Raw genomic sequence first — 55,118 nt, 5'->3', positions numbered from 1 at the left:
CTGGCTGAACGCGACCAGACGCGCCTGCATCTCCCAGTAGGGGGTGGCGGCCGGCGCCTGCTTGCCGTCGCGCAGGGCGGTGGCCACATTCACCGCCGCGTCAACGGCTGCGCGGTACGGCAGCGAGCCTGAACTCACCCGCCGGACCCCCAGATCACCCAGCTCCGCAACACTCAGGGTGGGATGTGCCAGCAGGTTGACCGGCAGCCCGATGCCGGCGGTGATGGCCCGGATGTCCTCCGGCACCACGAGGCCGGGGACGAAGATTCCGTCCGCGCCGGCGTCGGCGTACACGCCGGCACGGTGCAGGACGGCATCCACGGTGGCCTCTTCGCCGAACCAGATGTTGTCCACCCGGGCGTTGAGGAAGATGGCCGGGCTGCGCCGTTTGACGGCGGCCACCTTGCCGGCGAAGGCCGCCGGGTCCACCAAGTGCCCGTCCGTGCTGTCCTCCAGGTTGACCCCGGCAACGCCCACACTGGCCAGCCGGGCGACGAGGTCGGCAACCTCGGCGCGGTCATCGGAGTAACCGTCCTCGATGTCCGCCGTGATGTGGACAGGCAGGCGGCACAGCTGCGCCGCCAGTGCGGCGGTGAGCGCCTTGCTGGACCGGCCACCGTCCGGCAGGCCGGCACTTGCCGCGATGCCGAAGCTGGTGGTGCCGACGGCCGGAAATCCCGCCGTCGCAAAGGTTAGGGCGGATCCGACGTCCCACGCATTGGGCAGCAGGAGCGGCTCCGTCATGTGGTGGAGTTCCCGAAAAGTAGCCATTGATATTCCCGTCCCTGCCGGCCAGATGGTGGATTCCCCATCAGTTTAACTGCGCTGACCAGTGCCGGACGGTCCCTGTTTCGGTAGCCGGTGGGCTGTTAGTCTCGGGTCACGACGACTTCGGGAGGCCTGATGTGGGATCGACTGCGGGGACTGCTCGGCGGGCAGGACAGCCCTGAGACCCGCGCCCGGCCCCGGGGCGACATTGCCGACCCGGCGTTCAAGGAAATCGCGCTCCAGCTGACGTCCACCGCCGAGAACTCTACGCCTGACTGGACCACCTCGTTCGGCTACATCGAGGACATCGATGATGGGCGGGGCTATACCGGCGGCCTCGTGGGCTGGTGCAGCGGCACCGGCGACATGCTCGAACTCGTGCAGGCCTACACCAATGCCGCCCCGGGAAATCCGTTGGCCCAGTACCTGCCGCAGCTGGAGCAGATCATGGACGCGCCCTACAAGGACCGCCCTGCGCTGAGCCATCGGCTCCTGGATCCGTCCTTTCCGGCGGACTGGAAGAGTGCGGCGGATGACCCTGCTTTCCAGCGGGCCCAGCAGGAGGAACGGGACCGCGTCTACTGGGGGCCGGCGCTGCAGGAAGCCGTCCGGGACGGGGTCGGGCCGCTGGGGCTTGCGATTTACTACGACGTGTCGGTCAATCACGGGCCAGGGGACGACGACGAATCGTTCGGCGGCATTTTGGCGGCGGCCCGGAAGGCGCACCACCCCCCGGCCCGGGGCGGGGACGAGTCGACGTACCTCGCCGCCGTGGTGGAGGCCCGGGTGAAGGTCCTCAAGGCCTGGGGCGACTACCAGCGCCATGGGCGCCAGGACATCCACAGGAGCCTTCTGGAGGCCGGCAACCTGGAGCTTGTTCCGCCGTTCAGCTGGTCCGTCTACGGCGACCGCTTTGAAATCGGTTCGACGCCGCCACCTCGGTAGGCAGCCCGGTTCCCTTGCCGGCTCCGGATGCCTCAGGGCCCTGGCCGCCTCGGCCACTCTTTGCCCGCCCAGGGGTCGTAGTCCGCGATGAGCTCCTGCGGCGGCCGTTTGCTTTCCGGGACGTGCTGGAGGTTCACCCGCACCCGGTACCAGAGCGAACTCGAACCGCGCATTCCGTCGACCAGAATGTCGGCCGGATGCAGGTCCGGGACGAGGTCCGCGTGCCGGGTCTTCCATTCATCAACCGCCGCCAGCGCCTCCGGTTTGGTTTTGGTGCGCGCCACTTCGATCAGCGGCATGACCGACTGACGGCGGCCGGAGCCGTCGACGCCGCGGGGCGGCTTCTCGGCGGGGCCGAGCTCGGCGGCGAGGGCCAGGAGTCCGTCGAGTGAGCCGACCGCGTCGTCGATGCCTTCATGGGGGTCTCCGACGTCGGCGAACCGCCCGGGAACCGTCAGCACCGTGAAGTGTTCGGGCCGGGTCGAGCGGACCTCCTCCCAGGTCAGCGGCGCCGAGACCCGCGCGTCCGGCACCGGCCGGATGGAGTACGCCGACGCCACGGTGCGGTCCTTGGCGTTCTGGTTGAAGTCGACAAACACGCTCTCCCCGCGCTCCTCCTTCCACCACCGCGCCGTGGCGAGGCCCGGCGCGCGGTTCCCGACCTCGCGGGCGAGGGTCTCCGCGGCGAGCCGCACGTCGCGGTAAGACCACCGGGGCGCGATGCGCACCAGGATGTGGAGGCCCCGCGAACCGCTGGTCTTCGGCCAGCCCACCAGCCCGACGTCGTCGAGCACCTCCCGCGCGACATAGGCGACGTCGACGATTTGGGGCCAGCCGACTCCCGGCATGGGGTCCAGGTCCACCCTCAGCTCGTCGGGGTGTTCCAGGTCCCCGGCGCGCACCGGGTGCGGGTTGAGGTCCAGGCACCCGAGGTTCACCACCCAAGCCAGCCCCGCGGCATCCCGGATGACGGCTTCTTCGGCTGAGGTTCCCGACGCGTAATGCAGCGTCGTCGTGTCGATGAAGTCCGGGTGGTTTTCCGGCACGCGCTTCTGGAAGAACGGCTCGGCGTCGATCCCCGTGGGGAAGCGCTTGAGCACCATGGGCCGTCCGCCGGCTCCCCGCAGCGCCCCATCGGCGACGGCGAGGTAGTAGCGGACCACGTCGAGCTTGGTCAGCCCCGGCTCAGGGAAGACCACTTTGTCCGGGCTCGAGATGCGAACCTCGTTCCCGGCAATAGTGAGGATCTCCGCGGGGGTCTTCGACGGGTTCATTCCGCCACGCTAGCAACGATCCCACATCCCGGCCAGAGCCGCTGCGCCGTCTGCAGGCACGCTGCAGGCACAGGCAAGTCAGGCTGCCTGCCAGCTGACCGGGAGCGACTTCAGGCCGTAAACGATGGTGCTGTCCATGCGTTGGAGGTCCGCCCCCGGGGCCAGGGCCAGGCCCGGCAGCCGGGACAAGATAGCCTGCAGCGCTGTCCTTGCTTCAAGGCGCGCCAGCGGGGCGCCCAGGCAGAAGTGGATGCCGTGGCCGAACGCCAGGTGCCGGAGCTGGTCCCGGTCGATGTCGAATTCGGCGGCGCGCTGGAATTGCCGGTCGTCGCGGTTCGCCGAGCCGATCCAGGCCACCAGCGGAGCGCCGGCCGGGATCCGGACGCCACCCAGGGTGGTGTCGGCAACCGCGATCCGGTACATGGACTGGACGGGGGAGCGGAAGCGGAGCACCTCTTCGATGGCCTGGGGAAGCAGTGCCGGTTCGCGCCGCAGCCTCTCGATGGTGCCGGGCAGTTCTGTGAAGCAAAGGACCGCATTGCCTATCAGGTTGGTGGTTGTTTCATTGCCGGCGACCAGCAGCAAACTGCAGAAACCCAGCAGTTCGCCCACGCCCAGTTTCTGCCCGTCGATTTCGGCGGCGAGCAGGCTGCTGATCAGGTCGTTGCCGGGCCGGCTCCGGCGCTGTTCGATCAGGTTCAGGAAGTACTGCATCATTTCCTGGTTCGCGGCCTGGTGCTCCTGTGTTGGTGCGCCGGTCCGCGTCTGGCTGACGATCACGTCGGACCACTGCTTGAAACGCTCACGGTCTTCGGCCGGGATGCCCATGAGTTCGGAGATCACGATGACGGGCAGCGGGTACGCCAGGGCCTCGATCAGGTCTGCTGTGCCGAGCGCGGCGATCCCCTCCAGCAGTTCGTCGGTGAGTTCGGCGATGCGGGGAGCGAGGGCGTCCACCGCTTTGGGCGTGAAGGCCTGGGTGACCAGGGAGCGGAGTTGGCGGTGCCGCGGCGGGTCTGTGGTGATCAGGCTGGACGAGAACAGATGGCCGGCCTCGGAGGGATCGTCGCCGCGCATCCGGGAGGAAAACCTCTCGTGTTCGGAAAGGACCCGCTGAACGTCGTCATAGCGGAAGACGTGCCAGCTCCCCGATTGCTCGTCGTGGAAGACCGGTGCGGCCTCCCGCATTCTTTCGTAGGAGGGAAACGGATCGAGCGGATGTTCACTGGCTGCGGCGAAGTCCATGACTGGCCTCTCTGCTCAGCCCGGCGGTGCAGCCTGGCCGCACCGCCGGGGCCTCGGATCAGTTGACCCGGGGAGCCTGATTTTAGCCGACACCCGTCGCGACGTCAGTAGGGGAGCGGTCCCGCGCACGCAAAAGCGCGGCGGACGACGGCGGGCCCCCGCCGTCGTCGACTTTGGGCAGCCAGCCGTGGAACGTGAAGGCTGCCCGGCGGGTTTAGCCTTGTCATGACGGTGATGGATTCCACCGGGACCGACAGGAGCGCCCATGAACGAACCAGGCAACGAAAGCCGCCCCGCTGCCGGGCCCGCGGCTTATAGCCCGCGCCGGATCACCGGACCCGTGCTGATGGGCGTCGTACCTGGCCAGCCGCTGGCGGTGGCACACCGGGCCGCTGAACTGGCGTTCAGCCTGGACGTCAAGCTGGTCTGCGCCTATGTGGATGTGACGACCTACCTCGCCGAAGAACCGGACGGGCGGGCCGAAGCGCGGCCCATCGACCCGGACGGGATCGACGACGACATTGAAGGGATCAGCGCCGGGATCCGGGAACACCTCCGGGAAGCGCTGGACGCGAGCGGGGTGCGCTGGTCCTTCGTGACCCTCGCCGGGGATCCCGCCCGGGCGCTGGGGCGGCTGGCCGAGTCCACGGATGCGTCCGTGATCGTCGTCGGCACCCGCGAGCGCGGCCTCGGAGCCCGCTTCGAGGAGCTGCTGGTTGGTTCCGTCGCCGTCCATCTGACCCACCGCCAGCACCGGCCAGTCCTGGTTGTCCCGCTCGCCCCGCAGGCCAAACATCATCCGAAGGTGGGCCAGTGACGGAACCGGCCACCCCCGACACCGCAGCAACGGCTCCGCCCGGCGACGTTGACGAAGGGACCCTGGGGGAGGTCCGTGCCCACCGCCCGGTCCACCTGCACCCCGGGTTCGTGCTCGTTGTGGTTGCCGGCGGAATTGTCGGGGCGCTGGCCCGGTACGGTCTGAGCACCGTGCTGCCGTCCCCCGGAGGCTGGCCGCTGCCCACCCTGGTCATCAACCTGGCCGGAGCGTTCCTGCTCGGCGTCCTGCTCGAGGCACTGGTCCGCCGCGGCCCCGACGCCGGGCGGCTGAGGATCGTCCGCCTGCTCGCCGGCACCGGATTTATGGGTGCGTTCACCACCTACAGCACCCTGGCCCTGGAGGCCAACAACCTGCTCGGCGCGGGCCGGACCAGCGACGCGCTGGTTTATCTCGCCGCCACGCTGATCGGCGGAGCCGTAGCCACCGTCGCGGGGATCCGGTCCGCCGCGGCCCAGCACTCCCGGTTCACGGCCCGACGTCGGCAATCAGCCCCGGGGCATGACCGGGAGGAGGGCCAACGGTGAACGTGCTGACCATTCTGCTGCTCGGCCTCGCCGGCGGGCTGGGCGCCGGGACCCGCTTTGTGGTGGACGGGCTGGTCCGTTCCAAACTCCGGACCGCCCTGCCGGTGGGCACCATCGCCATCAACATCACCGGGTCCTTCCTGCTGGGGCTGGTTGCCGGAGCGGTCATCGTCCACGCGGCCCCCGCCGAGCTGCAGGCGATCGCCGGCACCGGCTTCCTGGGCGGCTACACCACCTTCAGCACCGCCAGTTTCGAGACGGTCCGGCTCATCCAGTCGGGCCGCACCGGGCTGGCCCTGCTGAACGGAATCGGCACCGCGGCGGCCGCGGTCGGTGCTGCGGCCGCCGGCCTGGCCCTCGCCAGCCTCCTGTAACACCGTCAGGGCCCGGGCGCCGGCAATCCGTCAAAAGCAACGGGGGACCGCCAGTGCCCTGATCGGGGACTCGGCCGGGAGCCAGATCAGGCGGCTGCCAGCGCTGCGGGGAGTTGTGTCAGTGCGGTGACCGTGAACTCGGGTGCCTCGAAGTGCCCGGGGTAGCTTCCGCCGGTCCGGTTCAGCCAGGCTGTACGCAGCCCGGCGCGGGCGGCACCGTGGATGTCCCACGGATGGACGGCGACCAGCAGCATGCCGGCCGGCTCTGCCCCGGACGCAGCGGCGGCGTAGTTGTAAGCCGCAGGGGCGGGCTTCCAGGCGGGCGCGTCTTCGACCGAGAGCAGCGACTCGAACTGATCGCGGATCCCGGCCTGGCTGAACAGTTTCGCGGCGATCCCGGCCGAGCCGTTGCTGAGCGTGATGAGCCGGTAGCCGGCGTCCCCGAGGGCCTTGATCCCCTCTGGGACGTCCGGGTGCACTCCGAGTGCGCTGAGCCCTGACATGACGTGGTCCACCGCGGCGCTAATCGGGCAGTTGAGGTCCACGGTGGCCAGCAGGCCCCGGAGCAGCTCTGACCCGATAGCAGCGAACGATGGGTTGTCCCGGCTGGCGGTGAGCGCAAAACCATCGCGCAACAGCGACGCGAACCAGAGCTTGGCCAGCGCGGCCGGCGCTCCGACCTCGCTGAAACGGTCACCCATCGGGGACATATCGGAAAGAGTCTCGTTGACATCAAAAACGATGACTGGCTTCACGGTGGTCATGGATCCTCCTGCTTCCGGACGTTAGTCTCCTGCCCCAGTCTGCCAGCCATCACCCGATGCCGGCTTTCAGGTCCTCAAGCGGTCACTCCGGCGTCGGGAGTTCCAGCTGCGCGGCGTGGAAATCAAAGTGCAGGGTGGGGTAGGCGTAGACGTCGTTGAGCGTCATCACCGGCTTGAAGAACGGATCCCACCTGTCCGGGAACGGCATGGACCTGGCCAGGGAGGCGGGGCTCTCGCGTTCCAGCCGCCGGGTCAGCGCAGTGATGGTCTTGTTCAGTTTCCTGGCCATCCTGCGCCTGTTGTAGACGAGGGCGGCGGCGCGCGAACCCCAGTAGTTCACCGCGTCGAAGGGGCCGGTGACGGCGTTCAATCCGGCGGCAAAGGCGGTTCCGGCGCGTGCGGGGAGGCGGCTGACGGTCCGAACCAGGGGCAGCAGGGCGCGGACGACCATGTAGCCGAACACCATGTGGAACAGCAGCTGCTCATTGGTCCAGCGTGTGCCGTTACTGGCCCGCTCGAGTTCCGCGGGTGTGGCGCTCTCCAGCCAGGTGTCGAGGTCGCGGATGGTGCGGCGGTACCCGGCGGTGATCTCGTCCTTTGTCGGTTGGGCTGGCTGCTGTCCCATGGCTCAGGTCCCTCGCCGTCCGAAGCGTCCGCGCTCGCGGATTGCGGTGCGGAGGGATTCCAGGTCCGGCTGGCTGAACAGCCCGTCCCGGCCCCGGTACACCCGGCAGCTGACCGCCGGGGCCGCGCTGGACGGGAAGAGATCGATCCCGTCCATGATGAACGAGGGCGATCCGTGGAAGGACGCTCCTGCCGCTTCGGCCTGCGTGGTGATGTCTGTGACTGTGAGCAGCGCCGGATCGAGGCCCTCCTGTTCCAGGGCCCTGGCGAAGAGTTCCCGGGCGGAGGCGCCGTGGGGGCAACCGGGGATGGTCAGCAGGCGAATGTCCATGCCCTCATTATCGCGGCTGGCGGCGCGGGTTTGTGGCTGAAGGCGCCGGTGACCGGTCGGCGCTCAGCCGACCGGATCTGGCCGCGCGGCCCGCAGGCCCGCGACGGCGGCGAGTACGGCCGCGGTTCCGGCTGCGGCGGTCATGGCGTACGTCATGGCCGTATAGGTTCCCAGCCAGGCCGCCAGCACGGGGCCTGCAGCCGGGGCTACGGCGGTGACCGCTGTCAGCGGGGCCGAGAAGATTCCCTGCAGTGTGCCCAGGTTTCGGGTGCCCCAGCGGTCGGCCACAATCGTGGCCTGCAGCAGGGTCTGGCACCCGCGGACCGCGCCGGCGAGCATCCCGGCCGTGACCAGCACCGGCACCGGACCCGGCACGGCCGCCAGGGTCAGCAGGGCAGCCGCCGCCGTTCCGGTAATGACCGGCAGCCGGGCAGCGGAGGGGATGACGGCGAACAACAGCCGGCCGCCGACCTGGCCGGCGCCCACGAGGCCAAGCCCCAGCGCGGCCGTGGTGTAGTCGGCGCCTTTCTCGAGCAGCAGCGGGATGATGTTCAGCGTCACGGTGTACAGGCCCAAGCCAAGGAGGACCATGAGCGCCTGGAGGCCAAGGAACTCCGGGCTTCGCCGCACGGCCCGCGCGAGCGCATGGTGCTCCCGGGCGTTGGTGCCGCCGGATTTGCCCCCGGCATTGGTGCCGCCGGCAGACGGGGACCAGCTCCGGTTCAGGAAGCGGGCATGCAGCGGAACGGTGATGAGGGCCATGATCCCGGCGAGGATGACAAAGGCGGTCCGCCAGCCGAATTGGGCAGCCAGGGCGGCGGTGGCGGGGGCGAAGATGGTGGACGCGAATCCGCCGGCGAGGGTCAGGATGGTGAGGGGCCGCAGCCGGGCCGGTCCGTACCAGCGGCTGATCACCGTGAAAGCCGGCTGGTACAGCACTGCGGCCTGCGCACCGCCGGCCAGCAGCCAGGCCGCGAAAAACAGGGGCAGGCTGGGTGCCGCCGCCACCAGGACCAGGGCCAGCACTCCGAGGAGGGATCCGCCGATCATCAGTGTGCGCGGCCCGGTCCGGTCGAGGATCCTGCCGACGAAGATGCCGGCCACCGCGGAGATCAGCAGCCCGGCGGAGAAGGCTCCCGTCACCAGGGCCGGCTCCCAGCCGGTGTCCTCGCTGATGGGCCGGACCGCCGCGATCAGCGCGTAATAAAGCACGCCCCACCCGGTCGTCTGGGTGATGCACAGCGCGGCCAGGCCGCCGCGCGGTGCACCCTCCGCGGCGAGGATCCGGGTGGGAGCGTGCGTAGGCACAGGGAAGGTCCCGGTCCGGGTGGTCAGTTCCCGCCGGAGCGGCCGTGGGCCAGCCCGGTGGGGAATCCCACCAGCACGGGTTCTGGCGCTCCGCAGCAGCCGCCGGAGGTTTCCGCCACGAACCCCGCGGCGGCCACGTCGGCCACGGCGGGAACGTCGCAGCTGGTGCCGATGTCCGAGGAGCAGACGCCGGTTTCCGGCAGCTCCAGCTGGACGGTGTCGGCGGCCTCACGGTCTCCGGCCAGGGCGGCCGTGACGGAGCGGACCTGTTCGTAGCCGGTGGCGAGCAGGAAGGTGGGGGCCCGGCCGTAGGACTTCATGCCCACAATGTAGAAATCCTGCTCCGGGTGGGCCAGCATCCGGGCACCGTGCGGCTCCACGGTGCCGCAGGAGTGGAACTCGGGGTCGATCAGCGGCCCGAGTTCCCGCGGCGCCTCGACACCCGGGTCGAGTTCCAGCCGGAGTTCCCGCAGCATGTCCAGGTTCGGGCGGAACCCGGTGGCCGGAACCACGACGTCGGCGCCGAGGGTGCGGCCGTCGGTGGCGGTCAGCGTGACGGCGCCGCCCTCCGCGGCGAGGCCGGCGATCCCGAAGCCGGTGTGCAGTTCCACGGTGCCGTCCTCAACGAGCGAGCGGAGCCGGCTGCCGAGCTGACCGCGGGCGGCGAGGCCGTCGGCGTCGCCGCCGCCGTAGACCTTGGCGGCCGAAGCGCCGCGGATCGCCCAGATGATCTTCGTTCCGGGCACCCGGGCCGCGAGTTCGGCGAGGTTGATCAGGGTGTTGGCGGCTGAGTGGCCCGCACCGACCACGACGGCGGTACGGCCGGCAAACGCTGCACGGTCGCGTCCCAGCACGTCCGGCAGCGGAGAAGAAACGTGGGCAGCGGCGGCCGTTTCGCCGACAGCGGGCAGGCCCGAGGTTCCGAGCGGGTTGCGGGTGGACCAGGTGCCGGAGGCATCAATGACGGCCGCGGCCTGGTAGTCGCGGACTTCGCCGTCGGCGTGTTCGACCCGGACCACGAAGGGGGTGGTGCCGCGGTTCCGTGAGTGGGTTTTGTCCATCCCGAGGCGGGTCACCGCGATGACGCGGGCGCCGGTGTGCAGGCGGGACGCGATCGCGGGCAGCGACGCCAGGGGGGTGAGGTACTGGTCGATGAGCTCGCCTCCGGTGGGCAGCGCGGTCGGCGCGGGTGGTTCCCAGCCGGTCGCGGCGAGCAGGCGGACGGCGGCGGCGTCGGTGTTGTACTGCCACGGGGAGAACAGCCGGATGTGGCGCCACTGTCCGATCGCCGCGGCCGGGGCCGGGCCTGCCTCGAGGATCAGCGGTTCCAGGCCGCGTTCAAGCAGGTGTGCAGCCGCGGCGAGGCCGATGGGTCCGGCTCCGATGACAACAACGGGAAGGGTGTTGGGTACAGCCATGGTGTCCTCTGTTTCATCCGGTGGGGTGGCGGGTCATTTGCTGCCCCGTCCGGCCGGTCCTCGTGGGACCGGCCGGGCGGGGAGGCGTCGGTCAGGCGTGGGTGGGGTCCTCGACCAGGGCGGTGGCGATGCTGTCCGCGTCGTCGAGGGCGGCGAGGTAGCGTTCGGCGTCGAGGGCGGCGGCGCAACCGGTGCCGGCGGCGGTGATGGCCTGCCGGTAGCGGTGGTCCACGGCGTCCCCGCAGGCGAAGACGCCGCTGAGGTTGGTGACGGTGGTGGGGGAGTCGACCTTGATGTACCCCTCGGCGTCAAGCTCCACCTGGCCGGTCAGCAGTTCGGTGCGCGGCACGTGGCCGATCGCGACGAAGATGCCGGTGGCGGCGTGTTCGCGGGTTTCCCCGGTGATGGTGTCCGTCAGGGTGACGCCGGTGACCTTGGATTCGCCGTGGATCTTGGTGACGGCCGAGTTCCAGGCGAAGCGGATCTTGGGGTTGTCCTTGGCGCGCTGGGCCATGATTCGGGAGGCCCGCAGTTCGTTTTTGCGCACGACGACGGTCACGGTCTTGCCGAAGCGGGTCAGGAAGGTCGCTTCCTCCATGGCGGAGTCACCGCCGCCGACCACGATGATGTCCTGGTCGCGGAAGAAGAAGCCGTCGCAGGTGGCGCACCAGGAGACGCCGTGGCCGCTGAACTTCTTCTCCTCCGGCAGGCCGAGTTCCTTGTAGGCGGACCCGGTGGCGAGGATCACGGCGGGCGCCTCGTGGGTCTCGCCGGCTCCGGTGACGACCCGCTTGAGGTGGCCGGTGAGCTGGACTTCGGTGACGTCGTCGAACACCACCTGGGCGCCGAACTTCTCGGCCTGCTGCTGGAGACCGTCCATCAGCTCCGGGCCCTGGACGCCGGCGGGGAAGCCGGGGAAGTTCTCCACCTCGGTGGTGTTCATCAGGGCGCCTCCGGCGGTGACGGCGCCGGCGATGACGAGCGGTTCCAGCCCGGCCCGGGCGGCGTAGATCGCGGCGGTGTAGCCGGCGGGGCCGGATCCGATGATGATCAGTTGTTGGGTGCTCATGAGAGGCTCCTGGTCCTGGTTACTTGGCGGCGGGGGCGAGGGAGGCGATGAGGTCCTCGATGCGGGACTTGATCTCGTCGCGGATGGGACGGACGGCGTCGACGCCTTGGCCGGCCGGGTCTTCAAGTTCCCAGTCCTCGTAGCGCTTCCCGGGGAAGATCGGGCAGGTGTCGCCGCAGCCCATGGTGATCACGACGTCGGACTCCTTGACGGCTTCAGTGGTCAGGACCTTGGGGATTTCGGCGGACATGTCGATGCCCAGCTCGGCCATGGCCTCGACGGCGGCCGGGTTGACTTTCTCGGCGGGCTGGGAGCCGGCGGAGCGCACCTCGATCTCACCCTTGCCCAGGGTGGTCAGGAAGGCGGCGGCCATCTGGGACCGGCCGGCGTTGTGGACGCAGACGAACAAAACGGAGGGCTTCTTGGCGGTCTCGGTGCTCATGGTGTTCTCCTGAAGTTTCTGGGGGTTAGGCGGAAAAGGGGGCTGGCGGCGAAGTAGCGTTTGCGGGTCCAGAGGGCCACGTAAACCAGTCCAACAAGGACCGGGACTTCGATCAAGGGGCCGACGACGCCGGCCAGGGCCTGCCCGGAGGTGACGCCGAAGGTGCCGATCGCCACGGCGATGGCGAGTTCGAAGTTGTTGCCTGCGGCGGTGAACGCCAGGGTGGTGGTCTTGGCGTAGCCGAGGTCCAGCCACTTGCCGATCAGCATGGCGGCGCCGAAGACGACCAGGAAGTAGACCAGCAGCGGCAGCGCGATCCGGGCCACGTCCAGCGGCCGGGAGGTGATGGTGCCGCCCTGCAGGGCGAAGAGCAGCGTGATGGTGAAGAGCAGGCCGTAGAGGCCCCACGGGCCGAGCCGGGGGAGGAACCTCGCTTCGTACCAGTCGCGTCCCTTGGCTTTTTCGCCGAGCGTGCGGGTGAGGAAACCGGCCAGCAGCGGGATTCCCAGGAACACCAGCACGGACGCGGTGATGGACCAGAAGGAGAAGTCCGCGCTGGTAGTCGGCAGGCCCAGCCAGGACGGCAGCAGCTGCAGGTAGAACCAGCCGAGGGCACCGAACGCGACGACCTGGAAGACGGAATTGATGGCGACCAGCACGGCGGCGGCTTCCCGGTCGCCGCAGGCGAGGTCGTTCCAGATCATCACCATGGCGATGCACCGGGCCAGCCCCACGATGATCAGGCCGGTGCGGTACTCCGGCAGGTCGGGGATGAAGATCCAGGCCAGGGCGAACATAAACGCCGGCGCCAGCACCCAGTTCAGCACTAGGGAGGTGACCATCAGCCTGCGGTCGCCGATCACCCGGTGCGTCTGGTCGTAGCGGACCTTGGCTAGCACCGGGTACATCATGACCAGCAGGCCGACGGCGATCGGCAGCGAAACTTCTCCGACCTTGACGGCCTCCAGTGCGGTGTCCAGGCCCGGGATGAAACTGCCCAGCAGCAGGCCGGCCGCCATGGCGGCGACGATCCAGACCGGCAGGAAGCGGTCCAGGGTGGACAGCTTGCCGGCGACGGCAGCGTCGCTTTCAAGGCCGGGGGACGGGTCAGTCTGGATACTCACGGGACTCCTGTGCTGCGTTGGCGCTGCTCTGGTGAAGCTGCTCGGAAAATATTGATGCTTGTCGATATGAGATGGTTCCAACTATATCGATGATTGTCAATCCATGTGCATAATGGAGGCATGAACTCTTTGGAAACCCTCGAACCGGTTCTCGACGCGTCCTGCTGCGCGCCGGCCGGCCAGGCGGTCCTCAGCGCCGAGGATGCCCAGCGCAAGGCGCTCGTGTTCAAGGCCCTGTCCGACCCGAACAGGCTGCGGCTGCTCTCGATCGTGAAGGGCGCCGGGGACGGGGAAGCCTGTGTCTGCGATTTGACCGAGCCGCTGGACCTGGGCCAGCCCACCGTGTCGCACCACCTCAAAATCCTGGTTGACGCAGGCCTGCTGCACCGCGAAAAGCGCGGCACCTGGGCGTACTACTCGCTGGTGCCCGGCGCGATCGAGCAGACGGCCGGGCTCCTGGCGTCGCTGTGAGCGGGGGAACCGCGGCCGAATCTGCGGCCGGCGTCGCGGCTGAATCCGCGGCCGGCGCCACCGCCGAATACACCGTCCGGCCGATGCAGGAATCCGACTGGCCCGAGGTCCGGCGGATCTACCAGGAGGGGATCGCCACCGGGCAGGCCACGTTTGAGGTCGAGGCGCCGGACTGGCAACGTTTCGACGCTACGCGGCTGGCGTCGCACCGCCTCGTGGCGGAGGGGCACGACGCCGGGATCCTCGGCTGGGCGGCTGTCTCCGCCGTCTCCGCCCGCCCGGTCTACGCCGGCGTCGTTGAACACTCCATTTATGTTTCCGCGGCGGCGCGCGGCCGGCGGATCGGGGCTATCCTACTCCGGTCCCTGATTGCCGCGACCGAAGAGGCCGGCATCTGGACCATCCAGGCGAGTGTCTTTCCGGAGAACGGGCCGAGTCTGAGACTCCACCTCGCCCACGGCTTCAGGGTGGTGGGACACCGGGAAAAAATCGCCCGGATGGCGCACGGGCCAGCGGCCGGACAATGGCGGGACACCGTCCTGATCGAACGGCGTACACAGGTCGTTTAGGTCTTGTGCCCTCCGTGCGCCGGCAGCAAGGCTAGGCCCTGGGAGCTACTATTGCCGCCGTACGCAAGGAGGACACCATGAATGCCGAAACCCCTGCACCTGAGGACCGGCTGCGGGCGATGCTGGAGAACGTCAGGACCGCAACCGCGAACACGCGCCAGATGATGGACTCACCGGGGGACGAGAACTGGGTGCAGGACGGGGAGTCCGACGCCGAATACCTGCGGGGGATCCAGCGCGACACGATCGCCAGGCTGGATGCCACCGCCCGGGACCTCGAGGCGCTGCTGGCCCAGCGCCCGGGCGGGTAACCACACACCGCCCGGGCAGCACCTTTCCGTGGGCCCGCGTCAGGCCGGCTGGGAGCTGAGGGCCGTCAGTGCCGTGAGCTTGTCTTCGCCGATGGGCTCTTCGGGCAGCAGCGGAATGAGGGCAACCCGGTCCGCCAGGGCATGCACCTTCGTGATGTGCTCCAGTTCTCCCGCGGCGCGGGCCCGCAGGAACGGCGTCCGGGGGTGCGCGGCGGCGATCGAGTTGTTGATCACCCAGGCCCACGGGTGGATCCCGGCCCTCTCCAGGTCGGCCTGCAGTTCTTCCGCTTCGAGCACCGGGGTCGGCTCAGCCAGCGTGACCAGGACAACCTTGGTCTGCGCCGGATCCTGGAGTCGCATCAGCGGCGTCACGAAACCCATGGTGTCGCCCACCTGGCGGGCGATTTCGCGGTGGTAGGAACCGGTGGCATCCAGGAGCAGCAGCGTGTGGCCGGTGGGTGCCGTGTCAATCACCACGAAGTGCCGGCGGGACTCCTGCACCACCCGGGAGAACTGCCGGAACACGGCCACCTCGTCGGTGCACGGGGACAGCAGGTCCTCGGCCAGCGCCGCGCGTCCTTCCTCGTCCAGACTCCGGCCCTTGGTCGCCATTACGTGGCTGCGGTATTCCTGGATGGCGGCCTCCGGATCGATCCGGGAAACGGTCAGGCCGTCCACGGAACCGTGGAGCGTCTCGGTGAGGTGCGCCGCGGGATCAGTCGTGGTGAGGTGCACCGCGTGGCCGCGCTTGGCCAGGGCGACGGCGATCGCGGCGGCGACAGTCGTTTTCCCGACCCCGCCCTTGCCCATGCACAGCACGAGCCCGTGGCCGCCGGATTCCATCTCGTTCACCAGCGCGCCCAGCGGAGCGTCCTGGATCCCGGCGTCGTCGGCTGCGGGGACCAGCCCCGCGTCCGCCGCGCCGCCGGCGTCGGACGTGCGCGCGAACAGGGTCTCCAGCGCCGGGATGCCGACCATGTTGCCCGGCTTTAGCTCCAGGACATCGCGGGGCAGCCCGGCGACCGCCGCCGGAATGGCGGCGACGGCGGCGGCCTCCCGGGCGCGCAGCGCACGCGCGAGCTCCTCGCCGCCGGCAGCTTCCGGCAGGACGCCGTTGACCACGACGTAAGCGCCGCCGATGCCGAGCTGGTTGAGTTCGAAATAGGTCCGCTCGATCTCGGCCAGCGCCGAGGTCTGCGCGCGGCTGACCAGGACGAGCCGGGTCCTCGCCGGATCGGTGAGGGCCTCGACTGCCTTGGCATACACCTGCTTATGCTTCTCGAGCCCCGACAGCGGGCCCAGGCAGGACGGGTCACCCTTGCCGGCCGCCAGGAAGTCGGTCCAGGAGCCAGGCAGCTGTAACAGGCGCAGCGTGTGGCCGGTCGGGGCGGTGTCGAAGACGATGTGGTCATACTCCCCGTAGGAGCCTTCGTCGGCGAGCAGTTTGGTGAACTCGTCGAAGGAGGCGATCTCCGTGGTGCAGGAACCGGAGAGGCTTTCGGCGATGCCGGCCAGTTCAGCCGCCGGCAGGACTCCCCGGACGGGTGCGAGGATCCGCTCGCGGTAGGCCTCGACGGCCTGCTCCGGGTCGATTTCGAGGGCGAAAAGGTCCGGCACCTCCGGGATGGCCGTCAGGGTGTTCCCGATACTGACGCCGAAGACCTGGCCCACATTGGAGGCGGGGTCGGTGCTGACCAGCAGGATCTTCCTGCCCGCCCTCGCCAGGGACAGCGCGGTTGCGCACGCTATGGACGTCTTCCCCACGCCGCCCTTGCCGGTGAAGAACAGGAACCGGGGCGGGTTCTGGAGAAACTTCACGCCGGAACCCGGCAGCAGTACGTGGAGCCGCGGCGGCCTCGCGACTGGAAGACCCGGACAGCAGGCATTGGCGTTCTCCCTTGGCTCGTTGATGCCGACGCCGGCCCGGGACGGGGACTTGCCCCGCGTGGGTGCGGCACTCACCGCCAGTTTATCGATGCGGGTCAATGCCGGGCGGGCCGGGGTGTGGACCGCCGTCGCCGGATGGCCCCGGCCCCGCCCCGGCCTGCGCGGGCCCGGCGCTGCCGGGCCCGCGCAGCCGGGCCCTACTGAACTCCGGCGGACTCGGTGGCCAGGTTTCGTTTGAGGATTTTCCCGCTGGGCCCGAGCGGGAGCTCCGTGAGCAGCCTGACCACGCGCGGGTACTTGTACGCGGCAAGCTGGGCGCTCGCGAACTCGATCAGCTCGGCCTCGGTGGCGGTGGATCCCGCGTCGAGCACGATCGCGGCCGCGATCTCCTGGCCGTGGACATCGTGCGGGATGCCGTAGACGGCGGCGCTGACTACCTGCGGGTGGGTCAGCAGGATTTCCTCGACCTCGCGAGGATAGACGTTGTAGCCGTTGCGGATGATCATGTCCTTCTTGCGGTCCACGATCCGCAGGTACCCGTCCTCGTCCTTGGTGCCAAGGTCCCCGGTGCGGAACCAGCCGTCGACGATCGCTTCTGCCGTCGCCTCCGGCCGGTTGAGGTAGCCCTTCATCAGCAGGTGTCCGCGGATGACCAGCTCGCCGAGTTCCCCGGCCGGCAGCAGTTCGATGCTTTCAACCGTCTCGGCGCGGGCGATTTCGATGTCGACGCCCCAGATCGGGACGCCGATGGTGCCGGGCCGTGGCGGCGTGCCGACGTGGTTGAACGCGGCGACGGGGGACGTCTCGGTGAGGCCGTAGCCTTCGTGGATGTCGATCCCGAACACGTCGCGGAACTTGTCCATCACAGCCAAGGGGAGGGACGCCCCGCCGGAAATTCCGTAGCGGAGCGCCGTCGGCAGTGCGGCGCCGGTCTTGGCCGCTTCCAGCAATGCCACATACATGGTCGGCACCCCGACGAAGATGTTGACGTTGTGCCGGGTCATCAGCTCAAGCGCTCCCTCGCCGCTGAACCGGGGCATCATCACGATCGTTGCGCCGGCACGGAGTCCGGCGTTGAGGACGACGGTCTGGCCGAAGGTGTGGAAGAGCGGCAGGCCGCCGAAGAGGACGTCGCCCTGTTTGAAGTCCATAACGCTCGTCAGCAGCACGGACGTCTGCTCCACCAGCGCGAAATGTGTGCCGAGGGCGCCCTTGGGCTTACCGGTGGTGCCGGAGGTGTACAGGATCGTGGCGGTGTCCGACGGCCGGCAGGGCACGTAGCTGCGGATGGGTTCCGCCGCGGCCGCCTCGGCTTCGAGCCGCGGCAGCCCGTCGTCGGGCGCCATCACCGTGAGGACTTCGACGCCGGTGGCGGCGGCGCCGGCGGCTCCCTCCTTCAGCAGTGCGGCGGCGCAGATCAGCATCCTGGCGCCGCTGTCCTGGAGGACGTATTCGATTTCGCGCGCCTTGAGCAGGGCGTGCACCGGAACCACGATGGCTCCCAGTGACAGGATGGCGTAATAGACCCGCGCGAAGTCCGGGACGTTGGGAATCAGGACCGCGACCGCGTCTCCGGGCCCGATGCCGCGTGCCCGGAGCGCCCCGGCGTAGGCGAGGGTGCTGCGCCAGAGTTCGCCGTAGCTGGTTTCGTCCGCACCGACGATCAGCGCGATGCTGTCCGGACTCCTGCGGGCGGATTCGGCCAGGATGGCCGCGACGGAAATGGTGCCGAAACCTTCTTCGGGATTGGTGGTGTTCATGGCCTGCTTCTTCGTTGGGATGGTCATGCTTTGAGGATCAGCGCGTCGCCCTGGCCGCCGCCGCCGCAGAGGGCGACGACGCCGGTGCCGCCGCCGCGGCGTCTGAGGGCAAGCGCCTGGTGCAGGACCAGGCGTGCGCCCGAGGCGCCCACCGGGTGGCCGAGGGCGATCGCGCCGCCGTCGGCGTTGACGTCTTCGGGGTCGATGCCCAGGTCTTTGGCGGACTGGATGAGCACGGAGGCAAAGGCTTCGTTGATCTCGACCAGGTCGAGGTCCTGCACGGAGAGGCCCTCGCGCTTGAGGGCGAGTTCAACGGCGCGCGAGGGTTGGGAATGCAGGGATCCGTCCGGCCCCGCGGTCTGGCCGTGGGCGCCGATTTCGGCGATCCACTCCAGCCCGGCAGCCTCCGCAGCCGCCTTGCTGGCGATCACCAGGGCCGCCGCGCCGTCGGAGAGCGGGGAGGAAGACCCGGCGGTAATGGTGGCCGCTGCATCCTTGGAGAAGGCCGGGCGCAGCTGGGCCAGGGATTCGGCGGTGGTCTCCGGGCGGATCCCCTCGTCATCGGTGAGCGTCAGGGCGGCCCCCTTGCGCTGGGGGACCTCGATCGGGGCGATTTCCTCGGCGTAGATGCCGGCGGCGCGTGCCGCTTCGGCGCGCTGGTGGGACCGGGCCGCGACGGCGTCCTGCTCGGCCCGGGTGATGCCGCGCCCGGCGTTGCCCGCGTCCGTGGCCTCGCCCATCAACTGGCCGCTGACCGGATCCTGCAGCCCGTCGTGGTTCAGGGAGTCGAGCATGGGTGCGTCACCGATGACAACGCCTGCGCGGAGCCCGGGCACCAGGTGCGGGGCGTTGGTCATGGATTCCTGGCCGGCCGCGACGATGAAGTCGGCTTCGCCGGCGCGGATCATCCGGGCCGCGTCGATCACGGCCGTGAGCCCGGACAGGCAGAGCTTGTTGATCGTGACGGTGGGCACGTCCCAACCGATCCCGGCAGCCAGGCTGGCCTGGCGCGCGGGGCCCTGGCCGGCGCCGGCCTGGATGACCTGGCCGACGATGACAGCTTCGATCTGTTCGGGGCCGACGCCGGACCGTTCCAGGGCGGCCCTGATGGCGTGGGCGCCCAGCTCGCTGGAGGAGAAGGGTGTCAGGCCGCCGCGGAAGCGGCCGAAGGGGGTCCGGGCGCCGCCCAGGATGACGGGGATGTTGGCGTTCTGGTTCACGTTCTGGTTCACGGGAGTCCTTTCGGGTGGACAGGTTTGGCGCAGGTCAGGCGAAGGCGGAGGTGCCGGTGATCCCGCGCCCGATGATGAGGGCCTGCATCGTTTCGGTGCCCTCGTAGGTGTGGATGGCCTCGATGTCGGCAAGGTGCCGGGCGACGCGGTTTGCCAGCAGGATGCCGTTGCCGCCGAGGAGGTCCCGGGCGTTGGAGGCAATTTCGCGGGCGGTGCGGGTGCAGGTGTACTTGGCGAGCGAGGCTTGCTCCGGGGTGAGCGAGCCTTGCTCATCGAGACGGGTCATCTGGACGACCATCAGCTGCATGGTTGCCAGTTCGCTGAGCATCCGCGCCAGTCTCTCCTGCACAATCTGGGAGGCGGCCAGCGGCCGGCCGAACTGCTGGCGCTGCTTGGCGTACTGGACCGCGGTCTCATAGCAGGCGGTGGCGTGGCCGACGGCGGACCAGGCGACTCCCAGCCTGGTGGCCAGCAGCACCCGGGCGGTGTCCTTGAAGGACCGGGCCCCCGGCAGCACGTTGTGCTGCGGGACAAAGACGTTCTCCAGCCGGATGTGGGCCTGCCAGATGGCGCGCAGGGCCAGTTTGCCCTCAATTTTCGTCGCGGCGTAGCCGGGGGAGTCCTGCGGTACCAGGTAACCGTGCACCTGGCCGTCCTCGCCCCGGGCCCACACCACGCTGACGCCGCCGACCGAGCCGTTGCCGATCCACTTCTTCTCGCCGTTGAGCAGGAAGCCGCCGTCCGTGCCGGTGGCCGTGGATTCGAGGGCCACCGAGTCCGAGCCGTGCGTGGGCTCCGTCAACGCGAACGCGGCGAACTCCTTGCCGGCGGCGACCGCGGGGAGCCACTGCTCCTGCTGTGCGGCAGACCCGCACTCCGCGATGGAACGCAGGGCCAGTCCGCCCTGGACCGCGATCATGGTTGCCACGGACCCGTCGCCGCGGCTGATTTCCATGTTCACCAGGCCGGCTGCCATCCTGCTCATCGGGGCGAAGCCGTCCACCGGAACGCCGTCCCGCAGCAGGTCCAGCTCACCGAGGCGCCGCAGCAGGTGCACGGGGTAGTCGGCGCGTTCCCAGTAGCCGTCGATCACGGGAAGGACCTCGTCCTGGACGAAGCGCCGGGCGCGGTCCCAGTAGCTGCGGTCCTCGTCACTGATGCCGGCGAATACGGAGGCCGGGTCGGTGCCCAGGGCCTCGGTCAGGACATAGGCGGGTTCCATTGTTCCGGCCGGAAAATGGGCGGCGGCGCCGGGGGCGCTAAGCCCGGTACCGGGCGACGTCGTCGTCATGTGTTGGTCCTCTGTCTTGGCGGCGGGTTCTCCGCCCGCATGCTGTGGCTTAGGCCACATCGACTAAGGATGCAGTGAAACTTAGTCCCACGTCAAGAAACTGGGTGTCAGAGGCGCCGGTGTCCGGTGTGCGCGGCCCCGGTCAGGGCAGCGCGTCGCGGACGGCCTGGACCACGGCCTCCCGGTCCGCCCCCGCCGTCAGGACGGTCACCACCACGGCGGGGGCCGTCGGCACAGCGGCAGTCCCGAGTAGCGCCGGCCGGAAGATATCGGAGAGGGCGCGCAGTTCGTCGGCGAGCGCCGTGGATCTGCCCCGGTCCCCGGTTTCCTCAGAGCTGCCGGCTGGTGTGCGGAGCCAGCGGCGGAGGAAGGCATTGTGGACGGCGACCACCGCCGCGGCGAAGGACACGGCCTGGTATTCGCGGTGTTCGACGTCGGGCAGCGTTTCCAGCAGGTGCTGCAGGAAGGCCCTCTCGTACCGGTGGGAGGTAACCAGTTCGCGGTCGCGGAGCGCCGGCACGGCCTGCATCAGCTCGTAGCGCGCGCGGGACGTCTCCGGGTTCCGCAGGTGGTGGCTGAACACCAGCAGCGCAGCGTCCACGATCGCGGCCAGCGGTTCCTGCATCGTTTCCGCCAGGCTGTCGGTCACCTGCCGCAGGATCCGCTCGTGGTCGGCGAAAACCACGTCCTCCTTGGAGCCGAACTTCCGAAAGAAGGTGCTGCGGCTCATGCCGGCCGCGTCCGCTAGGTCGTCCACGGACGTTGCGTCAAAGCCGTGCCGCGCCAAGAGGCCGATCGCGGCCGCGGCGGGCGCGTCGGCATGGTGGCTGGGCGGTTGCGAGGTCATGGGCCGAAATCTAGCACAGCCGCCGGTGCCGGATCCGGGCCGGGAGCCGCATCCCCGCGCGCTCCTGCCCGGTTCTTAGCCCCGACGCGCGGAACAGCCCGGCGTGTCACCGGCCCGGCGTCGTAGTTTCCGCCTAAAACCGGGCGGGAGCGCGCCGGAAGCCGCCCGCAGCCGGCCACAGCCGGGCGGGAGCGCGCCGGCGGGGAAGCCTGATGGCACTAATCTGGGGGAGTGGCAAGCATTCGAGAAGCGCAGAAGGAGCTGACCCGCCGGCTGTTGCTGGAAAAGGGCTTGGAGCTCTTCGAGGAAAAAGGGTATGCCGCCACCACGGTGGACGACATCGCCGCGGCCGTCGGCACCACCCGGGCCACCTTCTACTCGCACTTCCCGTCAAAGGCCCGGCTCATGCGGTCCCTCGTCGAGCGGACCAACGAGATGCTGACGCAGGGCGACGTCCCGCCGTTGCAGTCGGTGGTGGAATCCGGGGACCGCGAGCTGATCCGCGCCTGGCTCGCCCGCAAATTTGACCAGTGGGCCGAGATCCGCCCCTACGTGGTGGCGGCACACCAGGCCGCGGCCAGCGAACCGGACATCCAAGCGGCCCTGGATCAGTGGTTCGACACGGCGATCGATGACATGGTGGCCGGCCTTGACCGTGCCGGACGGTTTGACCCCGCCAGCCGCCGGGTGCGGTGCGCCCTGGCCTTCGGGGAGTTGGAGTTCTTTTCCCGGCGCTGGATGCGGCTGGGCTGGACCGTGGACCGGGATGCCTCGCTGGAGCTGATGGTGGAGAACTGGTGCTTCCTGCTCGCCGAGTAGTTCGCCGAGTATGCAAGCAGGAAGCACCAGACGGCCGCGGGGAGGCTCAGCCCGCCGCCGGCTGGCGTGTGGTGAACGGCAGGACCAGCCGGGACGGGTGGGCCGCGTCGCGGTAGATCTTGTGCGTGACGGGCCGGCCCACCGGCAGGTGGAACGCGTCCGGCGGCAGCAGTGCGTTGTGCTCGTCGGCCAGCGGCTCATCATTGGAGAGCTCCACGGTGAGGGTGTGGCCGGGCTTGAACGTGTTGGCGAACGGGTAGAGACGCAACACGTATTCCTCAATCACCCCGGGTTCCACCGGAACGGAGCGGGTGTGCGGGTGGACCGGGCTGCCCTCGGTGCTGCGTTCGTCGAGCTCGCGGTGTGAGGCCTTGAGGTACCCGCTCGTGATGAGCTGGCGCTTGCCGTTGGGCGCGTAGTCCCAGAGCCGCAGGATGAAGTTGGTGTCCGGCTGGTCAATCTCCGCGAAGATGTGCGCGGCGCCGGTGCCGATCATTTCGGTGTCCTCCTCGAAGGGCGGGGTGGACCAGCTGAGGATCTCCACCTTGTCCGTCACGGTCAGCGGCGCCTGGTAAAAGCCATCCGGCGCGGCGTATTCGGACCCCATCGTTTCAGGCTCGGCCGACAGCTTGCGCCGCGGGCGCAGGTAGAGCGGCTTGTACTCGACGTCTTTGGGCGGCCACTGATCAGCGGTCACCAGCTCGCGCGAACCTTCCACGAAGACGCTCACGGCCGGCTCGTCCATGACACCGTTGTCGATGCCCTTGATCCAGTAGTCGTACCACCGGAACATCTTGTCGTGTTCCTCGATGAAGGGCCGCGACTGCATTGGAGGGTAGGGGCCGATGTCCAGCTTCTTGGGCCCCTTCAGCTCCTTGAACAGCTCGATCGTGCCGTCCATGGTCCAGCCGCGGCCCTGGTCAATCTGCAGCCAGACCGGGATGTCGATGTTCGGGGCGAGCGTGATGGGGTTGCGCTCCTCGTACCAGTCGCCGTCCAGTTCGTTCATGACGATGTCGAACCAGGTTTCGTGGTTCTTCGGGTAGTGCAGCACGTGGACGAGGTTGGGCCAGGCGGCGACGTCGGGATCCTCAAGGCGCTTGGCGACAAGATCTTTGAGCTCCGCGGGGGAGTACTTCTCGACCATGCGGGACTTGACGTTGTCGGTGAACGCCCAGCCCGAATCGCCGCCGCGGCCCTCGCGGGCGGCGCGCGGCATGAACCACATGATGCCGCCGTGGTACGTGGTCTCGTAGAAATCGTAGTGTCCGCCGGAGACGAAGATCGCCTTCAGGTGCGGCGGCCGCTCGGCCGCGGCCAGCACCTGCATGGACCCGAAGTAGGAGATGCCCACCATGCCGACATTGCCGTCGCACCATGGCTGCGCGGCGACCCATTCGATGAAGTCATAGGCATCCTCGCCCAGTGACACGCCGCCGGCGTTGTAGTTGCCGATGTGTTCGCCGCCGGAGTGCCCGGAGCCGCGCAGGTCGCCGATGACGTGGACGTAGTCCTCTTTGACGATGCGGGCGATGTCACCGGCCTCGATGCAGCCGTCCCACATCGGGCTGGGGCGCCGCTGCGGCGGGGTGGTCAGGGCCAGGGCCTGCAGTTCCTTGCCGTAGGGGCTCAAAGCCACCAGCGCGGGCCGCGGCTTGTCCTCGGGACCCTGATAAGCGTCCGCGGCGAGCTCGACGCCGTCGCGCATGGGAACCCGCAGGTCCTTGCGGACGGCGATTTTTTCGCCGCCGGCGTTCAGTAGCTGGAAGTCATCCATGAGTGCTGATCTCCTCATCTTCTGTCGAATGGTCCGACGCCGTGCGGTAGCCGTGCAGCGTGGTGAAGAACGGGGACGGCTCCAGAGCGGGATCCCCGGCGTACCCAAGGTCCGCCGCTGCCCGGGCGAACGGGGAGTAGGGCGAGTCCGTCTCCTGGAGTCCGGCAGCCAGGCAGCCGCAGGCCGCCTCCCGGACCCGGGACTCCACGGCCAGGCTCCCCTCCAGCGCTTCGCGGGCCTGACCGGCGTCGAGCTCCACGCCGTACGGTGTGCCGTCCGCACGGCGGTACGGATGCCCCAGATAGAGGTGCCGCGGACGGATTTCCTCGCTCAGGTACTGCAGGCTGGAGCGGTAGCCGGCCGGGTCCACGAAGCCGGGGAATCCGTTGGCGGCACCGTGGACCTGGACGGCGTCCCCGACGAACACGTCGTTTTGGCCGTCAAGGACATAGGCGACCGAGCCGCGGGTGTGGCCCGGAATCGAGTGGACCGAGACCGTGACGTCGCCGCCAAGGGAAAGGGTCTCCCCGCCCCGCACCAGCAGGTCCGGCTCCAGCTCGCCCGAAATCACGGCGTTCGTGGCCGCCGTCAGCTTCGCCTCGCCGTCCGGGTCGTGCAGGTACTGCCCCCGTCCGGACAGGTATTCGTCCACGTGGGTGCGGCGCGAGCGCAGGAACGGGGCGTCGGCCTCGTGGATGACCACCCGGGCCCGCCGCCCGGTGAGCTCCCACAGGGCGTGCGCGCCGCCGATGTGGTCGATATGTCCGTGGGTCAGCAGGATCCAGCGGACGTCCTCGATCCGGCGACCGATCGCCGCAAGGGCCGGCACCATGCCGTCGGCGGGCGATGACGCGATTCCCGTGTCCACGATCGCCGGCTCCGGGGCGTCGATGTAAAAGCTGTAGAGACCGAACCGCCCCCATGGGGAGACCAGGGGATGGACGGCAACCGGTTCAGTCATTGCGCTGTGCCCCCGCCACGCCCCGGCTCCCGTCCGATCTCCGGGTCCCGCGCAGGAAGGCGGCGGTCTCTTCGAAGACCCCGTAGAACTCCGGGATCCAGGAAAAGTTCTGGACGAAGCCGTGGTTGGCCCCCGCGTAGCGGCTCACTGCCGCGTCCACCCCGGCCTCCCTCAGGCGCCGGCCGTAGAGCTCGCCCTCGTCGCGCAGCGGATCGTGTTCGGCGGTGATGACCAGAGCAGCCGGCAGGCCCGCGAGATCCCGGCGTTTGATGGGGGAGACCAGCGGGTCCGCCGGGTCCGCGCCGCTGTCGAGGTAAAACGCGTTGAACGGTTTGAGGCCGGCCGTTTCCAGCCCGTAGCCTTCGGCGTTCTCCCGCAGCGACGCGTAACGGTCGACGTCGAAGTCCAGGTCCAGCGACGGGTAGAACAGGACCTGGTGTGTGATGGCGCCGAACCCGTCGTCGTGGGCCATCGCCGCGACGGCGGCGACGAAGTTGCCGCCCGAGCTGTCGCCCGCGATGGCGAGGTTCTTCCCGTCCCAGTTGAGGCTTTCGCCCTGCCCGGCCGCCCACCGGACGACGCCGTAGCAGTCCTGGAGCCCGGCCGGGAACGCGGCCTCGGGGGCCAGCCGGTAGCCGACCGAGATGACCTTGTAGCCGGATTCCTTGGCCAGGGACCGTGCGACGTGGTCGTGCGTGTCCAGGCTGCCCAGGAAGAACGCGCCGCCGTGGAAGTAGACCAGGATGCCGTAGGCGTCCGCCTCCGCCGGCGTGTAGATCCGGACGGGCACCTCGCCCGACTCCGTCACCGCCGTCGTGTCCTCGACGTTGCGCAGCGGCAGCCGGTCTTCGATCCGCGGGACCTGCGCGGCCTCGCCGGCGCGCATGGCGCGGGGGTCCAGGGGCGAACCGTCGGGTGCCGGCAGGGTGCTGAGGATTTTGGCAATTTCGGGATGAATGGTCATGGCGTTCAGGCCTTTGCCGGTGCTGCCGCGGTGGCGGGCTGCTGCGACGCGGGTTTCTGGCCGGGAAAGACGTCGTTGACCTCTTCCTCGCTCCAGCCCTGGCGGGAGATCCGCTGCAGTTCATCGGTCACCGGCTTGCGGGTCGCCTGGAACAGGGCCAGCGCCTCCTTGACCGAGCCGGCCTGGGCCAGTGCGTCGGCCAGCGCTCCGGCGTCCTCGATGGCCGAGTTCGCGCCTTGGCCCTGGTGGTGCAGCATGGAGTGGGCCGCGTCGCCCATCAGGACCACGGAGTCGGTGTGCCAGGTGTCCACCGGGTCGATGTCGTAGACCGCGCGGATGTTGACGGTGTCCATGTCCAGGCCGCGGGCAATCGCCACGATCCGCTCGTCGAAGCCTTCCACCGTCTTTAGGAGGTCTTCTTTGGTGATGGTGGGTGCCCAGGTGCCGTCCGGGTTCAGGGCTGTGATGTCGAAGGACATCTGGTTGCGGTGGCGCAGCGGCAGCAGGTAGACCTTGGTGCCCTTGCCGATGTACATCCGCAGGTTGTCGTCGGTCACCATGCCGTGGGCGTCGTCGGCGGAGATCACCACCCGGTAGGCGTGCTCGCCGGAGAACACCGGGCCCTTGTCGGAAAAGAGCTGCTCGCGGACGGCGGACTTGATGCCGTCTGCACCGACCACCAGGTCGGCTTCGACGCTCTTGCCGTTGGCAAAGGTCAGGACGGAGCGGCCGCCCTTGTCCTCGATGGTCTCCAGCCGGTGGCCGAGCTGCACCATGCCCTCGGGAAGCACGCCGAGCAGGGCCTCGACGAAGTCGCAGCGGTGGATGAGGTAGGTGTGCTTCTCGTCGCCGAACTCCGGCCAGCTGTCCTTCATGATCGGTTCGCCGGTGGCGCTGAGGATTTCGAAGTAGTCGCTTGCCGAGCTCACTTTGGCGACCGTGTCGAAGATCCCCCACTGGCGGAACCGGGCCATCGTGGCGGGGCGCAGGCCGATGCCGGCGCCAACTTCTCCCATCTGGGGAGCCTGCTCGTAGACCGTGACGTCTGCGCCGAGCAGGCTCAGCGCCTTGGCCGCGGCGGCGCCGCCGTAGCCTGCGCCGATGATGGCGATCTTGAGGTTCGTGATGTCTTCAGCCTTCATGGTTTCATCTCTTTCTAAAGCTTTTTCGTGGCCCGGGCCATGCCTGCTGGAACGGGTATGGTGTGGTGGCCTGTGTGTGGCTCAGGCGTGCAGGGACAGGAAGTCGGCCGGGTTGTCCTCGAGCAGGAGCTTGAGCGTGGCGTCGTCGATGCCGGCCGCCCGCATGTCGGGGATCATGTCCTCGAAGATGTAGTTGATGGTGTGGCCCTTCACGCCTGGCCAGCCCAGCGGGCTGCAGTTGGCGTCCGCCGAAACCAGGAGCTTGTCCGCGTACCCCTTCTCCACGAGGTTGACGAAGTGCTGCATGCGTTCGGCGCGCTTGCGGCCCCAAAACGGCGGGTCCGGCAGTTCCAGGTCGTAGCCGAAGGTGTCGAAGCCGATCCGGCCGCCCTGCTGGTAGATCCAGTCGTGCGGAGTGATCGGAGCGTTCAGGCCGTCGTCGGCGTGGCCGAACAGCACCCGGTCCAGCGGCAGGCCCTCTTCGTTGAAGATGGTCACGGCAGGTTCGGGGTCAATGGCCAGGTGGGTCAGGATCGGCGCTCCGGTGACGACGGCGGCGCGGGCCGCGGCCCGGTAGATGCGCTTGTCCAGGTCCGTCATGCGGCCGCCGCGGCTGACGCCGACCTTGATGACTCCGGCCTTGGCGCCGGTGTTGCCGATGCCGACGGTGATCTCATGGATGAAGACCTTGGCGAGGTAGTCCACGCTGGCGCGGGAGAAATGCGGCAGGGCGGTGTCGCCGCCGACGAAGCCGGTGCAGGCGACAATGTGCACACCCGTCTTCTGCGACAGGGACTGGTAGTAGTCGACGTCGCGGCCGTTGCAGATGCCCGTGGCGTCCACGAAGGTGCCGCCGCCGTATTCGCGGAACTTCCGCAGCTTCGGCACGGTTTCCTCGTAGGCCTGTTCCGGCGACTTCCACCACTTGGTGTCCAGTTCGGAGCCGGGCATGCCGTAGCCGATGTGTTCGTGGACGGCCACGATTTCCAGTTCTTCGGCCGGGATGGTTCCCAGCACTGTGTTGACCTTGGTCATGCGTTCACCTCAGGGGTTCGAAAGGTTGTTGTCTGTGAGCGGACGCGTGCTTAGCGCACGGTCAGCAGCTGGTGCGGGTTGTCCACGAGGATCCGCCGGGCGTCGGCTTCGCTCAGGCCGCGGGACTTGAGGAACGGCACGAACGTGGTCAGCACGTGGCTGTACGGCAGGTTGTACTCCGGCAGGCCCTTTGCCACGCCGATCGAGTTGCCCGAAAGGATGATCTTGTCCGCATGGCCGGCCCTGACGAGCTCGAGGACCAGTTCGGCGCGCTGGTGGTCTGAGAGGTAGTCCGGGTGGTCGTTGAGGCCGACGTGGTCGAGGCCGACGAAGGCTCCGCGGCCGGCGACCTCGACGGCGGCACCCTTTGCGTCACTGCGGTCCAGGTCACCGACGAGCACCCGGTCGGCCTCGAGCTGCTCGTCCAGGACAATGTCCAGGTCGTGCAGGGCGTCGGCGCCGAAGCGCAGGGACACCGCGATGCCGGTGTTCTTTGCGGCGCGGGCGGAGCCGCGGAACAGGCTTTCCTCGGTGGGGGTCATGCCCGCGCGGTCCGCCATGGTGGCAACGACGCCGGCGGCGGCGCGGCGTTCGACGCGGGGGACCACCATCCCTTCGCTGACTTCCTTGCCGAAGAGTTCGCTGAACTTTTCGGCAGGCCACGGGGTGGGCGGGTTGGTCTGCGGGGTCAGGAAATATCCGCCGAGTTCTTCCTCCGGGCCCAGCCCGGTGGAGGCGACGATGTGGACGCCGGTGGAGCGGGACAGCGCCTCGTACAGCTTGAGGTCGCGGCCGTGGAACATGCCGGTGCTGTCGACGATGGTGCCGCCGCCGTGGGCCCGGAAGTCGGTGAGCTTGCCGGCCAGGGTCTCAAAGATTTCGGCCCGGTCCATGGAGATGTCCGGGGCGTACTGGGCGCCGGGGAGTACCGACAACAGGGACTCATGGACCGCGACAACGCCCAGGTCGGAAGCGGGGACGGGGCCCAGGACCGTGTTGACGGTGGGTCCGGCGGAGGCGTCAAAGGCGGCGCCGGTGCCGGGGGGTGTGGGGTAACTCACGTGGCTTCTCCCTTGAAGTTCGGGTGCTGTATCCAGGAGCGCCGCGGAGTCTGGCCACGCCGTCGCTCCGTTGCGGTGTAGCCAGCATCACATAACGCTTTACATTGTGTCAAGGAAACATCCGGCGCGTATATGTTCGCCTTGTTCATGTAACCAACGTTGCGTAAGACGTCTTGACATCATGTAAAGCAAGGCTCCAAGATGTGGGGAGCGCCACATCTACTTCCGGCCCAGGCCGGCCTCCCTCCCGGCAGAACGCCAGTCCCGGCGTAGCGCCGGTGTATCGACCGGAAACAAAGGAGTTTCATCGATGAGTCAAACCACTTTGGTAGCGAGCCGCGGCTCGGTACGGGCCACGTTCGTCGCCGCCTACAGTGCGGTCACCCTGGCCCAGATCACCAACGCCCTGCCGGGCGCCCTCAACGGCACCTTCGCCGTGGAATTCCGCACCTCCGGCGCCGGGCTGACCTGGATCGCCGGCATGTTCATGATGGGCATCGTGGTGTTTGAGCTCAGCTGGGGGCTCCTGGGCGACATGTTCGGCCGCAAGAAGCTGCTGTACGCCGGCGCCGTGGTCAGCGTCGTCGGCTCGGTCCTCGCAGCACTGGCGTCCACCACCGAAATGATGATCGCGGCGCAGGCGGTCGGCGGCATCGGAGCCGGCATTCTGTTCCCGATTTCGCTGTCCATGATCGCGGCCATCACCCCGGACCACCGCGCGCGGGCGAAAGTCATCGCCACCTGGGCCGGGTTCCTCTCGCTTGGTGCGGTCATCTCTCCAACGCTGGCAGGCCTGACGGCTGCGGCGTTCACCGTTCCGGGTGCCGGGGCAGGCGCGCCCAACGCCTTTAGCGGCTGGCGCGTTGCCTACTACGTCGCCGCCGCGATCGCCGTCGCGGTCCTCATCATTGCGGTCCGGGCAAAGGATTCCGCAGCCGCCGAGGGCCGCAAGCTGGACCTGCCCGGCCAGGTGACGCTCGCGCTCGGCCTGATCGCTGTCCTTTTCGCCACCGTGCAGGCCGTCGACGCCGGCTTCGGCAGCGCCGAGGTGATCTTTAGCTACGTGCTCGGCGGGCTCCTCCTGGTTGCCTTCGTCGTCATCGAACTGCGCACCAGCCAGCCGCTGATCCACCTGTCCCTGTTCCGCAACAGCGCCTACTCCATCACCGGCATTGTTGCGGTCACCGGCATGTTCGCCTTCCTCGCAGTCTGCTTCAGCACCAGCGTCGCCGTCGGCGGACTCGCCCTCGCCGAAGCCTGGAAGGTCGGCGTGTTGTTCGTCTTCATCCAGGGACCGGCCTTCGCATTCATCCCGGTGGTGGGCTGGCTGATCCACCACGTGGCCCCGCGCTGGGTGCTCACTGCCGGCTTCGGCTTTATGGCCGTTTCCGCCTTCTGGCTCTCGACGTTCGCACTGGGCACGCCGGAGGCCTTCGGCGGAACGCCGTGGACGGCGTTCATTACGCCGCTGCTGCTGCTCGGCATCGGCTTCGCTCTCACGGTCGGCTCCATCACCGCCGTCGCCATCAACACCGTCCAGCCGCAGCACATCGGCATGGCCTCCGCCACCACCAACCTGCTGCGCGACCTTGGTTTCGCCCTGGGCCCCGTGATCGGCTCCGCCATCGCGTTCGGCGTCGGAGCCAGCGTCTTCGCCGGACCCCTCGCGGGCATCCTCGGCGGCGCCGGGCTGCCCGCTGACGCCGTAGCCGGGCTCTCGAACGTGCCGCCGCTCGGCTTCCTCTCCGGCTGGGACGGCGTGATCGCGCAGTTCTCCGGCCAGGCAGCGGCGTCCGGCGCACCCGCCCAGGCCGTCGACGGCATGGTCAAAGCCCTCGGCTCCGCGCAGCAGCAGATCCAGGGCGTGGCCGGGACGTCCCTCGGTCAGGGGTTCCAGGCTGTGTACCTCGTCGCAGGCATCGCGGCGGCCCTTTCCGCCCTCCTGACCCTTTTCATCTCCGCTCGTTCCTCGGCGCCCACGCCGGACGCGGTCGCGGAGACCACCGAAGCCAACGCCGAGGCCAGCGCCGAGGCAGCGGTGTAAGACCGCACGCCCCTGGCCTTCCCTACCAACCAACACCTCACTGGGAGAACACCGTGACTGCACCCATCGAATCCGACATCGACATCTGGGACGACGACATCCTGGTCGACCCATACCCCACCTACGCCTCCCTCCGTGAGCAGGGAGCAGTGGTCCACCTGCCCAAGAACGAGCTGTACGTCCTGACCCGCTACGACGCCATCCGCGACGCACTCGGCGATCCGGAAACCTTTTCGTCCAGCAGCATCGGCTTCAACCCCATGGTGAACGAGGCGCTGCAGGGCACCTCGCTTGCCTCGGACCCGCCCGTCCACACCCAGCTGCGGGCCACGCTGTCCCAGAACCTCACCCCCCGCGCCCTCCGCGGCCTGAAAGTCGTCATCGACGAGAAGGCGGACAAACTCGTCGCCGAACTCGCCAACAGCGGCAACTTCGAAGCCATCGATGCACTGGCCCGGGCCTTCCCGATCGAAATCGTCGCCGACCTGATCGGCTTCAGGGGCCACGTCAAGGACAACATGCTGCGCTGGGGCCAGGCCGCGATGCAGGTCATCGGCCCGCTGAACCAGCGCACGCAAGAGAGCTTCCCGATTGCCGGCGAGCTCTACGGCTGGTGCTCCTCGGTTACCGCCGAGGACCTCACGCCCGGGTCAATCGGCCGCGGAATCTTCGACGCCGAGACGCGCGGGGACATCCCGCAGGGTTCTGCGGGGCACATCATCCACCAGTACCTGGGAGCGGGTGTCGACACGACCATCGCGTCGATCGGCAACATTGTTGCGTTGTTCGGCCACCACCCCGAACAGTTCGAGCTGGTCCGGCAGAATCCGGAACTGGTCCCGGCAGCGTTCGCCGAGGTGCTGCGCTACTGGGCGCCGGTCCACATCTGGGGCCGCAAGGCGACCCGCGACGTGGAAATCGACGGCGTCACCATTCCCGCCGGCGCCCAGGTAGGCATCCTCTTTGGCGCCGGCAACCGGGACCCCGGGCACTACGGGAATCCCGATGTCTTCGACGTGGCCCGCAACCCGGTGGACCACCTCTCCTTCGGCTACGGCCCGCACGGCTGCGCCGGCCAAGGGCTGGCGAAACTTGAAGCACACGCGATCATCGAGGCACTTGCCCGGAGGGTGAAAACATTGACGGTCTCCGACGAAGTTCGTGAGCCGAGCAATATCACCCGCAGCCTCGACCTGCTTCAGGTCGAAAAGGTGGTGGCAGCATGAGGATCGAACTGGACCGGCCGCGCTGTGAAGGACACGGCCTCTGCGAGGAAGCCGCCCCGAAGCTGATGCACCTCGACGACGACGGCGAGCTGGTGATCGATGTCCCTGAGGTGGACGGGGCCGACCTCGACGCCGCCAAGGCGGCTGTCCGGGTCTGCCCGGTGGCCGCGCTGCGCTTGGCCGCCGCCTGATGATGCGCAGGATAGTGGTCGTCGGCAACGGCATCGCCGGGCTCACGGCCTGCGACTCGCTCCGCGCCGCCGGCTTCGACGGTGAGCTCACTGTCGTGGGCGCCGAGCGCCACCATCCCTACAGCCGCCCCGCCCTGTCCAAGGCGCTGCTGCACGGTGTTGATGGGGGCGGTTCCGACGGCAGGAGCGGTGACGCGCTCCGCGCGCACGAGCTTCCGGCGCCGTCCCATGAAGCAACCGAGATGCTCGGCGTGAGCGCCGCGGGCCTGGACGTCGACGCCCGGCTGGTTTACCTGGACGGTGGCGGCGAGCTGCCGTATGACGGCCTCGTCATCGCCTCCGGTTCCCGGGCCAGGCGGCTCGCCGCCGGGCCCGGAGCAGCAGGAACGGGCCTGGACGGCGAGTCCCAAGAGATCACCCTGCGCACCATCGAGGACGCGGTCCGCCTCAAGGAGCGCGTCGCGTCCCGTCCCTCGGTCATCGTGATCGGGGGAGGGCCGCTCGGCATGGAGGTCGCGTCCGGTTGCCTGTACCAGGGCTGCGAGGTCACCCTCGTCGCCGACGCCAAGCCCTTGTCGCGGCAGCTGGGCGGCTACCTGGCCGACATGTTTACCAGCGCCGCGATCCGGCGCGGGCTCCGGGTGGTGGTAGGCGGAAAGGCGAGCCTGGGCGATCACGGCGGCGGGGCCACAGTGGCCCTGGCCGACGGGACCGTGCTGGAGGCGGATCTTGTGGTCACCGCCGTCGGCGATGAGCCGAACATCCGCTGGCTGGCCGGCTCAGGCCTCCTCAGCGACGGGTCGCTGCGTGTCGACTCGCGCGGCCGGCTGCGGCCGGAGATCGTGGCCGCCGGCGACGTGGCGTTTTTCCCCACCGCTCGCGGTGTGCAGCGGGTTCCGCTGTGGACGAGTGCGATCGACCAGGCCAAGGTGGCCGCCGTCGGCCTGCTGCAGGGCGACTCCGCACCCGTATTCAAGTTCCAGCCGTACTTCTGGACGGAAGGCTTCGGGCTGGCGCTCAAAGCCGTCGGCTTTACCCCGGTGGCAGGCGACCCCGACTACAACGAACCGGGCACGGAGGACGGGTCGGCGCTGCTGCGCTGGGCCAACCCGGACGGTTCCGGGACCGCAGTCGCGGTCAACTACCGGATCCCGGTCCCCAAACTGCGCCTGCTGGCCGACGCCGGTCCGACGGGCGTCCCTGCCGCGGGTCCGGCCGGCGCCGGAGCGGTCGCGCCGCGCCCGGCGGCGCCGGCCCCGGTTTGACGCCGCACGGCACCGTTAGGATTGATCCATGTCGTCGTTGCGAGAAGCCCAGAAGAAGCTCACCCGCGACATGATTGTGGAGCGCGCGCTTGAGCTCTTCACCGAGAAGGGCTACGCCCCCACCACCATCGACGAGATCGCCGCCGCGGCCGGCACCACCCGGGTGACCTTCTACGCCTACTACCCCTCCCGCGCCGACTTGATGCGGGACTTCATGGCGCGGGTAAACGCGGTACTGGACCGTGCCGACGGCCCGGAGAGCGGTTCCACTGCGCCCGACCTTGTTGATGTGGTGCGGGCAGGTGAACTGTCTGGCATACTCGCCTGGCTGGAGTCCCGGGCGGCGCTCTGGCCGGTCTTCCGGCCCTACCTTGACGTCCTCGATGAGGCCGCCGCCGTGGACCGTGAGGTCCGCACCATGGTCGAGCAGTGGCATGAGGAGGTCATCTCGGATCTGGTCCGCGGAATGCAGCTGGCCGGACGCTTCTCGGAGGAGACGCACCACATCCGGGGAACCCTCGCCTTCACGTCCCTGGACTACGTGGCCACCCTCTGGACGCGGCGCAAGTTTGAACCCAACCGGGAACACGCCCTTGAGGTCCTGGCCGACAATTGGTACCACCTGCTCTGCGACGAGGGCTGAACCGGCCTCTGCACAGCGGCGGCCAAGCGCCGCTCGGCGGCCCATGATGACTCCCATGTAGCCGGCGCTGCGGTCCGGGGGCACTTCGGCGCGGACACGCCGTCGGCCAGGGAACCGTCGTCGAACATCACCCTCAAAGTGCCCCCGGACGGAGGCAACCAGGCACGAAAGCGGGAGGCTCCTTCGCCTGAATTGTTCAGGCGAAGGGGCCTCACGCTGGGTCGATCGTTTAGCTAGCCTCAGATCCACTTGGGCGCGGCAGGAACCGTCCCATTCGTTGTACGGGGTCCCACTGCCGTGACGCCGCTGGTGCCGCGGCCGGCGGACCATTCGACGACGGCGGGCAGCGGTCCGGAGACCACCGTGGGGGACGCCGCCGCGGTGTCGCCGAGGGTGAGATCGCGGTCGGTGACCTTGAGCACCAGGTCCTTGTCGGTGCCGCGGGTCTTCCAGGCGCCGGTGATGTCGTTGAGCAGCCGCTCCAGGACAGGAACGGGAATGTCCCGGAAGACGGCCCCGTTGTCCAGGTCCACGGCGTGCATCCAGACTTCCCGGCTGCGCATCCAGACCGTTTCCGTGGCGGGGACTTCCCGGCCCTGGATGGTGCGCACCGTGTGGTGCCAGGCGTCCTCGGGCAGGTCCCGCCATTCGACATTAAGGTGCACGGCCGAGTGGTCGAACAGGTGCCGCAGAGCGATCGGGCTCAGCGTGGCGCCGAAAGCGATCTCGTGGTCCCGGACGTCCGTGGAGGGATACATCGGGGTTTCCACCCCGGTGGCCGCCCACTCGATGAGCCGGGCGATGGCCCGGGCGTTGTAGCCGATGTGCGCCGTGATGTGGCGGCGGGTCCAGCCCGGCAGCAGCGAGTCGCCGTCGAGCTCCGCGTCGGAGAGCTCGTTGAGCTTGCGGGCGAAGAACGCCGTGCCCCGGCGCGCCTGCAGCAAAGCTGCCAGCAGCTCCGGGTCGCGCGTCTGGTCGTGGCGGGCAACCATCAGGCTTCCTTGACCACGCGGTTCTTCAGCTGCCCCAAGCCCTCGATGGTGGTGACCAGGAGCTGGCCCTCCTGCAGGTAGCGCTTCGGGTCCTGGGCGTGGCCCACGCCGCCGGGGGTGCCGGTGGCAATGACGTCGCCGGGGTTCAGCGTGATGATGGTGGAGATGTAGGAGACCAGGAACTCCGGCGCGAAGACCAGGTCGCCGGTGGGGGTCTGCTGCTGAACCTCGCCGTCGACCTCGGAGGTCATCAGCGGGCCGGCGCTGAATTCGTCCGTGGTGACCAGGGCGGGGCCGAACGGGGTGGACTTTTCCCAGGTCTTGCCCTGCAGCCACTGGATGGTGCGGAACTGGTAGTCGCGCATGGAGACGTCGTTCAGCACGGCGTAGCCGGCGATGTGGTCTTTCGCGTCGGCTTCCCTGATCCGGCGGCCGGCCTTGCCGATCACGACGGCGAGCTCGGCTTCCCAGTCGACGGCGTCGGATTCCTGCGGGAGGGCGAGGTCATCGTTGGGCCCGATCAGGGATTCGGCGTACTTGGCGAACAGGGTGGGGAACTCGGGGACTTCCCGGCCCATTTCCTTGATGTGGTTGCGGTAGTTGTGGCCCACGCAGATGATCTTGCCGGGGGAGGGGACGACGGCGTCGAGGTCGGCGCCCTCGAGCGGGTGGGTGGCGCCGGCCGCGTTCTGCGCGATCGCTTCCCAGTCAGCGGAGCGGAGCAGCTCGCCGACGTTGGCGAAGCCGTCTATCTCGGTCAGGGTGTCGCCGTCCTGGCGCACAGCCACGGTGGAAGTGCCGGTGCCGTTTTCGGTGCGGAGGGTGAGGAGTCTCATGCGTTCTTGCGTCCTTCGGTGTAGGTGCGGTTGAAGTTCAGTCGTTCGAAAATGGGGGCATCGCTGAAGCGGAAGAGATCAAATTCGGTGTCCGCCTGCAGCGACCACGCCGCCCAGGACGGGACAACGAACAGGTCGCCCTTCGCGAGGATCCGGGTTTCTCCGTTGAGGACCACGGAGCCGGATCCTTCGAAGACCTGCCAGACGCTCGAGCCCACTTCGTGCAGGGTTTCGGTGGTGGCGCCGGCGCGGAGGCGGTGGAATTCGGCCCGGATGGTGGGCATGACGTCCCCGCCGGTGGTGGGGTTGGTGAAGCGGACGGCGGCGTGGCCCTGGGAGACGGTGGCGGGGTGGCCCTCGTCCTCGAGCAGCAGCTGCTCGCGCAGCGCGCGGTCTGTGTATTCCCAGCGGTAGGCGGCGATGGGGGAGCTGGTCGTGTCGTCCAGTCCGGAGAGCGGGCGCAGGCCCGGGTGGGCCCAGAGCCGCTCGGAGCGGGAGATGTCCGGGGTGGCCTCGTCCGTGACGCGTTCGGTGCCGAACTCGAAGAAGCCGGCGTCAGCGTACTGCACGAACGGGATGTCCAGGCCGTCGATCCAGGCCATCGGCTCATCGGTGTCGTTGTGGTGGCCGTGAAAGTTCCAGCCCGGGGTCAGCAGGAAGTCGCCGCGCGACATCCGGACCGGGTCACCGTTGACGACGGTCCAGACGCCTTCGCCCTCGACGACGAAGCGGAACGCGTTCTGCGAGTGGCGGTGCTCCGGGGCGGTCTCCCGGGCACCGAGGTACTGAATGGCTGCCCACAGCGTGGGGGTGGCGTACGGGGTGCCTGCCAGGCCCGGGTTCGCCAGCGCGATGGCGCGGCGTTCACCGCCGCGGCCCACCGGGACCAGGTCGCCGGCGCGGGCGGCCAGCGGGTACAGGTCGCTCCACCGCCAGACGTGGGGGACCGCCTTCGGGCTGGGGACCATCGGCATCAGGTCCGCGATCTCGGTCCAGAGCGGGATCAGGTTCTCGCGGTCAAAGTCGCGGTACAGCTCCTGCAGCTGGGCAGCCTCTTCGGGCGTGGGCTCCGGAGCGGTGTGGGCTGCAGCCACTGATTCGTGGGTCGTGTTCTCAGCGCTGATGGACACGTGGGCCTCCTCGGTAGGTCAGGACGGTTCTTTGGCGTAGTTCGACCATACGGAGCCGGCGGTGTGACCTCCAACATATTCTGCTGATCAGAATTGCTGCCGAGTCCCGCCTAGGCTGCCCTGCCGGGCGCCCAGCCCTGCCCCGCGCCGGGACCGTGCCGGGTGCTCAGTCCGGCTCGGCGGGATTGGCCGCGATGTCGATCTCCAGCTGCCGGCAGGTCTCCCGCAGGGCCTGGACCAGTCCGGCGTCGAACACCCGGCGGAACCGGGTTGCGGGAGTGGCGACGCTGAGCGCGCCGACGACGTGCCCGTGCCGGTTGTGCAGGGCCATTCCGAGCGCGCTCACTCCTTCCTCGGTGCCCTCGAAGTTGGCGGCGAAGCCGTTGCTGCGGATGGATTCCAGCTCGCGCAGGAAGGCCGGATACTCCGCTGCCGGAATGTTGTCCCCGCCGATCTCGGCGTTGCTGCTGCGGAACAACTGCTCGATCATGGCCGGCTCCAGTTCTGCGAGCATGGCCTTGCCGCCGGAGGTCCTGTTGGCCGGCATCACCGTCCCCTGCCGGTCACCAACCCGCAGGACGCTGTTTCCCTCCACCGTGGCGAGAAAGCGGACTTTGGTGCCCACCCGCACCATCAGGTTCACGGTTTCGTCCAGCCGCGCCGAGAGCAGTTCCATGTGCGGCTGCGCGAGCGTGCGCAGCAGCCTGGTCCACGCCAGCCCGGCCGGCCCGACGCCCATCGCCGGCCCCGGGACGTAGCGGCGCGTCTCATCCTGCACAGCGAACCCCCGGTACACCAGCATGGCCAGCAGCCGGTGGGCAGTGGACGGGGCGACGCCGAGCTCCGCGGCGGCGTCCTTGAGCCGCAGCGCCCCGCCGTCGCGCAGCAGCTGCAGCAGCTGCAGGGCGTTGTCTACGGCCTCGATGGAATAGGTCGGCCGTTTCTGCACGGGCTTCCGGGCGGAGGGAGACGATGGCTTGTTCTGCACATCAGAATTGTATTGTGGTTCACTTAGCGTGGCTAGGACAGTAGTGGCATGAATCACACACCCTCTGTTGCAGCGCCGCAACGGTCCGCGCCGGGGTCTCCCGGCCCCACCGCCGCTGACGGTCCTGCCTCCCGGTTTTCCAAAGCCTCGGCGGCGGCTGTGCTCGTCTGCTGGCTCCTCGTGGTCTTCGACGGCTACGACCTGATTGTCTACGGCACCGTCCAGTCCTCCCTGATCTCCGAGACCGGCTGGGGCCTGAGCAAGGCCACCGCCGGGACCATCGGTTCGATGGCCTTCGTCGGCATGATGATCGGCGCGATCTTCGCCGGCCGGATGGCCGATTCCTGGGGCCGCCGCCGCACCATCCTTGGCTGCGCCATCGGCTTCTCGGTCTTCACCATCCTCTGCGCGTTCGCCCCCAACGCCCCGGTCTTCGGCACCCTCCGGCTCCTGGCCGGCATCGGCCTGGGCGGGCTGGTGCCTTCGGCCAACGCCCTCGTGGCCGAACTGGTCCCCACCAAGTGGCGGTCCACCATCGCGACGCTGATGATGTCCGGCGTGCCGATCGGCGGATCCATCGCCGCCCTCGTCGGGATCCAGCTGATCCCCGCGTTCGGCTGGGAATCGATGTTCCTGGTCGCCGCACTGGCCCTGCTCGTCGTCGTCCCGCTGGGACTGAAATACCTGCCGGAGACCCTCACCCCGGCCACCCCGGCCGAGATAGCGGCCCGCCGGGGCCGTACGCTCAAGGAGCCGGCCGGCTTCTCGTCCCTGCTCCGCGCCCCGTACCTGGGGATCAGCATGCTGTTCGCGCTGGCCACGATCGCCACGCTCTTCGCCTGGTACGGGCTGGGCACCTGGCTGCCGAACCTGATGCAGCTGGCCGGCTACAACCTGGGGTCCGCCCTGACCTTCGCCCTGGCCCTGAACCTCGGGGCGGTGGCCGGCTCGGTCCTCACGGCCTGGGCCGGGACGCGGTTCGGTCCGATCCCGACGGCGATCGCCGCTGCCGCCGTCGCCGCCGGTGCGCTCATGGTCCTCGTGACCGGCCCGTCCGTCACCGTCGTCTACCTCATGCTGGTCCTGGCTGGCGTCGGAACCCACGGCACGCAGTGCCTGATCATCGCCGCCGTCGCCAGCCACTATCCCGGACACCTGCGCGGCACCGCGCTGGGCTGGGCGCTGGGGACGGGCCGCATCGGCGCCGTCGCCGCACCGCAGGTCGGGGGCCTCCTGCTGGCCGCCGGGCTCGGCGTCAATTCCAACTTCCTCGCCTTCGCCGGCGCGGCCGCCATCGCCGCGGTCCTGCTCGTCGTCGTCGGCCTCCAACTCAAATCGAAAATCTCTATCCCGCAAGGAGCAAGCAATGTCTGAGCACGCCACGTCCACCGATGTCCTGGTCATCGGAGGGGGAATGGCCGGACTGGCCGGAGCCCTCGCGCTGCGTGAAAACGGCGCCAACGTCACCCTCGTGGAACGGGCCCCCGAATTCGGCGAGGTCGGCGCGGGGCTGCAGATGGCCCCCAATGCCTCCCGCGTCCTGAAGCGCTGGGGCCTGCTGGAGAAGGCACTGGAAATCGGTGTCCAGCCCAAGCACCTGGTCTTCCGCGATGCCGTCACCGGCGAGGAACTCACCCGCCAGAGTCTCGGCGGGGAGTTCGCGGACCGCTACGGCGCACCCTACGTCGTGATCCACCGCAGCGACCTGCACCGCGTCCTGCTCGAAGGCTGCGAGGCCGCCGGCGTCAAGCTGGTCAACGACGTGATGGTCGAGAGCGTTGAAACCGTCAACGGCCGCGGCGTGGCCCACACCGCCGCGGGAGTGGACTACGCGGCCGACGTCGTGATCGGCGCCGACGGGCTCCGCTCCACCTTGCGCCCGCTCGTGACCAACGACGAGCCCGTCTCCTCGGCCTACGTCGCCTACCGCGGCACCGTCCCGATCACCGAGGACACCCCCAAGGCCGACCTCGAGGACGTCATCGTCTACCTCGGCCCGGACTGCCACCTGGTGCAGTACCCGCTGCGCAAGGGCGAGCTGCTGAACACCGTGGCCGTCTTCAAGTCGCCGTCCTTCGAGCGCGGCGAGGAACAGTACGGGGGTGTGGACGAGCTCGAGGCTGCCTACAAGGACTGCGTCCCGGCCGTCCAGGAAGCGCTGAAGAACCTGGCCACCGGCATCCGCTGGCCCATGTACGACCGTGACCCGATCGAAAACTGGGTTGCCGGCCGCATGGTGCTGATGGGCGACGCCGCCCACCCCATGCTCCAGTACCTCGCCCAGGGCGCCTGCCAGGCGCTGGAGGACGCCGCCGCGCTGCAGGACGCGAGCCTGGGCACCGTCTTCACCGAGGACGGTGCCAACCCCGAGGCCTGGGACGGCGCGATCCGGGAGTTCAACACCATCCGCGCCGGCCGCACCGCCCGGGTCCAGCGCACTGCCCGCGTCTGGGGCGAATCCTGGCACGTCTCCGGACTGGCCCGGACGCTGCGCAACCTGCTCTTCAAGAGCCGGAAGGACAACGACTTCCAGTACAACGACTGGCTGTACGGCCAGGACGGCGACGGCGTGCCCGCGGTCCGCGAGGCCCAATCCCGCCTGGCGGACCGGATCCCCGCCTAGGCAAACCCCGACGCGGGGTCACCTAGCGCCCATTCCGGAGCCCCGGATGGACGCTACGTGACCCCGCGTTGCGTGTTCGGAGCACCGGACCAACCCGGTCCGGACTAGACTCGCTTCATTTTGGTGCACGGCCGACAGGGGGCCGGACGGACGCCGGCCGACCGGCGGCCGGGACCGGGCCGGATGAGCCCTCGACAAGGAGGTCAGGATGGTTGGCGGCAGCAGCGAACCCGGCAGGTCCGTGACCTCGAAAGTGCTCTCCATCCTGGAAGCCTTCGAGACGTCCCGAGGTGCCCTCAGCCTGACCGGGATTGCAGAGAAATCGGGGCTGCCGCTGAGTACGGCCCACCGGCTGGTCACCGAACTCACCGCGTGGGGACTCCTGTCCCGGGAGCCGAACGGGCGCTACCAGCTCGGTATCCGGCTGTGGGAGCTGGCGCAGAACACGGGGAGGCAGTTGCGTGACGCGGCCCGGCCCTACGTGCAGGACTTGTTCTCACTCACGGGGGAAACCGCGCACCTGGCGGTCCGGGCCGGACACGAGGTCCTTTACATCGACCGCGTTTACGGTTCAAAACGGGTGCCGCGGGCCTCCCGGGTCGGCGGCCGGTTGCCCATGCACGCGACCGCCGTCGGCAAGGTGATCCTGGCGTACGAGCAGGACTGGGTCCGCGACGCGTACCTGAACCGGCAGCTGGAGCGGCACACCGCCCACACCCATGTGGACCCCAAAAAGCTGGCGGCGGGACTGGCCAAGATCCGGGAGCAGGGGTACGCCACCACGCTGGAGGAAGTCCGGCTGGGCTCCTGCTCGATCGCGGTCCCGGTTTTCCACACCGGCAGGATCGGCGCCTCCATCGGCCTGGTACTTCCCACCAGCCAGGCCGCCACCATGACCCGGCACCTCCCCGTCCTGCGGGGCATCGCCGCCCAGATCGAGCGCGCCACCGCGCGGATCCCGCTCGAAACGCTGCTGGGAAGCCACGTCGCCGGCACCAACTGAGCGGAGTCCGGGCTGAGCCGGTCCGGGAGGGTCCGTCCGGGGGCCCTTTGGCGGCAATGTTCGACGTCGGCGGCTAGTTTGGCGGCGTGTCCGTGTCGAAGTGCCCCCGGACCGCTGGCAGCACCCGGGCCGGACCCTGCCCAGGCGGAGCGCGTTAACCGGGCGTGAAACCAACTGCCTTCCGCCCAGTGGAAGCAGACACTGTCCGACGGGAGTGACGCGGGCCACACTGGGAGATAAGAACCCCGGCATGCACTGGCGCTGCCGGCGGGACCGAAAACCTAGGAGCTTAGATGTCACCCTCGACGGAAACGGCCGGCCGCTGTCCCTTTGGCCACGGCGCCGAAGCCCCCGCAGGGCACCACGGCTATGAGCCGTTCCAGATGAAGGATCCGTTTCCCGCCTACGCTGAACTCCGGACCGAGCAGCCCGTGATGTTCGACGAGCGGGTGGGCCTCTACGTCGTCTCCCGCTATGACGACATCAAGGCCGTCTTTGAGGATTGGGAGACCTTCTCCAGCGAAAATGCCCAGGCCCCGGTCCGCGAGCGCGGCGCTGCGGCGAAGAAGATCATGGAAGAGGGCGGGTTCACCGCCTACTCGGGCCTGTCGGCGCGGCGCCCGCCGGAGCACACCCGCATCCGCGCCGTGGTCCAGAAAGCCTTCACGCCGCGCCGCTACAAGGCGCTGGAACCGTTCATCCGGCAGAACGTCGTCGACCTGCTGGAGAAGATGCTGGCCCACCCGGAACACCGCGGCGACATGGTCAAGGACCTCGCGTACGACGTCCCCACCATCACCATCCTCACCCTGATCGGCGCGGATGTCTCCCAGGTGGACACCTTCAAGCGCTGGAGCGATTCCCGCGCGGCGATGACCTGGGGCGACCTCAGCGACGAGGAGCAGATCCCGCACGCCCACAACCTGGTGGAGTACTGGCAGGAATGCCTCCGCCTGGTGAAGGTGGTCCACGAGGAGGGCGGCGACAACCTCACCGCGGACCTGGTGAAGGCGCAGCAGGAGGGTGCCGAGATCTCCGACCACGAGATCGCCTCCGTCCTGTACAGCCTGCTTTTCGCCGGCCACGAGACCACCACCACGCTGATCTCCAACGCCCTCCGTGAGCTCCTGGCCCGCCCCGGCCAGTGGAAGCAACTGGTCGAGGACCCCAAGAAGATTCCGGCCGCCATCGACGAGGTGCTCCGCTACGCCGGCTCGATCGTCGGCTGGCGGCGCAAGGCGCTCAACGACACCGAAGTCGGCGGGGTCCCGATCGAGGAAGGCGCGCAGCTGCTGCTCCTGATGGGCTCTGCCAATCGTGACGAGAACAAGTTCGACGCCGGCGAGGACTTCGACATCAGCCGCCCCAACGCCCGCGAGCACCTCTCCTTCGGGTTCGGCATCCACTACTGCCTGGGCAACATGCTCGCCAAGCTCCAGGCCAAGATCGCCCTTGAGGAAGTGGCCCGGCTCGCCCCGGAACTGCAGCTGGAGAACCCGGAAGCCATCACCTTCCGCGAAAACCTCTCCTTCCGCGTCCCCGAGACCGTCCCTGTCAGCTGGAAGGCCTAAGGAATATGCAAAGCAACGAATACATCCAGTTCTTCGACGGCGGCATTGAACCGAAGCTCGAGAACCTCGGCGGCAAGGGCGCGTCCCTGGTCACCATGACTGCCGCCGGCATGCCCGTCCCGCCGGGCTTCGTGGTCACCACCGCGCAGTTTGACGCCTTTATGCAGGAAGCAGGCATCACCCGGCATATTCACCAGCTCTTGGCCGACCTCGACCCCGAGGACATGGGCCAGGTGGATAAGGTCTCGGCCGCCATCCGCGAGGACATCTGCTCCCGCCCGGTGCCGCAAGCCCTGCGCGAGCTCACCGTCGGCGCCTACGAGGCCCTGATGTCCCGTTTCAAGGCGCCCGTGCCGGTGGCCGTGCGCTCCAGCGCCACCGCCGAGGACCTCCCGGACGCCTCCTTCGCCGGCCAGCAGGACACCTACCTCTGGCTGAACGGCGTCAAGGCCGTCACAGATCACATCCGGCAGTGCTGGGCATCGCTGTTCACCTCCCGCGCCATCATTTACCGGCTGAAGAACAACATCCCCAGCGAGGGCCTCTCGATGGCCGTCGTGGTGCAGAAGATGGTCAACGCCCGCGTCTCCGGCGTCGCGATCACCATGGACCCCACCAACGGCGACCGCTCCAAGATCACCATCGACTCCTCCTACGGCGTCGGCGAGATGGTGGTCTCAGGCCAGGTCACCCCGGACAACATCATGCTGGACAAGGTCACCTTGGCGGTCATCTCCGAACACCTTGGCGACAAGCACGCCGAACTCGTCCCGGACGCCGTTGCCGGCCGCCTGGTGGAGCGGGAAGTCGACGCCGAACGCCGCGGCCGGCGCAGCCTCAGCGACGCTGAACTCAGCGCCGTGGCGCTGATGGCCAAGCGCGCGGAGAAACACTACAAGTGCCCGCAGGACATCGAGTGGGCCCTTGACACGGACCTGCCGGACGGTGCGAACCTGCTCCTGCTGCAGTCCCGCCCGGAGACCGTGCACTCCTCCAAGCCCGCCGTCGTCACGGCCCCGCAACCGGTGGTCGCTGGAGGCTTCTTCAGCGGATTCAGCGCCGGGACGCCCAAGGCGTCCGCCTAGTACCCGCTAATGCCCCCCGTTCCGCCCTCCCACCACGGCTCGACGATGAGCCCGCCTTGAAAGGACCGCCATGTCCCTGAAGTCCTTCCCCAAACCCTCCGAGCTTGCGGTCCCCGCCGGCGCCGAGGGCTGGGAAAAGATCTACCCGTATTACCTGGTCTTCCAGGACAAGCTCAAAGAGCAGGAGGACGCCAAGTTCTGGTTCTGCGACAGCCAGCACTGGCCCACAGTGTTCAAGCCCTTCGAGACCATCGGCGGCGAATTCGCGGTCAAGTGCCTGGGCCAGTACAACGCCCGGCATCTGATGATCCCGAACGCCAACGGCATCGAATTCAGGGTGCACCTGGGCTACCTGTACATGTCGCCCATCCCGGTCCCCGAGGACCAGATCGCCGCGCGGGTCCCCCTGTTCGAGCAGCGCGTGGGCCACTACTTCCAGAACTGGGACCAGTTGCTCAAGCAGTGGCACGTCAAGGTCAAGGGCACCATCGACGAGATGGAAACCATCTCCTTCCCCAAGCTCCCGGACGTTGTCCCGATGGAGGATATCCTCTCCGGCAAGGGCAAGGACGGCTCCGAAAAGCTGCTGGAAAGCTACGACCGGCTGATCCAGCTGGCCTACCAGAACTGGCAGTACCACTTCGAGTTCCTCAACCTCGGCTACATCGCCTACCTGGACTTCTTCAACTTCTGCAAGCAGGTCTTCCCCAACATCCCCGACCAGTCGATCGCCACCATGGTGCAGGGCGTGGACATGGAGCTGTTCCGTCCGGATGATGAGCTCAAGCAGCTCGCCAAGCTCGCCGTCGAACTCGGGCTGCAGTCCCGCTTCGGCAACACCGACGACGTCGAGGCCACCCTGGCTGCGATCGCCGCCGCCCCCGACGGGGACCGCTGGATTGCCCAGTACGAGGCCGCCAAGGACCCGTGGTTCAACTTCACCGTAGGCAATGGCTTCTACGGCCACGACAAGTACTGGAACGAACACCAGGAAATCCCGCTCGGCTACATCGCGGACTACATCCGGCGGGTGGACGAGGGCCAGGAAATCATGCGCCCGATCGAGGCCCTGATCATCGAACGCGACCGCATCATCGAGGAATACCGGGAACTGCTGGAGGGCGAGAACCAGTCGCTCTTCGACGCCAAGCGCCGGCTCGCCGGCACCGCCTACCCGTACGTGGAGAACCACAACTTCTACATCGAGCACTGGACCATGGGCGTCTTCTGGCGCAAAATCCGCGAGCTCAGCCGGATGATGCAGGCCGAGGGGTTCTGGACCGAACCCGACGATCTCCTGTACCTGGGCCGCAACGAGGTCCGCGATGCGCTCTTCGACCTCGTCACCGGCTGGGGCGTCGGCGCGAAGCCGATCGGCCCGGACTACTGGCCGGAGGAGATCGAACGCCGCCGCGGGATCGTGGACGCGCTGAAGACGGCGCGGCCGGCGCCCGCGCTGAACACCCCGCCGGAGATCATCACCGAACCGTTCACCCGGATGCTCTGGGGCATCACCACCGAGCAGGTCCAGCAGTGGCTGGGTGCCGGCGAAGCGGTGGAGGGCGGCGGCCTGCGCGGTATGGCGGCATCACCGGGCATCGTGGAGGGGCTGGCCCGCGTCGTCACGGACGCCGACCAGCTCTCCGAAGTGCAGCAGGGCGAAATCCTGGTCGCGACCGTCACGGCACCGTCCTGGGGCCCGATCTTCGGCAAGATCAAGGCAACGGTCACTGACATCGGCGGCATGATGAGCCACGCGGCGATCGTCTGCCGGGAATACGGGCTCCCGGCCGTAACCGGGACCGGCTCCGCGTCCACCACGATCAAGACGGGGCAGCGGCTGCGGGTGGACGGCACCAAGGGGACCGTCCAGATCCTCGACACCGAAGACCAACTGGTCGTCGCCGGGCCCGGGGCGCACAGCCACAGCCATGTCTGATCCGACGATGACCCCGGCAGAAAACGGGAGCGGGCGCCAGCCGGCCCGCACCGTCCTGATCACCGGTGCCGCCGGCGGGCTGGGCCGGGCGTTCGCGCTCGGCTTCGCCCGCCGCGGCTACCGCGTGGCGCTGGCCGACGTGAACCTGGCCGGTGCGGAGGAAACGGCCAAGCTGGTCCTGGACACCGGGGCCGAAGCTGCCGCCTTCCACGCGGACGTCACCAGCCTCGACTCCACCGAGGCCCTCGCGAAAAGCTGCGCGGACTTCGGCGGCGGAAGCATCGACGTCGTGCTCAACAACGCGGCGGTGTACGCCGGGGTGACCCGGAGCCCGTTCGAGGACATCGACCCGGCCGAATGGGACCTGGTGATGAACGTCAACCTCAAGGGCCCCTGGCTCGTCACCCGCGCGGCGAGCCCGTACCTGCCCGAGGGCGGGCGCGTCATCAACCTCTCCAGCGCCACGATCTTCAGCGGCTCGGAGCAGTGGCTGCACTACGTCGCCTCGAAAGGCGGTGTGGTGGCCCTGACCCGGGTGCTCGCCAAGGAACTGGGCCGCCGGGGGATTACCGTCAACGCGATCGCCCCCGGCTTCACCCTCACCGAAGCCAGCTACGGGCTGATGGAGAACGCCGAGAACTACGGCGTGGACCGGGGTGCCATCAAGCGGGCCAGCCAGCCGGAGGACATCGTGGGTGCGGCGCTTTTCCTGGCCGGCCCGGACAGTTCCTACTACACCGGCCAGACCATGGTGGTCGACGGCGGCCGCCAGTTCATCTGAGCGCCGGCTCCAACTTTCCAAGCGACTTTCTACCCAAGGAGGACCAATGCCAACGGTTCATTTCACCGACGCCGACGGCGCCGTCCGCGACGTGCAGGGCAACCCCGGGGATTCCGTCATGGAGACCGCGGTGCGCAACGGCGTCCCCGGCATCGTGGCCGAATGCGGCGGCTCGCTGTCCTGCGCCACCTGCCACGTCTTTGTCCGCGAGGACTGCCTCGCGGAGCTTCCACCGATGGAGGACATGGAGGACGAGATGCTCTACGGCACGGCCGTGGACCGCGAGGACAACTCGCGGCTGTCCTGCCAGCTGCGCCTGACGGACGAGCTCGAACTGTTCGTCACCACCCCGGAAACCCAGGTGTAGCCGTGGAAACCCACGTTGCCGCGGCGCAGCAGCCGTCCGCCGAAACGGCCGGCGCAGCCGGTCCCGACACTGCAAGCCCCACCCGCACCGGCCTGCTGATCATCGGCGCCAGCCAGTCCGGCGTCCAGCTCGCCGTGTCGCTGCGCGCGCTCGGCTTCGACGAGCACATCACCCTGCTCGGCGACGAGGACCACCGGCCCTACCAGCGCCCGGCCCTGTCCAAGGAGTTCCTGCAGGGCACGGTGGAGAGCGAATCCCTGATCTTCCGCTCCAACGAGTACTGGGCCGAGCACAATGTGGAGCTGGTCAAGGGCGAATACATCGTCCGGATCGAGAAGGACGCGGACGGGTCGGGGGTGGCCCATTCCTCCTCCGGCCGGCAGTTCCCCTTCGCGCGGCTCGCCCTCACCGTAGGCGCCCGCGCCCGAAAACTGGAGATTGAGGGCGGGGACCTCGACGGGGTGCTCTACCTGCGCAACGCCGACGACGCCCTGGCGCTCAAGGCCCGGGTGGGGGATGCCAGCGACGTGGTGGTGATCGGCGGCGGATTCATCGGCCTCGAAGCCGCGTCCAGCCTGCAAAAGATGGGCAAGAACGTCACCGTTCTCGAATTCGGTCCACGGTTGGTGGGCCGCGCCGTCGGCGAGGAAACCGCCGAGTACTTCCTGCAGGCCCACCGTGCACGGGGCCTGGACATCCGGCTGAACACGAGTGCCAAACGGTTCACCGCAGGCGGCGCCGCCGGTGACAACGCCGCGGCCGACGGTCGCAGGGCCGTCGCCGGCGTCGAACTCCAGGACGGCACGGTGCTTCCGGCGCAGATCGTGCTGGTCGGCATCGGCGTCATCCCCAACACCCAGCTGGCCGAACAGCTTGGCCTGGCCGTGGACAACGGGATTGTCGTGGACCGCTTCGCGCTGGCCTCGGACGGGACCACGGTGGCCATCGGCGACTGCGCCAACATGCCCAACCCGGTCCCCGGCTCGGAACCGGGGGAGCGGATCCGGCTCGAGAGCGTCAACAACGCGATCGAGCACGCCAAGGTGGCCGCCTACTCGCTCACCGGGCGGCGCGAGGAATACGCCGGCATCCCCTGGTTCTGGTCCAACCAGGCCGACCTCAAACTCCAGATCGCTGGACTCTGCAGCGGCTACGACCAGACGGTGCTGCGGCAGGACCAGGAACGAGGCAAGTTCAGCGTGCTCTACTACCGGCAGGGCCGGATCATCGCCGCGGACTGCGTCAACGCCCCGCTCGACTTCATGGCGGTCAAGAACGCCCTCGCCAAAGGCCTGAACATCCCCGCCGACGCCGCCGCGGACCCGGCCACACCCCTCAAAACGATCACCACGGACAGCTAGCCGCCTGCGGCTGGCCCCACCCGAAGGAGCACTATGACCACCCCCAAGACCCCGGTTGCCGACGCCGCCAATGCGAATCCGGTTTCCGACGCCGCGGCTACGGACTTCGCCGCCGCCTACCCGGTCCGGCCGATTCCGGCCCCGGGACCGGTGGACACGGCCCCAATCGCCACCACCCCCGCGGCCCTCGAGGAACTGGACGGACTCTGGCGGGCAGTAGTGCACGAGACACGCACCCGCGGCAACGACATTCACCTGCCGATCTCGCTCGCCTTCGCGGAGCGGCTCTGCCGGGCCTATCCAGAAGCGGACGCCGAACTGGTCAGGGTGGCCACCGTGCTGCACGATACCGGCTGGGCCCACGTGGACGAATCCCGGATCATCTCCGAAGGCTTCGCCGGGGACTGGCGCAAGGCCGCCATCCGGTACGAACACGAAAAGCAGGGCTGCGACGTCGCCCGCCGGGTGTTGCCGGACCTGGGCTACCACGCCGACTTCATCGAGCGCGTCTGCGCGATCATTGACGGGCATGACACCCGCCCCGTGGCCTATTCGCTGGAGGATGCGCTGATGCGCGACGCCGACCGGCTGTGGCGCTTCGACCAGGCAGGGATCGCCCTGGCCTCCTCCTGGTTCAAGATGGACCCGGCCACCTACACCGAGCGGCTGACCTCGGAAATCGTGCCCGAGCTCATCACCCAGGCCGCGTTCGACATGGCCACCGCCGATCTGGACCGCTCCACCGCCCTGCTCAAGACGGCGGTCATCCGATGACCGCCGCCACGCACGAGGCCCACGCCCTGGCCGCCCGCGCCGCGCTCAACCTGCCCTACACCCACGTGGACGACCTCTTCATCGACGGCGCCTGGATCCCGGCACGCGGCAGCGGACGGAACCCGGTGACGGACCCCGCCACCGGCGAAGTCTGGGGCTCCGTGCCGGACGGCACCGCCGAAGACGTCGACGCCGCCGTCGCCTCCGGACGCCGGGCTTTCGACGCCGGCGACTGGCCGCGGCTGGCGCCGTCGGTCCGCGCCGCATACCTGCTGCGCATCGCCGACGAAGTCGAGAAGCGGGCCGGGGAGCTGTCCCTGATGAACACCCGCGAGAATGGCTCGCCGGTGTCTGAGTCCGCCGGGGCTGCCGCCAACGCCGCTGGGATTCTCCGCTACTTCGCCACCCTGGCCGAATACCTGGAGCGGGAGGACGTACGGGCCTTCCCCAATGGCGGCGGGGAATCTGTCGTTCGGCGCGAACCGGTGGGCGTGTGCGCCCTGATCGCACCGTGGAACTTCCCGATCAACCTCGTGGTCATCAAGCTCGCCCCCGCGCTGCTGGCCGGCTGCACCGTGGTGATCAAGCCGGCGTCGCCCACCCCGCTGTCCCTCCGGGTGGTCATCGACGCGGTGGCCGCGGCCGGAGTCCCGGCCGGCGTCGTCAACCTTGTCACCGGATCCGGCCGGCTGGGGGACGAGCTGGTGAAGCACCCCGGCGTGGACAAGGTGGCGTTCACGGGTTCCACACCGGTTGGCCGGAAGATCGCGGCGGCCTGCGGAGAGCTGTTGCGCCCTGTCACCCTGGAACTCGGCGGAAAATCCAGTGCGATTGTGCTGCCGGACGCAGACCTGGACGCAATGTCCAAGGTGCTGATCCGCTCCTGCCTGCGCAACACCGGGCAGACCTGCTACATCTCGACCCGGATCCTGGCCCCCGCCAGCAGGTACGAGGAAGTCGTGGACATGGTCACCGCCACGATTGCGGCGGCCAAGCAGGGCGACCCGCTGGAGCCTGACACGGTGTTTGGCCCGTGCGCCACGGAGTCCCAGTACCGGACCGTGCTGGAATACGTGGAGTCCGGCCTGGCAGAAGGCGCCCGTGCCACGACCGGCGGGCGCGCGGCGTCCCTGAGCGGCGGGCTGGAAGGCGGCTACTTTGTCGAGCCGACCGTGTTCGCCGACGTCACCCCTGAAATGCGGATCGCGCGCGAGGAGATCTTCGGCCCGGTCATCTGCATCCTGAAGTACAACGACGCGGGAGGCAGCGCCGAGGAAGCGGTGGCGTTGGCCAACAACACCGAGTTCGGCCTGGGCGGACTGGTGTTCGGCTCCGACGCCGGGACCGCGTTTGCGGTGGCGGATCGGATGGACACCGGTTCGGTGGGCATTAATTTCTTCGCATCCAACCACGCGGCGCCCTTTGGCGGCCGGCACGATTCCGGCCTCGGCACCGAGTATGGCATCGAGGGCCTGAACGCCTACCTCAGCTACAAGTCGATCCACCGGAAGGTGTAGGGGTTGCTCTATCACTTATGGTCCCTCTGCGACGCCCGGAACGGCCCGAAGTGATAGCGCAACCGGTTCCGTCCGTGCCAGCATGGGGCGCAGCGACTATCCATCGGAGGCACTGCAATGAAAGCCAACGAACTGCTGCTTGACGGTTTTGGCAGGATCCGCGAAATCGTGGCCACAACGCTTGAAGGCATCGACCCGGAGGCGCTGGCGCGGAGGCTGGGAGATCACACCAACCCGATCGCCTGGCTGGTCTGGCACCTCGGCCGCGGGGAGGATGCGCAGGTCGCGGCGGCTGCCGGCCTGGAACAGGTGTGGACGTCGCAGGGGTTCGCCGGACGTTTTGATCTCCCACTCCCGGACCAGGACACCGGCTACGGCCACACCCGGAGCCAGGTCGACGCCGTGCAGGCCCCTCCCGAGCTGCTGCTCGCCTACTACGACGCCGTCCACCGGCAGACCGTCGAATTCCTGGCTTCCCTCAGCGACGAGGACCTGGACCGCGTCGTCGACACCCGCTGGAAGCCGCCGGTCACGCTCGGGGTGCGGTTGGTCAGCATCCTGGCCGACTGCCTCCAGCACGCGGGGCAGGCCGCCTACGTGAAGGGTGCCGGCGCGGCTACCGTGACCGGTTGAGCACCATCGCCGAGCCGCCGCCGCGCCGGACCGGCTCCGCCGCGGCCACCATCCTGCCGCCCGGACCGAACTCGATCGCGGTTGCTGCGCCGATCTCCGCCGCCGACGTGAACGCATCCCCGGACGGTGTGAACTGATGGCCGAACGGCGTCAGCTCGCTGCCGTACGCGGCGATGAACGACGGCTCCGCTGTGACCTTGGCCGTGTTCCGCTGCGAGGCGCGGGGTGCGGCGATCGCCTCGGAGATGGTCATGCCCAGGTCCACCCGGTTCAGGATGGTCTGCAGCACCGTCGTGATGATCGTCGACCCGCCCGGCGAGCCGAGCGCAACGAACGGGGCCCCGTCCTTCAGGATGATGGTCGGCGCCATCGAGGAGCGCGGCCGCTTGTTGGGCTCGATCCGGTTCGGATCCTTCGGGTCGTACACGGTGGAGAAGTCGGTCAGTTCGTTGTTGAGCAGGAACCCGCGGCCGGGTACCACCATGCCGGAGCCGCCGGTCTGCTCGATGGTCAGCGTGTACTCGGCCACGTTGCCCCACCGGTCCGCGATCGTCAGGTTGGTCGTGGAGATGTTCTCGGTGTCCTTCTCCTCGGCGGGCGCCACGGTCGACGCCGGGCACACGCCGTCGAACGCGGCCACATTCCCCGGTGCGACCGGCTTGGCCGCGGCGTGCTGCGGGTCGATCTGGCAGGCGCGTTCCTTGCCGAAGAGCGGGTCGGTGAGGGCGGCTGTCGGCACGTCCACCTGCGCCGGGTCGCCCACGTACTTGCCCCGGTCGGCGAACGCCAGGGCACTGGCTTCCAGGTAGTGGTGCAGGGCGCCGGCCCGGGACATTCCGGAGAGATTGGCCGGGTCCAGGATGTTCAACGCCTCGCCCACCGTGGTGCCGCCACTGCTGGAGGGTGCCATGCCGTAGACGTCCAGGCCGCGGTAGTTCACGTGGGTGGGGGCCTGGTCCACCGCGCGGTAGGCGGCGAGGTCGGCCGTGGTCATAAACCCGGCCGGGACGGGCAGCCCGGTGCCGGCGGCCTTCAGCGGTGCCTGCACGGCGGCGGCGATCTCGGCCGCGAGCGGGCCGGTGTAGAAGCCGTCCGTGCCCTGCTGCGCGAGGAGCCGGTAGGTGGCGGCCAGGTCATGGTTCTGGAAAATACTGCCGACGGCGGGGGCGTCGCCGCCGGGCAGGAACAGGCTGCTGGTCGCGGGGAACGCCGCGAAGCGGGCCTTGTTGTCGAGCGTCTGCTGGCGGAACGTATTGTCCACCACGAAGCCGCGGGTGGCGACCTTGATGGCCGGCTTCAGGGCCTCGCCCAGGCTCAGGCTTCCCCAGCGCTTGAGGGCCCGTTGCCAGGTGGCCGGGGTGCCCGGGACACCCACGGCGACCCCGCTCGTGACGAGGTCGGGGGTGAAACGGCAGGGCTTCCCGGCTGCCGGATCGATGAACGCATCGTGCGGCATCGCGGCCGGCGCGGTTTCGCGCCCGTCGATCGTGCCGACCTGGCCGGATTTGGCGTCGTAGTAGACGAAGTAGCCGCCGCCGCCGACTCCGGCGCTGTAGGGTTCGGTGACGCCGAGGGTCGCGGCCGCGGCCACGGCGGCGTCCGCGGCGTTGCCGCCCTTGCGGAGCACCTCAAGTGCCGCGGCCGAGGCCTCCGGATCCACCGTGCTGACGGCGCCGCCGTAGCCGCTGGCCGTGGGGGTCTTCTGGGTCTCGCGGGGATCCGCGAACGCGGGGCTGGCAACGGCCCCGCCTGCCACGCTCAAGGCCAGTGCCGCCGTGACGGCGGACAGCCGACGTCCTACATGTTGCATATGCTCGCTCCAGGGCTAGGGCCGTAAGTATCTGACAGTTCCTGTCACACTACCCGGGCGCTTTGTGACATTTCAATGAAATAAGGTGTCACATTTGTGATGGGGCTGCCCAGCCGACGTCCCGGAGGTGTGCCAGGAGGGCGTCGAGGACCGGGAGCTGGCCGCGCACCAGTTTGCGCCGCGCCTCCGCCTCCCCGCACCAGGCGGCGTCGTCAATCTCGGGGTAGCTGCGGACCACGCCGGAGCCCTTTGGCCATTCCAGCTCAAAGGTGTTGCTCACCACCCGTTCCGGCCGGAAATCGGCTTCGGCGGCGAAGACTGTGACGACCTTGCCGGAAGCTTGCCGGAAACTGCCCAGCGGGAAGTAGCCGGCGTCGGGCGGCGCCGTGCCCATTTCCTCGGTAAACTCGCGCCGCGCGGCCGCCAGGGCATCCTCGTCCGCGGTGTACTCGCCCTTCGGGATGGACCAGGCGGCCGCGTCCTTGCGGGCCCAGAACGGACCGCCCATGTGGGCGATCCAGAATTCCGGCTGCGACTGCGCTCCCCGCCGGTACAACAGGAGGCCTGCGCTGCGGACGCTCATGCGGACTCCGTTCCACGGGCACCCGGCGCGCGGCGTGGCGGTGCTACCAGTTCTCCGGGTCGTTCATGGTGCAGGCCTGGCTGCTGCACTGCCGCGCGCTGACCTGCCAGTCGGGCTGGCGTGCCGCCAGGGAGCGCTCGTCTTTCCAGGTTGGCACCACCCGTGAGCCGCACGCCGGACACGGCGGCTCCATATGCGCGCGTCGTTGCGCCTTGTTCATGTTTCCCCCAAAAAGCTTTGATGCGTTGCGTCAAGGTCAATGTAGCCATATTTCCATCGAAGTTACAAACTCCTAGGAGCGTTCCGACCACTGCAGCACGCGCAGCGCGCGCATTGTGTTCCAGCGGCTCGGACGGCCGTCCCCGTCGTCCAGCGGGAAGTGGATCCGGCCCGGATGGCTGTTCTCCAACGGCCAGGTGCCGTCCGGCCGGCGCTTTGACTCCACCAGCGCCAGGGCTTCCCCGATCCGGCCGTCCGGCGCGGCACCGGCGGCCCGGAAATAATCCAGGCCGCGCAGCACGTCGTAGTGCCAACGGACCGGGTAGGAGAACTGGAGCCAGGCCGGGTTGACCACGTCCCCG

Annotated in this window: 54 protein-coding genes (2 of these 54 cut by a window edge); 25 read left to right on the top strand and 29 right to left on the bottom strand. The window is 68.7% G+C overall.

Annotation, left to right across the window (positions count from 1 at the left end):
- Positions 1-771: the 5' portion of an isocitrate lyase/phosphoenolpyruvate mutase family protein gene (locus ABIN76_RS03190; protein WP_346958265.1), read on the bottom strand. 15 nt of this gene lie to the left of the window's left edge; only the first 771 of its 786 coding nucleotides appear in the window; it begins with the start codon at positions 769-771; its stop codon lies beyond the left edge, outside the window.
- Between the two features lie 132 nt (positions 772-903).
- On the opposite strand from ABIN76_RS03190, the gene ABIN76_RS03185 reads away from it, so the two are divergent.
- Positions 904-1,713 carry a chitosanase gene (locus ABIN76_RS03185; protein WP_346958264.1) on the top strand — a complete coding sequence of 270 codons (810 nt, stop codon included), beginning with the start codon at positions 904-906 and terminating at the stop codon, positions 1,711-1,713.
- 32 nt (positions 1,714-1,745) lie between these two features.
- Here the strand turns inward: ABIN76_RS03185 and ligD are convergent, their stop codons facing one another.
- Together ligD and ABIN76_RS03175 are read right to left on the bottom strand one after the other, a co-directional pair.
- Positions 1,746-2,987: a non-homologous end-joining DNA ligase gene (ligD, locus tag ABIN76_RS03180; protein ID WP_346958263.1), complete on the bottom strand. Its 1,242-nt coding sequence runs from the start codon at positions 2,985-2,987 to the stop codon at positions 1,746-1,748.
- 78 nt (positions 2,988-3,065) lie between these two features.
- Complete coding sequence (locus ABIN76_RS03175) at positions 3,066-4,232, bottom strand: cytochrome P450 (RefSeq protein WP_346958262.1); 1,167 nt, start codon at positions 4,230-4,232, stop codon at positions 3,066-3,068.
- A 265-nt stretch (positions 4,233-4,497) separates the two neighbouring features.
- Here ABIN76_RS03175 and ABIN76_RS03170 point away from each other — a divergent pair, with 265 nt between their 5' ends.
- From ABIN76_RS03170 to crcB, 3 genes are read left to right on the top strand one after another with little or no spacing between them, the layout of a single operon-like run.
- The gene (locus ABIN76_RS03170) at positions 4,498-5,049 is read left to right on the top strand and encodes a universal stress protein (protein ID WP_346958261.1); all 552 of its coding nucleotides are present in this window, start codon (positions 4,498-4,500) and stop codon (positions 5,047-5,049) included.
- Entirely contained in the window at positions 5,046-5,594 is a 549-nt protein-coding gene (locus ABIN76_RS03165) for a CrcB family protein (RefSeq protein ID WP_346958260.1), read from the top strand. The genes ABIN76_RS03170 and ABIN76_RS03165 overlap by 4 nt, the downstream gene beginning before the upstream one ends.
- 5 nt (positions 5,595-5,599) lie before the next feature.
- Entirely contained in the window at positions 5,600-5,968 is a 369-nt protein-coding gene (gene crcB, locus ABIN76_RS03160; protein WP_346958348.1) for a fluoride efflux transporter CrcB, read from the top strand.
- An 86-nt stretch (positions 5,969-6,054) separates the two neighbouring features.
- Here crcB and ABIN76_RS03155 read toward each other — a convergent pair whose 3' ends face one another.
- The 8 genes from ABIN76_RS03155 to arsB all read right to left on the bottom strand — a co-directional run bounded on the left by ABIN76_RS03155 (position 6,055) and on the right by arsB (position 13,048).
- Positions 6,055-6,732 (bottom strand): haloacid dehalogenase type II, encoded by a 678-nt coding sequence (locus ABIN76_RS03155; protein ID WP_346958259.1) that lies wholly within the window; start codon positions 6,730-6,732, stop codon positions 6,055-6,057.
- Between the two features lie 82 nt (positions 6,733-6,814).
- Positions 6,815-7,357, bottom strand: a complete 543-nt coding sequence (locus tag ABIN76_RS03150) for a DinB family protein (RefSeq protein WP_346958258.1) — start codon at positions 7,355-7,357, stop codon at positions 6,815-6,817.
- 3 nt (positions 7,358-7,360) lie between these two features.
- Complete coding sequence (locus ABIN76_RS03145) at positions 7,361-7,687, bottom strand: hypothetical protein (RefSeq protein WP_346958257.1); 327 nt, start codon at positions 7,685-7,687, stop codon at positions 7,361-7,363.
- A 63-nt stretch (positions 7,688-7,750) separates the two neighbouring features.
- Entirely contained in the window at positions 7,751-8,995 is a 1,245-nt protein-coding gene (locus ABIN76_RS03140) for an MFS transporter (RefSeq protein WP_346958256.1), read from the bottom strand.
- A 23-nt stretch (positions 8,996-9,018) separates the two neighbouring features.
- Entirely contained in the window at positions 9,019-10,413 is a 1,395-nt protein-coding gene (locus ABIN76_RS03135; RefSeq protein WP_346958255.1) for an FAD-dependent oxidoreductase, read from the bottom strand.
- A 91-nt stretch (positions 10,414-10,504) separates the two neighbouring features.
- Complete coding sequence (gene trxB / locus ABIN76_RS03130; protein ID WP_346958254.1) at positions 10,505-11,482, bottom strand: thioredoxin-disulfide reductase; 978 nt, start codon at positions 11,480-11,482, stop codon at positions 10,505-10,507.
- A 19-nt stretch (positions 11,483-11,501) separates the two neighbouring features.
- A complete protein-coding gene (locus ABIN76_RS03125; RefSeq protein ID WP_346958253.1) occupies positions 11,502-11,924 on the bottom strand; it encodes an arsenate reductase ArsC in 423 nt (140 codons plus the stop codon).
- The gene (gene arsB / locus ABIN76_RS03120) at positions 11,921-13,048 is read right to left on the bottom strand and encodes an ACR3 family arsenite efflux transporter (protein WP_346958252.1); all 1,128 of its coding nucleotides are present in this window, start codon (positions 13,046-13,048) and stop codon (positions 11,921-11,923) included. Before arsB ends, ABIN76_RS03125 begins: the two co-directional genes overlap by 4 nt.
- Positions 13,049-13,168: 120 nt before the next feature.
- Here arsB and ABIN76_RS03115 point away from each other — a divergent pair, with 120 nt between their 5' ends.
- The 3 genes from ABIN76_RS03115 to ABIN76_RS03105 all read left to right on the top strand — a co-directional run bounded on the left by ABIN76_RS03115 (position 13,169) and on the right by ABIN76_RS03105 (position 14,399).
- A complete protein-coding gene (locus ABIN76_RS03115) occupies positions 13,169-13,519 on the top strand; it encodes a metalloregulator ArsR/SmtB family transcription factor (RefSeq protein WP_346958251.1) in 351 nt (116 codons plus the stop codon).
- Between the two features lie 83 nt (positions 13,520-13,602).
- Positions 13,603-14,088, top strand: coding sequence for an N-acetyltransferase family protein (locus ABIN76_RS03110; RefSeq protein WP_346958347.1), 486 nt, complete (start codon positions 13,603-13,605; stop codon positions 14,086-14,088).
- Between the two features lie 77 nt (positions 14,089-14,165).
- Positions 14,166-14,399 carry a hypothetical protein gene (locus tag ABIN76_RS03105; protein WP_346958250.1) on the top strand — a complete coding sequence of 78 codons (234 nt, stop codon included), beginning with the start codon at positions 14,166-14,168 and terminating at the stop codon, positions 14,397-14,399.
- Between the two features lie 39 nt (positions 14,400-14,438).
- Here the strand turns inward: ABIN76_RS03105 and arsA are convergent, their stop codons facing one another.
- The 5 genes from arsA to ABIN76_RS03080 all read right to left on the bottom strand — a co-directional run bounded on the left by arsA (position 14,439) and on the right by ABIN76_RS03080 (position 21,416).
- Positions 14,439-16,217 (bottom strand): arsenical pump-driving ATPase, encoded by a 1,779-nt coding sequence (gene arsA / locus ABIN76_RS03100; RefSeq protein ID WP_346958249.1) that lies wholly within the window; start codon positions 16,215-16,217, stop codon positions 14,439-14,441.
- A 266-nt stretch (positions 16,218-16,483) separates the two neighbouring features.
- The gene (locus ABIN76_RS03095) at positions 16,484-18,046 is read right to left on the bottom strand and encodes a long-chain fatty acid--CoA ligase (protein ID WP_346958346.1); all 1,563 of its coding nucleotides are present in this window, start codon (positions 18,044-18,046) and stop codon (positions 16,484-16,486) included.
- Positions 18,047-18,069: 23 nt separating this feature from the next.
- Positions 18,070-19,266, bottom strand: a complete 1,197-nt coding sequence (locus ABIN76_RS03090) for an acetyl-CoA C-acetyltransferase (protein ID WP_346958345.1) — start codon at positions 19,264-19,266, stop codon at positions 18,070-18,072.
- A 46-nt stretch (positions 19,267-19,312) separates the two neighbouring features.
- On the bottom strand, positions 19,313-20,569 hold the full coding sequence (locus tag ABIN76_RS03085) for an acyl-CoA dehydrogenase family protein (RefSeq protein WP_346958248.1): 1,257 nt from the start codon (positions 20,567-20,569) through the stop codon (positions 19,313-19,315).
- A gap of 142 nt (positions 20,570-20,711) precedes the next feature.
- A complete protein-coding gene (locus tag ABIN76_RS03080) occupies positions 20,712-21,416 on the bottom strand; it encodes a TetR family transcriptional regulator (protein WP_346958247.1) in 705 nt (234 codons plus the stop codon).
- Between the two features lie 231 nt (positions 21,417-21,647).
- On the opposite strand from ABIN76_RS03080, the gene ABIN76_RS03075 reads away from it, so the two are divergent.
- Complete coding sequence (locus ABIN76_RS03075) at positions 21,648-22,235, top strand: TetR/AcrR family transcriptional regulator (protein ID WP_346958246.1); 588 nt, start codon at positions 21,648-21,650, stop codon at positions 22,233-22,235.
- A gap of 46 nt (positions 22,236-22,281) precedes the next feature.
- Here ABIN76_RS03075 and ABIN76_RS03070 read toward each other — a convergent pair whose 3' ends face one another.
- The 6 genes from ABIN76_RS03070 to ABIN76_RS03045 all read right to left on the bottom strand — a co-directional run bounded on the left by ABIN76_RS03070 (position 22,282) and on the right by ABIN76_RS03045 (position 29,175).
- On the bottom strand, positions 22,282-24,012 hold the full coding sequence (locus tag ABIN76_RS03070; protein ID WP_346958245.1) for a CocE/NonD family hydrolase: 1,731 nt from the start codon (positions 24,010-24,012) through the stop codon (positions 22,282-22,284).
- Positions 24,005-24,973, bottom strand: a complete 969-nt coding sequence (locus ABIN76_RS03065) for an MBL fold metallo-hydrolase (RefSeq protein WP_346958244.1) — start codon at positions 24,971-24,973, stop codon at positions 24,005-24,007. Before ABIN76_RS03065 ends, ABIN76_RS03070 begins: the two co-directional genes overlap by 8 nt.
- Positions 24,966-25,937: an alpha/beta hydrolase gene (locus ABIN76_RS03060; protein WP_346958243.1), complete on the bottom strand. Its 972-nt coding sequence runs from the start codon at positions 25,935-25,937 to the stop codon at positions 24,966-24,968. The genes ABIN76_RS03065 and ABIN76_RS03060 overlap by 8 nt, the downstream gene beginning before the upstream one ends.
- A gap of 5 nt (positions 25,938-25,942) precedes the next feature.
- Positions 25,943-27,079: an NAD(P)/FAD-dependent oxidoreductase gene (locus ABIN76_RS03055; protein WP_346958242.1), complete on the bottom strand. Its 1,137-nt coding sequence runs from the start codon at positions 27,077-27,079 to the stop codon at positions 25,943-25,945.
- A gap of 81 nt (positions 27,080-27,160) precedes the next feature.
- A complete protein-coding gene (locus ABIN76_RS03050; RefSeq protein ID WP_346958241.1) occupies positions 27,161-28,114 on the bottom strand; it encodes a phosphotriesterase in 954 nt (317 codons plus the stop codon).
- A 50-nt stretch (positions 28,115-28,164) separates the two neighbouring features.
- Positions 28,165-29,175, bottom strand: a complete 1,011-nt coding sequence (locus ABIN76_RS03045; RefSeq protein WP_346958240.1) for a phosphotriesterase — start codon at positions 29,173-29,175, stop codon at positions 28,165-28,167.
- A gap of 310 nt (positions 29,176-29,485) precedes the next feature.
- On the opposite strand from ABIN76_RS03045, the gene ABIN76_RS03040 reads away from it, so the two are divergent.
- The 5 genes from ABIN76_RS03040 to ABIN76_RS03020 are packed head-to-tail and all read left to right on the top strand — an operon-like array spanning position 29,486 to position 34,544.
- Entirely contained in the window at positions 29,486-31,219 is a 1,734-nt protein-coding gene (locus ABIN76_RS03040; RefSeq protein ID WP_346958239.1) for an MFS transporter, read from the top strand.
- Between the two features lie 53 nt (positions 31,220-31,272).
- Positions 31,273-32,445: a cytochrome P450 gene (locus tag ABIN76_RS03035; RefSeq protein ID WP_346958238.1), complete on the top strand. Its 1,173-nt coding sequence runs from the start codon at positions 31,273-31,275 to the stop codon at positions 32,443-32,445.
- Entirely contained in the window at positions 32,442-32,636 is a 195-nt protein-coding gene (locus tag ABIN76_RS03030) for a ferredoxin (protein WP_340534395.1), read from the top strand. Before ABIN76_RS03035 ends, ABIN76_RS03030 begins: the two co-directional genes overlap by 4 nt.
- Complete coding sequence (locus ABIN76_RS03025) at positions 32,636-33,901, top strand: FAD-dependent oxidoreductase (RefSeq protein WP_346958237.1); 1,266 nt, start codon at positions 32,636-32,638, stop codon at positions 33,899-33,901. Before ABIN76_RS03030 ends, ABIN76_RS03025 begins: the two co-directional genes overlap by 1 nt.
- A 28-nt stretch (positions 33,902-33,929) precedes the next feature.
- Positions 33,930-34,544, top strand: coding sequence for a TetR/AcrR family transcriptional regulator (locus ABIN76_RS03020; protein WP_346958236.1), 615 nt, complete (start codon positions 33,930-33,932; stop codon positions 34,542-34,544).
- A gap of 239 nt (positions 34,545-34,783) precedes the next feature.
- Here ABIN76_RS03020 and ABIN76_RS03015 read toward each other — a convergent pair whose 3' ends face one another.
- The 4 genes from ABIN76_RS03015 to ABIN76_RS03000 all read right to left on the bottom strand — a co-directional run bounded on the left by ABIN76_RS03015 (position 34,784) and on the right by ABIN76_RS03000 (position 38,490).
- On the bottom strand, positions 34,784-35,536 hold the full coding sequence (locus ABIN76_RS03015) for a maleylpyruvate isomerase family mycothiol-dependent enzyme (RefSeq protein ID WP_346958235.1): 753 nt from the start codon (positions 35,534-35,536) through the stop codon (positions 34,784-34,786).
- Positions 35,536-36,372 (bottom strand): fumarylacetoacetate hydrolase family protein, encoded by an 837-nt coding sequence (locus ABIN76_RS03010; RefSeq protein ID WP_346958234.1) that lies wholly within the window; start codon positions 36,370-36,372, stop codon positions 35,536-35,538. Before ABIN76_RS03010 ends, ABIN76_RS03015 begins: the two co-directional genes overlap by 1 nt.
- On the bottom strand, positions 36,369-37,502 hold the full coding sequence (locus ABIN76_RS03005) for a cupin domain-containing protein (RefSeq protein ID WP_346958233.1): 1,134 nt from the start codon (positions 37,500-37,502) through the stop codon (positions 36,369-36,371). The genes ABIN76_RS03010 and ABIN76_RS03005 overlap by 4 nt, the downstream gene beginning before the upstream one ends.
- Before the next feature lie 166 nt (positions 37,503-37,668).
- Positions 37,669-38,490, bottom strand: a complete 822-nt coding sequence (locus ABIN76_RS03000; RefSeq protein ID WP_346958232.1) for an IclR family transcriptional regulator — start codon at positions 38,488-38,490, stop codon at positions 37,669-37,671.
- 48 nt (positions 38,491-38,538) lie between these two features.
- Between ABIN76_RS03000 and ABIN76_RS02995 the strand changes: the two genes are divergently transcribed.
- From ABIN76_RS02995 to ABIN76_RS02940, 12 genes are all read left to right on the top strand, one after another.
- Positions 38,539-39,864: an aromatic acid/H+ symport family MFS transporter gene (locus ABIN76_RS02995; protein WP_346958231.1), complete on the top strand. Its 1,326-nt coding sequence runs from the start codon at positions 38,539-38,541 to the stop codon at positions 39,862-39,864.
- Complete coding sequence (locus ABIN76_RS02990; protein ID WP_346958230.1) at positions 39,857-41,113, top strand: FAD-dependent oxidoreductase; 1,257 nt, start codon at positions 39,857-39,859, stop codon at positions 41,111-41,113. The genes ABIN76_RS02995 and ABIN76_RS02990 overlap by 8 nt, the downstream gene beginning before the upstream one ends.
- Positions 41,114-41,321: 208 nt before the next feature.
- Positions 41,322-42,116, top strand: a complete 795-nt coding sequence (locus ABIN76_RS02985; RefSeq protein WP_346958229.1) for an IclR family transcriptional regulator — start codon at positions 41,322-41,324, stop codon at positions 42,114-42,116.
- A gap of 293 nt (positions 42,117-42,409) precedes the next feature.
- Positions 42,410-43,687 (top strand): cytochrome P450, encoded by a 1,278-nt coding sequence (locus ABIN76_RS02980; RefSeq protein ID WP_346958228.1) that lies wholly within the window; start codon positions 42,410-42,412, stop codon positions 43,685-43,687.
- A gap of 5 nt (positions 43,688-43,692) precedes the next feature.
- The gene (locus ABIN76_RS02975; protein WP_346958227.1) at positions 43,693-44,772 is read left to right on the top strand and encodes a PEP/pyruvate-binding domain-containing protein; all 1,080 of its coding nucleotides are present in this window, start codon (positions 43,693-43,695) and stop codon (positions 44,770-44,772) included.
- Positions 44,773-44,842: 70 nt separating this feature from the next.
- Positions 44,843-46,711 carry a PEP-utilizing enzyme gene (locus ABIN76_RS02970; protein ID WP_346958226.1) on the top strand — a complete coding sequence of 623 codons (1,869 nt, stop codon included), beginning with the start codon at positions 44,843-44,845 and terminating at the stop codon, positions 46,709-46,711.
- A 7-nt stretch (positions 46,712-46,718) separates the two neighbouring features.
- Entirely contained in the window at positions 46,719-47,492 is a 774-nt protein-coding gene (locus ABIN76_RS02965; protein ID WP_346958225.1) for an SDR family oxidoreductase, read from the top strand.
- A 46-nt stretch (positions 47,493-47,538) separates the two neighbouring features.
- The gene (locus ABIN76_RS02960; RefSeq protein WP_346958224.1) at positions 47,539-47,859 is read left to right on the top strand and encodes a 2Fe-2S iron-sulfur cluster-binding protein; all 321 of its coding nucleotides are present in this window, start codon (positions 47,539-47,541) and stop codon (positions 47,857-47,859) included.
- 2 nt (positions 47,860-47,861) lie between these two features.
- On the top strand, positions 47,862-49,220 hold the full coding sequence (locus ABIN76_RS02955; protein WP_346958223.1) for an FAD-dependent oxidoreductase: 1,359 nt from the start codon (positions 47,862-47,864) through the stop codon (positions 49,218-49,220).
- Between the two features lie 33 nt (positions 49,221-49,253).
- Complete coding sequence (locus ABIN76_RS02950) at positions 49,254-49,994, top strand: HD domain-containing protein (RefSeq protein WP_346958222.1); 741 nt, start codon at positions 49,254-49,256, stop codon at positions 49,992-49,994.
- On the top strand, positions 49,991-51,511 hold the full coding sequence (locus ABIN76_RS02945; protein WP_346958221.1) for an aldehyde dehydrogenase family protein: 1,521 nt from the start codon (positions 49,991-49,993) through the stop codon (positions 51,509-51,511). The genes ABIN76_RS02950 and ABIN76_RS02945 overlap by 4 nt, the downstream gene beginning before the upstream one ends.
- Positions 51,512-51,628: 117 nt before the next feature.
- The gene (locus tag ABIN76_RS02940; protein ID WP_346958220.1) at positions 51,629-52,144 is read left to right on the top strand and encodes a DUF664 domain-containing protein; all 516 of its coding nucleotides are present in this window, start codon (positions 51,629-51,631) and stop codon (positions 52,142-52,144) included.
- Here the strand turns inward: ABIN76_RS02940 and ggt are convergent.
- The 3 genes from ggt to ABIN76_RS02925 form a co-directional block, all read right to left on the bottom strand.
- Positions 52,128-53,954: a gamma-glutamyltransferase gene (ggt, locus tag ABIN76_RS02935; protein WP_346958219.1), complete on the bottom strand. Its 1,827-nt coding sequence runs from the start codon at positions 53,952-53,954 to the stop codon at positions 52,128-52,130. The two genes, ABIN76_RS02940 and ggt, sit on opposite strands and share 17 nt — an antisense overlap.
- Positions 53,955-54,042: 88 nt before the next feature.
- Positions 54,043-54,537 carry an NUDIX domain-containing protein gene (locus ABIN76_RS02930; protein ID WP_346958218.1) on the bottom strand — a complete coding sequence of 165 codons (495 nt, stop codon included), beginning with the start codon at positions 54,535-54,537 and terminating at the stop codon, positions 54,043-54,045.
- Between the two features lie 292 nt (positions 54,538-54,829).
- On the bottom strand, positions 54,830-55,118 hold the 3' end of the coding sequence (locus ABIN76_RS02925; protein WP_346958217.1) for a hypothetical protein. Its footprint extends 647 nt past the window's final position; only the last 289 of its 936 coding nucleotides appear in the window; its start codon lies off the right edge, out of view; the stop codon is at positions 54,830-54,832.

It is taken from the genome of uncultured Arthrobacter sp. (assembly GCF_964021775.1).
Lineage (GTDB): Bacteria > Actinomycetota > Actinomycetes > Actinomycetales > Micrococcaceae > Arthrobacter.
This window is presented reverse-complemented; position numbering and strand designations above follow the sequence as displayed.

What these genes read in the sequence shown, in the direction of transcription:
- ABIN76_RS03185 (WP_346958264.1), top strand. Translation starts at nt 904, where the DNA reads ATGTGGGATCGACTGCGGGGACTGCTCGGCGGGCAGGACAGCCCTGAG.
- ABIN76_RS03105 (WP_346958250.1), top strand. Translation starts at nt 14,166, where the DNA reads ATGAATGCCGAAACCCCTGCACCTGAGGACCGGCTGCGGGCGATGCTG.
- ABIN76_RS02980 (WP_346958228.1), top strand. Translation starts at nt 42,410, where the DNA reads ATGTCACCCTCGACGGAAACGGCCGGCCGCTGTCCCTTTGGCCACGGC.
- ABIN76_RS03150 (WP_346958258.1), bottom strand. Translation starts at nt 7,357, where the DNA reads ATGGGACAGCAGCCAGCCCAACCGACAAAGGACGAGATCACCGCCGGG.
- trxB (WP_346958254.1), bottom strand. Translation starts at nt 11,482, where the DNA reads ATGAGCACCCAACAACTGATCATCATCGGATCCGGCCCCGCCGGCTAC.
- ABIN76_RS03170 (WP_346958261.1), top strand. Translation starts at nt 4,498, where the DNA reads ATGAACGAACCAGGCAACGAAAGCCGCCCCGCTGCCGGGCCCGCGGCT.
- ABIN76_RS02985 (WP_346958229.1), top strand. Translation starts at nt 41,322, where the DNA reads ATGGTTGGCGGCAGCAGCGAACCCGGCAGGTCCGTGACCTCGAAAGTG.
- ABIN76_RS02975 (WP_346958227.1), top strand. Translation starts at nt 43,693, where the DNA reads ATGCAAAGCAACGAATACATCCAGTTCTTCGACGGCGGCATTGAACCG.
- ABIN76_RS02995 (WP_346958231.1), top strand. Translation starts at nt 38,539, where the DNA reads ATGAATCACACACCCTCTGTTGCAGCGCCGCAACGGTCCGCGCCGGGG.
- ABIN76_RS03040 (WP_346958239.1), top strand. Translation starts at nt 29,486, where the DNA reads ATGAGTCAAACCACTTTGGTAGCGAGCCGCGGCTCGGTACGGGCCACG.
- ggt (WP_346958219.1), bottom strand. Translation starts at nt 53,954, where the DNA reads ATGCAACATGTAGGACGTCGGCTGTCCGCCGTCACGGCGGCACTGGCC.
- ABIN76_RS03060 (WP_346958243.1), bottom strand. Translation starts at nt 25,937, where the DNA reads ATGACCATTCATCCCGAAATTGCCAAAATCCTCAGCACCCTGCCGGCA.
- ABIN76_RS03175 (WP_346958262.1), bottom strand. Translation starts at nt 4,232, where the DNA reads ATGGACTTCGCCGCAGCCAGTGAACATCCGCTCGATCCGTTTCCCTCC.
- ABIN76_RS03020 (WP_346958236.1), top strand. Translation starts at nt 33,930, where the DNA reads ATGTCGTCGTTGCGAGAAGCCCAGAAGAAGCTCACCCGCGACATGATT.
- ABIN76_RS03115 (WP_346958251.1), top strand. Translation starts at nt 13,169, where the DNA reads ATGAACTCTTTGGAAACCCTCGAACCGGTTCTCGACGCGTCCTGCTGC.
- ABIN76_RS03080 (WP_346958247.1), bottom strand. Translation starts at nt 21,416, where the DNA reads ATGACCTCGCAACCGCCCAGCCACCATGCCGACGCGCCCGCCGCGGCC.
- ABIN76_RS03030 (WP_340534395.1), top strand. Translation starts at nt 32,442, where the DNA reads ATGAGGATCGAACTGGACCGGCCGCGCTGTGAAGGACACGGCCTCTGC.
- ABIN76_RS03025 (WP_346958237.1), top strand. Translation starts at nt 32,636, where the DNA reads ATGATGCGCAGGATAGTGGTCGTCGGCAACGGCATCGCCGGGCTCACG.
- ABIN76_RS02930 (WP_346958218.1), bottom strand. Translation starts at nt 54,537, where the DNA reads ATGAGCGTCCGCAGCGCAGGCCTCCTGTTGTACCGGCGGGGAGCGCAG.
- ABIN76_RS03110 (WP_346958347.1), top strand. Translation starts at nt 13,603, where the DNA reads ATGCAGGAATCCGACTGGCCCGAGGTCCGGCGGATCTACCAGGAGGGG.
- ABIN76_RS03015 (WP_346958235.1), bottom strand. Translation starts at nt 35,536, where the DNA reads ATGGTTGCCCGCCACGACCAGACGCGCGACCCGGAGCTGCTGGCAGCT.
- ABIN76_RS03155 (WP_346958259.1), bottom strand. Translation starts at nt 6,732, where the DNA reads ATGACCACCGTGAAGCCAGTCATCGTTTTTGATGTCAACGAGACTCTT.
- ligD (WP_346958263.1), bottom strand. Translation starts at nt 2,987, where the DNA reads ATGAACCCGTCGAAGACCCCCGCGGAGATCCTCACTATTGCCGGGAAC.
- ABIN76_RS02990 (WP_346958230.1), top strand. Translation starts at nt 39,857, where the DNA reads ATGTCTGAGCACGCCACGTCCACCGATGTCCTGGTCATCGGAGGGGGA.
- ABIN76_RS03095 (WP_346958346.1), bottom strand. Translation starts at nt 18,046, where the DNA reads ATGAACACCACCAATCCCGAAGAAGGTTTCGGCACCATTTCCGTCGCG.
- ABIN76_RS02940 (WP_346958220.1), top strand. Translation starts at nt 51,629, where the DNA reads ATGAAAGCCAACGAACTGCTGCTTGACGGTTTTGGCAGGATCCGCGAA.
- ABIN76_RS02960 (WP_346958224.1), top strand. Translation starts at nt 47,539, where the DNA reads ATGCCAACGGTTCATTTCACCGACGCCGACGGCGCCGTCCGCGACGTG.
- ABIN76_RS03010 (WP_346958234.1), bottom strand. Translation starts at nt 36,372, where the DNA reads ATGAGACTCCTCACCCTCCGCACCGAAAACGGCACCGGCACTTCCACC.
- ABIN76_RS03145 (WP_346958257.1), bottom strand. Translation starts at nt 7,687, where the DNA reads ATGGACATTCGCCTGCTGACCATCCCCGGTTGCCCCCACGGCGCCTCC.
- ABIN76_RS03085 (WP_346958248.1), bottom strand. Translation starts at nt 20,569, where the DNA reads ATGACGACGACGTCGCCCGGTACCGGGCTTAGCGCCCCCGGCGCCGCC.
- ABIN76_RS03050 (WP_346958241.1), bottom strand. Translation starts at nt 28,114, where the DNA reads ATGACCAAGGTCAACACAGTGCTGGGAACCATCCCGGCCGAAGAACTG.
- ABIN76_RS03055 (WP_346958242.1), bottom strand. Translation starts at nt 27,079, where the DNA reads ATGAAGGCTGAAGACATCACGAACCTCAAGATCGCCATCATCGGCGCA.
- ABIN76_RS02965 (WP_346958225.1), top strand. Translation starts at nt 46,719, where the DNA reads ATGACCCCGGCAGAAAACGGGAGCGGGCGCCAGCCGGCCCGCACCGTC.
- ABIN76_RS03065 (WP_346958244.1), bottom strand. Translation starts at nt 24,973, where the DNA reads ATGACTGAACCGGTTGCCGTCCATCCCCTGGTCTCCCCATGGGGGCGG.
- ABIN76_RS02945 (WP_346958221.1), top strand. Translation starts at nt 49,991, where the DNA reads ATGACCGCCGCCACGCACGAGGCCCACGCCCTGGCCGCCCGCGCCGCG.
- ABIN76_RS03135 (WP_346958255.1), bottom strand. Translation starts at nt 10,413, where the DNA reads ATGGCTGTACCCAACACCCTTCCCGTTGTTGTCATCGGAGCCGGACCC.
- ABIN76_RS02950 (WP_346958222.1), top strand. Translation starts at nt 49,254, where the DNA reads ATGACCACCCCCAAGACCCCGGTTGCCGACGCCGCCAATGCGAATCCG.
- ABIN76_RS02970 (WP_346958226.1), top strand. Translation starts at nt 44,843, where the DNA reads ATGTCCCTGAAGTCCTTCCCCAAACCCTCCGAGCTTGCGGTCCCCGCC.
- ABIN76_RS03070 (WP_346958245.1), bottom strand. Translation starts at nt 24,012, where the DNA reads ATGGATGACTTCCAGCTACTGAACGCCGGCGGCGAAAAAATCGCCGTC.
- ABIN76_RS03125 (WP_346958253.1), bottom strand. Translation starts at nt 11,924, where the DNA reads ATGAGCACCGAGACCGCCAAGAAGCCCTCCGTTTTGTTCGTCTGCGTC.